This is a genomic window from Streptomyces sp. NPDC050433 (assembly GCF_044458565.1).
Taxonomy (GTDB): Bacteria; Actinomycetota; Actinomycetes; order Streptomycetales; family Streptomycetaceae; genus Streptomyces.
The window spans coordinates 1-57671 of record NZ_JBITIB010000030.1 but is presented as its reverse complement, the minus strand read 5'-3'; the positions used below and the strand labels follow the sequence as shown (position 1 = coordinate 57671).

At 68.1% G+C, this 57671-nt stretch carries 48 protein-coding genes; 37 read left to right on the top strand and 11 right to left on the bottom strand.

What is annotated here, in order from left to right; translation table 11 throughout:
• The first annotated feature begins 108 nt into the window (after positions 1-108).
• From ACIBLA_RS30020 to ACIBLA_RS29985, 8 genes are all read left to right on the top strand, one after another.
• Complete coding sequence (locus tag ACIBLA_RS30020) at positions 109-360, top strand: hypothetical protein (RefSeq protein ID WP_399200424.1); 252 nt, start codon at positions 109-111, stop codon at positions 358-360.
• 48 nt (positions 361-408) lie between these two features.
• A complete protein-coding gene (locus ACIBLA_RS30015) occupies positions 409-603 on the top strand; it encodes a hypothetical protein (protein ID WP_364759796.1) in 195 nt (64 codons plus the stop codon).
• Positions 604-641: 38 nt separating this feature from the next.
• Positions 642-1304: a hypothetical protein gene (locus tag ACIBLA_RS30010; protein ID WP_399200423.1), complete on the top strand. Its 663-nt coding sequence runs from the start codon at positions 642-644 to the stop codon at positions 1302-1304.
• The gene (locus ACIBLA_RS30005) at positions 1304-1606 is read left to right on the top strand and encodes a DUF6303 family protein (RefSeq protein ID WP_399200422.1); all 303 of its coding nucleotides are present in this window, start codon (positions 1304-1306) and stop codon (positions 1604-1606) included. The genes ACIBLA_RS30010 and ACIBLA_RS30005 overlap by 1 nt, the downstream gene beginning before the upstream one ends.
• Positions 1603-3603 carry a DUF3987 domain-containing protein gene (locus ACIBLA_RS30000; protein ID WP_399200421.1) on the top strand — a complete coding sequence of 667 codons (2001 nt, stop codon included), beginning with the start codon at positions 1603-1605 and terminating at the stop codon, positions 3601-3603. Before ACIBLA_RS30005 ends, ACIBLA_RS30000 begins: the two co-directional genes overlap by 4 nt.
• A 231-nt stretch (positions 3604-3834) precedes the next feature.
• A complete protein-coding gene (locus tag ACIBLA_RS29995; RefSeq protein WP_399200420.1) occupies positions 3835-4026 on the top strand; it encodes a helix-turn-helix transcriptional regulator in 192 nt (63 codons plus the stop codon).
• Complete coding sequence (locus ACIBLA_RS29990; RefSeq protein ID WP_399200419.1) at positions 4020-5438, top strand: tyrosine-type recombinase/integrase; 1419 nt, start codon at positions 4020-4022, stop codon at positions 5436-5438. Before ACIBLA_RS29995 ends, ACIBLA_RS29990 begins: the two co-directional genes overlap by 7 nt.
• Positions 5439-5942: 504 nt before the next feature.
• Positions 5943-6947, top strand: coding sequence for a hypothetical protein (locus ACIBLA_RS29985; protein WP_399200418.1), 1005 nt, complete (start codon positions 5943-5945; stop codon positions 6945-6947).
• Positions 6948-7014: 67 nt separating this feature from the next.
• Here ACIBLA_RS29985 and ACIBLA_RS29980 read toward each other — a convergent pair whose 3' ends face one another.
• On the bottom strand, positions 7015-7821 hold the full coding sequence (locus ACIBLA_RS29980; protein ID WP_399200417.1) for a DUF6602 domain-containing protein: 807 nt from the start codon (positions 7819-7821) through the stop codon (positions 7015-7017).
• A 424-nt stretch (positions 7822-8245) separates the two neighbouring features.
• Here ACIBLA_RS29980 and ACIBLA_RS29975 point away from each other — a divergent pair, with 424 nt between their 5' ends.
• The 9 genes from ACIBLA_RS29975 (at position 8246) to ACIBLA_RS29935 (ending at position 23376) form a co-directional block, all read left to right on the top strand.
• The gene (locus ACIBLA_RS29975; protein WP_399200416.1) at positions 8246-9286 is read left to right on the top strand and encodes a DNA cytosine methyltransferase; all 1041 of its coding nucleotides are present in this window, start codon (positions 8246-8248) and stop codon (positions 9284-9286) included.
• A 1314-nt stretch (positions 9287-10600) separates the two neighbouring features.
• Positions 10601-13303 carry an ATP-binding protein gene (locus tag ACIBLA_RS29970; RefSeq protein WP_399200415.1) on the top strand — a complete coding sequence of 901 codons (2703 nt, stop codon included), beginning with the start codon at positions 10601-10603 and terminating at the stop codon, positions 13301-13303.
• A gap of 2107 nt (positions 13304-15410) precedes the next feature.
• Entirely contained in the window at positions 15411-16574 is a 1164-nt protein-coding gene (locus tag ACIBLA_RS29965; protein WP_399200414.1) for a TerD family protein, read from the top strand.
• 104 nt (positions 16575-16678) lie between these two features.
• On the top strand, positions 16679-17194 hold the full coding sequence (locus ACIBLA_RS29960) for a hypothetical protein (protein WP_399200413.1): 516 nt from the start codon (positions 16679-16681) through the stop codon (positions 17192-17194).
• 162 nt (positions 17195-17356) lie between these two features.
• Positions 17357-18865, top strand: coding sequence for a family 43 glycosylhydrolase (locus tag ACIBLA_RS29955; protein ID WP_363240025.1), 1509 nt, complete (start codon positions 17357-17359; stop codon positions 18863-18865).
• A 156-nt stretch (positions 18866-19021) separates the two neighbouring features.
• Entirely contained in the window at positions 19022-20734 is a 1713-nt protein-coding gene (locus ACIBLA_RS29950; protein WP_363240026.1) for a hydrogenase maturation protein, read from the top strand.
• 240 nt (positions 20735-20974) lie between these two features.
• The gene (locus tag ACIBLA_RS29945; protein ID WP_363240027.1) at positions 20975-21628 is read left to right on the top strand and encodes a dihydrofolate reductase family protein; all 654 of its coding nucleotides are present in this window, start codon (positions 20975-20977) and stop codon (positions 21626-21628) included.
• A gap of 60 nt (positions 21629-21688) precedes the next feature.
• Positions 21689-22039, top strand: a complete 351-nt coding sequence (locus ACIBLA_RS29940; RefSeq protein ID WP_363240028.1) for a YciI family protein — start codon at positions 21689-21691, stop codon at positions 22037-22039.
• On the top strand, positions 22036-23376 hold the full coding sequence (locus ACIBLA_RS29935; RefSeq protein WP_363240029.1) for a DUF6596 domain-containing protein: 1341 nt from the start codon (positions 22036-22038) through the stop codon (positions 23374-23376). The genes ACIBLA_RS29940 and ACIBLA_RS29935 overlap by 4 nt, the downstream gene beginning before the upstream one ends.
• Here the strand turns inward: ACIBLA_RS29935 and ACIBLA_RS29930 are convergent.
• Positions 23360-24481, bottom strand: coding sequence for an asparaginase (locus ACIBLA_RS29930; protein WP_363240030.1), 1122 nt, complete (start codon positions 24479-24481; stop codon positions 23360-23362). The genes ACIBLA_RS29935 and ACIBLA_RS29930 overlap by 17 nt on opposite strands.
• A 173-nt stretch (positions 24482-24654) precedes the next feature.
• Positions 24655-26166 (bottom strand): trypsin-like peptidase domain-containing protein, encoded by a 1512-nt coding sequence (locus ACIBLA_RS29925; protein WP_363240032.1) that lies wholly within the window; start codon positions 26164-26166, stop codon positions 24655-24657.
• 269 nt (positions 26167-26435) lie between these two features.
• Between ACIBLA_RS29925 and ACIBLA_RS29920 the strand changes: the two genes are divergently transcribed.
• From ACIBLA_RS29920 to ACIBLA_RS29910, 3 genes are all read left to right on the top strand, one after another.
• On the top strand, positions 26436-27269 hold the full coding sequence (locus tag ACIBLA_RS29920) for a glycerophosphodiester phosphodiesterase (protein WP_363240033.1): 834 nt from the start codon (positions 26436-26438) through the stop codon (positions 27267-27269).
• A 117-nt stretch (positions 27270-27386) separates the two neighbouring features.
• Complete coding sequence (locus tag ACIBLA_RS29915; protein ID WP_363240099.1) at positions 27387-27953, top strand: ATP-binding protein; 567 nt, start codon at positions 27387-27389, stop codon at positions 27951-27953.
• A gap of 182 nt (positions 27954-28135) precedes the next feature.
• Positions 28136-29116, top strand: coding sequence for a DUF5926 family protein (locus tag ACIBLA_RS29910; protein ID WP_363240034.1), 981 nt, complete (start codon positions 28136-28138; stop codon positions 29114-29116).
• Positions 29117-29945: 829 nt separating this feature from the next.
• Here the strand turns inward: ACIBLA_RS29910 and ACIBLA_RS29905 are convergent.
• Positions 29946-30629 (bottom strand): bifunctional DNA primase/polymerase, encoded by a 684-nt coding sequence (locus ACIBLA_RS29905; protein ID WP_363240035.1) that lies wholly within the window; start codon positions 30627-30629, stop codon positions 29946-29948.
• Between the two features lie 522 nt (positions 30630-31151).
• Here ACIBLA_RS29905 and ACIBLA_RS29900 point away from each other — a divergent pair.
• Positions 31152-32678 carry a PP2C family protein-serine/threonine phosphatase gene (locus ACIBLA_RS29900; RefSeq protein ID WP_363240036.1) on the top strand — a complete coding sequence of 509 codons (1527 nt, stop codon included), beginning with the start codon at positions 31152-31154 and terminating at the stop codon, positions 32676-32678.
• A gap of 116 nt (positions 32679-32794) precedes the next feature.
• Complete coding sequence (locus ACIBLA_RS29895; RefSeq protein WP_363240037.1) at positions 32795-34318, top strand: aminopeptidase P family protein; 1524 nt, start codon at positions 32795-32797, stop codon at positions 34316-34318.
• A 75-nt stretch (positions 34319-34393) separates the two neighbouring features.
• Here ACIBLA_RS29895 and ACIBLA_RS29890 read toward each other — a convergent pair whose 3' ends face one another.
• Positions 34394-34876: an ATP-binding protein gene (locus ACIBLA_RS29890; protein WP_363240038.1), complete on the bottom strand. Its 483-nt coding sequence runs from the start codon at positions 34874-34876 to the stop codon at positions 34394-34396.
• A 193-nt stretch (positions 34877-35069) separates the two neighbouring features.
• Here ACIBLA_RS29890 and ACIBLA_RS29885 point away from each other — a divergent pair, with 193 nt between their 5' ends.
• From ACIBLA_RS29885 to ACIBLA_RS29845, 9 genes are all read left to right on the top strand, one after another.
• Positions 35070-35930 (top strand): hypothetical protein, encoded by an 861-nt coding sequence (locus tag ACIBLA_RS29885; protein WP_399200412.1) that lies wholly within the window; start codon positions 35070-35072, stop codon positions 35928-35930.
• A 105-nt stretch (positions 35931-36035) separates the two neighbouring features.
• Positions 36036-36917 (top strand): YcnI family protein, encoded by an 882-nt coding sequence (locus tag ACIBLA_RS29880; RefSeq protein ID WP_363240040.1) that lies wholly within the window; start codon positions 36036-36038, stop codon positions 36915-36917.
• A gap of 69 nt (positions 36918-36986) precedes the next feature.
• On the top strand, positions 36987-37646 hold the full coding sequence (locus tag ACIBLA_RS29875) for an SCO family protein (RefSeq protein ID WP_363240041.1): 660 nt from the start codon (positions 36987-36989) through the stop codon (positions 37644-37646).
• A gap of 44 nt (positions 37647-37690) precedes the next feature.
• Entirely contained in the window at positions 37691-38119 is a 429-nt protein-coding gene (locus tag ACIBLA_RS29870) for a copper chaperone PCu(A)C (RefSeq protein WP_363240042.1), read from the top strand.
• Positions 38120-38133: 14 nt separating this feature from the next.
• Entirely contained in the window at positions 38134-40101 is a 1968-nt protein-coding gene (locus ACIBLA_RS29865) for a copper resistance CopC/CopD family protein (RefSeq protein WP_399200410.1), read from the top strand.
• An 88-nt stretch (positions 40102-40189) separates the two neighbouring features.
• Positions 40190-41419 (top strand): iron uptake transporter deferrochelatase/peroxidase subunit, encoded by a 1230-nt coding sequence (gene efeB, locus ACIBLA_RS29860; protein WP_399200467.1) that lies wholly within the window; start codon positions 40190-40192, stop codon positions 41417-41419.
• An 82-nt stretch (positions 41420-41501) separates the two neighbouring features.
• On the top strand, positions 41502-42437 hold the full coding sequence (gene pheA, locus ACIBLA_RS29855) for a prephenate dehydratase (RefSeq protein ID WP_363240045.1): 936 nt from the start codon (positions 41502-41504) through the stop codon (positions 42435-42437).
• Between the two features lie 546 nt (positions 42438-42983).
• Entirely contained in the window at positions 42984-44273 is a 1290-nt protein-coding gene (gene serS / locus ACIBLA_RS29850) for a serine--tRNA ligase (protein ID WP_363240046.1), read from the top strand.
• Positions 44270-45091 carry an HAD-IIB family hydrolase gene (locus ACIBLA_RS29845; RefSeq protein WP_363240047.1) on the top strand — a complete coding sequence of 274 codons (822 nt, stop codon included), beginning with the start codon at positions 44270-44272 and terminating at the stop codon, positions 45089-45091. Before serS ends, ACIBLA_RS29845 begins: the two co-directional genes overlap by 4 nt.
• A gap of 335 nt (positions 45092-45426) precedes the next feature.
• Here the strand turns inward: ACIBLA_RS29845 and ACIBLA_RS29840 are convergent, their stop codons facing one another.
• The 5 genes from ACIBLA_RS29840 to ACIBLA_RS29820 form a co-directional block, all read right to left on the bottom strand.
• Complete coding sequence (locus ACIBLA_RS29840; RefSeq protein WP_363240048.1) at positions 45427-46119, bottom strand: hypothetical protein; 693 nt, start codon at positions 46117-46119, stop codon at positions 45427-45429.
• A 280-nt stretch (positions 46120-46399) separates the two neighbouring features.
• A complete protein-coding gene (locus ACIBLA_RS29835) occupies positions 46400-47119 on the bottom strand; it encodes an ABC transporter permease subunit (RefSeq protein WP_363240049.1) in 720 nt (239 codons plus the stop codon).
• A gap of 28 nt (positions 47120-47147) precedes the next feature.
• Positions 47148-48059: an ABC transporter ATP-binding protein gene (locus ACIBLA_RS29830; protein ID WP_363240050.1), complete on the bottom strand. Its 912-nt coding sequence runs from the start codon at positions 48057-48059 to the stop codon at positions 47148-47150.
• On the bottom strand, positions 48056-48937 hold the full coding sequence (locus ACIBLA_RS29825) for an ABC transporter permease (protein ID WP_363240051.1): 882 nt from the start codon (positions 48935-48937) through the stop codon (positions 48056-48058). Before ACIBLA_RS29825 ends, ACIBLA_RS29830 begins: the two co-directional genes overlap by 4 nt.
• Positions 48927-49970 (bottom strand): ABC transporter ATP-binding protein, encoded by a 1044-nt coding sequence (locus tag ACIBLA_RS29820; protein ID WP_363240101.1) that lies wholly within the window; start codon positions 49968-49970, stop codon positions 48927-48929. The genes ACIBLA_RS29825 and ACIBLA_RS29820 overlap by 11 nt, the downstream gene beginning before the upstream one ends.
• 307 nt (positions 49971-50277) lie before the next feature.
• On the opposite strand from ACIBLA_RS29820, the gene ACIBLA_RS29815 reads away from it, so the two are divergent.
• From ACIBLA_RS29815 to ACIBLA_RS29795, 5 genes are all read left to right on the top strand, one after another.
• Positions 50278-51120, top strand: coding sequence for a M24 family metallopeptidase (locus ACIBLA_RS29815; protein WP_363240052.1), 843 nt, complete (start codon positions 50278-50280; stop codon positions 51118-51120).
• Positions 51120-52985 (top strand): SDR family oxidoreductase, encoded by a 1866-nt coding sequence (locus tag ACIBLA_RS29810; protein WP_363240053.1) that lies wholly within the window; start codon positions 51120-51122, stop codon positions 52983-52985. Before ACIBLA_RS29815 ends, ACIBLA_RS29810 begins: the two co-directional genes overlap by 1 nt.
• The gene (locus ACIBLA_RS29805) at positions 52982-53935 is read left to right on the top strand and encodes a metal-dependent hydrolase (protein WP_399200408.1); all 954 of its coding nucleotides are present in this window, start codon (positions 52982-52984) and stop codon (positions 53933-53935) included. Before ACIBLA_RS29810 ends, ACIBLA_RS29805 begins: the two co-directional genes overlap by 4 nt.
• Before the next feature lie 33 nt (positions 53936-53968).
• Positions 53969-54949, top strand: coding sequence for a MerR family transcriptional regulator (locus ACIBLA_RS29800; RefSeq protein WP_399200407.1), 981 nt, complete (start codon positions 53969-53971; stop codon positions 54947-54949).
• Positions 54950-55119: 170 nt separating this feature from the next.
• The gene (locus tag ACIBLA_RS29795; RefSeq protein WP_363240054.1) at positions 55120-55695 is read left to right on the top strand and encodes an RNA 2'-phosphotransferase; all 576 of its coding nucleotides are present in this window, start codon (positions 55120-55122) and stop codon (positions 55693-55695) included.
• Here the strand turns inward: ACIBLA_RS29795 and ACIBLA_RS29790 are convergent.
• Positions 55685-56578: an LLM class flavin-dependent oxidoreductase gene (locus tag ACIBLA_RS29790; protein ID WP_363240055.1), complete on the bottom strand. Its 894-nt coding sequence runs from the start codon at positions 56576-56578 to the stop codon at positions 55685-55687. The two genes, ACIBLA_RS29795 and ACIBLA_RS29790, sit on opposite strands and share 11 nt — an antisense overlap.
• Before the next feature lie 128 nt (positions 56579-56706).
• Between ACIBLA_RS29790 and ACIBLA_RS29785 the strand changes: the two genes are divergently transcribed.
• Positions 56707-57561: a Cof-type HAD-IIB family hydrolase gene (locus tag ACIBLA_RS29785; protein ID WP_363240056.1), complete on the top strand. Its 855-nt coding sequence runs from the start codon at positions 56707-56709 to the stop codon at positions 57559-57561.
• Positions 57562-57671 lie beyond the last annotated feature (110 nt).

Here is a 57671-nt window from a genome sequence, read left to right as displayed (position 1 = left end):
GCTAGGTCTAGCACCCCCGCTAGCGCCCAATACCTGCTCTGAACTGGTCACTAGCTTCTAGCGGCCATCCTCGCGCACGCCCTGATTCCTGCCCTGGGAGGGGTTGTCATGCCTTCTCTGCTCACCGCTATGCCGCTCCTGATACTCCTCACGCTCTGCTACGCGACGCTCTGCGCGGCGAGCCCGTTCGGCGCCTGCCGCAAGTGCGAAGGCTGGGGCCACAAGATCCGGCAGACGCGCACCGGACGGCTCAAGAGGGGCCGGGAGTGCCGCCGTTGTCGCGGGTACGGCCGGCGCCTGCGCATCGGGCGCCGCCTCTACAACACCGCGTCGCGCATGCGCCACGAAGGCACCCGCTGACCCGTTTCCTTTCGCCTTTCGCCCTTCGCTCTCAAGGAGGCCTTGCTCATGGTCCTGACCATTTCCGCACTCGCCCTGCTCGGGCTCTTCCTGGTCCTGCTCCTGCGCTTCAAGTCCCTCGGCATCGGCGCGGCCCTCGTCGCGGTGCTCTTCGGCTTCTACCTCGCCCGGACCGGTGCCGCCGACTCCGTCGACCAGATCATGACCGCGCTCAGCGACGCCATCCGCGACTTCGCCAACTGACTCCCCCCTGCTTCACCGACCCACCCGGAGAACGTCTGATGTCCAACCCCACCACCGCATGGTTCGACACCCTCACTGCGAGCGTGCAGGCCCTTGGCGCCGCCTCCCGTGAGTACCGCATGGCGGAGCGGGCCGCGCACAACGCGCTGTGGAACACCGACCCGACCCGCCTTCTCCCGGTCAACGGCGCGGTCAGCGTCCCCCGACGGGACTCAGTCCGTCCGCATCACGACGCACTGCACCAACTCCGGTCACTGCACACCGAGATGCTTCAGCGCACGAAGACGCTCTACGAGAACACCGCCGTGGCGTACGCCCACGGCGCCGCCGCCGCGCTGCATTCGGTGCTCCTCGGCGAACGCCCGCACTATGTCGAGCTGAGGCGTCGCGGCGGTTGCTACGTACGGCCCACGGGCGCGCTGCCTGACCTGCGGCCCCTGCTCAACGAGTGGGCAGGAAACAGCCGGCTCGCCACACTGCGCGAGCAGGTGATCGAGCGGGAGCACGCCCGCGCGGTGGTCGAGGACTTCGAGTTCTTCGCGGACCTGGCGGGCTGCGTGATCCCCGAGTGGTCGCGCGCTTCCGAACAGGCGGCAGACCTGGCGGACAGGGCGCACGCATACGGCGAGACGGCCGAGAGCGCCCTGTACTTCGTGCTGCTCACGGGCCGGACCCCTCGGGATCCCGAGGACGGGCGCTGATGAACCAGTCAACTGCTCCTACTGAGTTCAGGGCGCAAATGACCCAGACGCGGAACGGCCGCTACTGGGAAATCTACGTCGTGCTCCACGGCGTGCCCCACTGGCCGGACGTACAGCTGCCCGCGTCCGCCGGCATCCCGACCGTTGCGGTCCGTATGGCAGCTCTGAGGGAACTCGGCTATGCGCCCAAAGCTACGCATGGGCGCTGGGACTGGATCGAGTTCAACACCATCGGCGACAGAGTAGATCTCACCGCGTTGGTGATCGTGGTTCCCCTGGACCCGCGAGGGGCCGCACAGTGACCAACGAACCTCGAGACCAGGTGAGCAGTTCTCCGCACGAGGGGTACGCCAGCGACGACGCCGCACCGCCGAACGACCAGGCCGCGGAGCAAGCGGCGCTCGGCGCCATGCTGCTGTCGAGCGACGCGATCACCGAAGTCACCGCGACGCTCGCGCTGTCCGACTACTACCGGCCTGCGCACGCGACCATCCATTCAACGATCATCGCGATGCATTCCGCCGGGCTACCGGTCGACCCGATCACCGTCGCGGCGCGCCTCCGCGAAGCCGGAGATCTCAACCGCGTCGGCGGAGCGAGCTACCTGCACACGCTCGTTCAGGCCACGCCCACAGCGGCGAACGGCTCGTACTACGCCGAGATCATCGCCGACATGGCCAAGCAGCGCCGCCTCATCGAAACCGGCGTCCGCCTGATCACCCACGGCCGCGAGGGCGGCACCGGCGCCGAGCAGATCGCCGCTCGGGCCACCGCCGAACTCGCCACTCTCGTTGGCGCCGAGCGGTGGCCCGACCCGATCCCACTCGGCACGCACGCGGGGCTGCCCGTCTTCCCGGTCAGCGCGCTGACGCCGTGGGTCGCCGAACACGTCAGCGCCGTCGCCGAGTTCACCCAGACCCCGCCAGACCTCGCGGCCACCATGGCACTCGCCGCCCTGGCCACCGCTGCCGGCGGACGCGTACAGGTCGAGATCCGCCCCGGCTGGCGAGAGCAGTCCAACCTCTACTTGGTCTGCGCGATGCCGCCCGCCTCGCGCAAGTCGGACGTCTTCGCCGCGATGACCGAGCCCATTTACGACGTCGAGCGGCAGCTGCAGGAGGAGTCGCGCGCCCGGATCGTCGAAGCGGAGACCGAGAAGGAAGCGGCGCTTGCCGAGGCCGAGGCACTGATGGCCAAGGCCCGGAAGCCAGGCAACAGCGTCGACCGTACGGCGCTGGTCGCCGAGGCGTCCGCCGCCAAGCTGCTCGCCGAGGGAATCCACGTACCTCCCCGGCCACGCCTGACGGTCTCGGGCGACATCACCCCCGAACCGCTCGCTCAGCAACTCGCCGTGCACCGCTGCCTCGCCGCGCTCTCTCCCGAGGGCGACCTCTTCGACATCATCGCGGGGCGCTACAGCGCGAAGCCGAACCTCGGCGTCTTCCTGCAAGCCCACAAGGGAGAGCGGCTACAGACCGACCGCATCACACGCGAACAGCCCAGCGTCGACAAGCCCGCGCTCACCATCGGCATCACACCGCAGCCGGCCGTACTGCAAGACCTCGCCAGCACCCCCGGTGCACGTGACCGCGGCCTCCTCGCCCGTTTCCTCTACGCCCTCCCGCCCTCAAACCTCGGCTACCGCAAGACCCGCACCACACCCGTACCGCGCCCGGTCGCCCAGACGTACCACGCCCGTCTGACTCAACTCCTGCACATGCTCTACGCCCTGCCCGAACCGGTCACCGTCCCGCTCACGCCTGCGGCGGACAGGGCAGTGGAAGGGCTACAGGACACGATCGAAGCTTCACTCCGCCCTGATCAGCCACTCGCCCACCTCCCGGACTGGGCCGGCAAGCTCGTCGGGCACACGGCCCGCGTCGCGCTCCTGCTCCACCTCGCCGACCGGGCAACGAGCGACCGATGGGACCACCCGGTCGAAGACACCACGATCCACCGAGCAGCCGAGATCACCGCCTACTTCACACACCACGCGTTGGCTGTCTTCGATCTGATCGCCTCCGATCCCGCCAACGACGCCGCACACACCATCCTCGAATGGCTGCGTCGCCCCAAGATGGACGGCAGTTGGCGCACGGCGATCAAGCGCCGTGACGCGGTCGCGGCTTCCCGCCGCTTCCGCACGGTCGCCCAGGTCGAACCTGCCCTCGCCCTACTCGAATCCCACGGCTATCTCCGTGCAGACATCCCGCCCAGGACTGGCCGCGCGGGACAGCCGGCGTCGGCGACGTACCGCGTGCACCCCTCGCTGCGGGAGGGCGGTACCGATGCGAGCTGATCGTCAGCAACGTCAGCGCAATCCCTCTACCTGCGAGAACGCCAGCCAACACGACGTCAGCGCGCGTCAGCACGATCAGCGCGCCGCGGTCGTAGTGCTGACGCTGCTGACATCCGCTGACACCCGCCCACTCAGCAACTCCGCAGGTCGCCGGATTCCGCTGACGTTGCTGACGCTCCCGCTTCTCCCCATAGCTCGAAACAGCCGCCGTACCAAGGGGGACTGATCACTGTGCGCCGCGAACCTCACCTCAAGCTCTGCGACCTCCTGGACGAACTCGACATGTCCCGAGCCGCCTTCTACCGCATGCGCTCCCGCGGCCAGGCACCCAAGTGCATCAGGCTCCCCAACGGCCAACTCCGCTTCCGCCGCTCCGACCTCGAAGCCTGGCTCAACGACCACGAGGAGGCGCACGCGTGCTGACCTACGACGTCGAGATCTGGAACATCCGCACCCGCAAGGACCGTCGCAAGCCCCACATGCTCCGCTGGCGGGTCGGTGCGAAGGAACACTCGAAGAGCTACCTCACCAAGGCGCAAGCCGAGGGACGACAGACCGAGCTGCGCGCCGCGCTGCGCAAGCGCGAGCAGTTTGATACGGAGAGCGGCCTTCCCGGTTCCGAGCTGCTGGCGCTGAACTCCCCCACTTGGTACGACCACTCCCGCGCGTACGTCCTGATGAAGTGGCCGAAGATCGCGGCCAAGCACCGAGCCAGCATCGCGGAATCTCTCGCCGCCATCACACCAGTTCTGGTCACCAGCACCAAGGGCGCCCCCACCCCGAAGCTCCTCCGTCACGCGCTCACAACATGGGCCTTTCGAATGGTCCAGAACGAACAAGGCGAGCTGGCCTCACTCGCGGACATCACACCTCTGCCGGCGGACGTGGAGACCGCGCTCGCCTGGCTGAAGAAGCACTCGATGAAGGTCGAGGAGGCCGCCCGTCCCGCGAACCTCCGCCGCGCCCTTGACTCCCTGTCGCTCAAGCTCAACGGCCAGCCAGCTTCGGACAACACGGTCAAGCGCAAGCGCGCCGTCCTGAGCAACTGCCTGCGCTACGCGGTCGAGAGGGACCACCTGACCACTCACCCCCTGTCCAAAGTGGACTGGGAACCCCCGCAGACGGACGACGAGATCGACTTCCGATACGTCCCCGGACCAAGGCAGGCCAAGGTCCTGATCGAGGCCGTACGAACCCAGGGCAGCCGCGGCGAACACCTTGAGGCATTCTTCGGCTGTATCTACTACGCGGGCATGCGCCCCTCGGAGATCGCCGCTCTCAAGCGCAAGGACTGCGTCCTGCCGGACGAGACAGACAGCTCGGCAACATCGTGGGGAGAACTCATCCTCGAAGAGAGCCGGCCCGAAGTGGGCGCTGGCTGGACCGACAACGGCGCCTCCTACGAACAACGCGGCCTGAAACGCCGCGCCCGCCGCGCCACCCGCTCCGTCCCAATCCCGCCCGTCCTCGTCCGCCTGCTACGAGTGCATCTCAGCACCCAGGGCACCACACCCGACGGCCGACTCTTCCGCGCCGTACGCGGTGGCCGCGTCCGCTCCACCGAATACTGCGAGGTCTGGGCACAAGCGCGCCGAAAGGCGCTCACGGCGGACGAGGCGAACACCCCACTCGCCGAAGTCCCCTACTCCCTCCGCCACGCGGGCATCTCCCTCTGGCTCAAGGCCGGCGTCGACCCTGTCGAGGTCGCCCGCCGAGCAGGGCACAGCCTGGCCGTGCTCTACCGCTTCTACGCGAAGATCCTCAGAGGCCAGAGAGGATCCAACCGCCTAATCGAGGCAGCGCTGAACGAGGCCGACGCCCCTCACGAGGATTGAGTTCCGACTCTCCGAAGCCCTGAGCTTGGGGATCACCGCTCCTTTCGGCACCGGTCAGCATCTGATCTGCGGGAACGGGCGCCCGCGCAAGCCGGTGGGGTCGATCTAGCGTCCGCTGTTGACTGCGGATTACCGCCCCGTCGGGCACGCAACGGGCACGGTCGCCTTTTGATCCGGACCTCAACTAAGGGCGGTCAAGCAGCGTGCTGAGCGACTCCAACAGCCGTGCTGGGCGCTGTCGTCGCGGTTCGCTCTGTGCTATCGCGTTTTCATCGTGGCTGGGGTCTGTTGGCGCGCGGGCCGACGGGATGCGTGACGCCGCAGTTCATCGTTGACCCTTGAGGGGAGCCCGCTGTCAGTGTCAGTGCCGTGATCTAGGGTCACGCTATGACTACTAGCGTTGCGGGGATCAGCCCCGGTGATGTCCGTACGCGCACCGAGATCCGTGCCGTGTTCGGGGGAAGCCCTCAGGGAGGCATCTGCCCCTCTGGGGACATGCACAGCGTGAGCCTTTACTCGGACCCGGACGTGGGCGAGCAAGCAGGCTACTACGACGGTTGGTTGGCCGAGGAGGACGAGCTCGGTCCGGTCTTCGAGTACACCGGTGCTGGGAAGTCTGGTGATCAGACCTTCGACGGCGTCGCGGGCGCCGGCAACAGGGCGATTGTCCGGCACGCGGAGCAAGACCGGGTGCTTCGTGTGTTCACGCGCGTGGGCAAGCTGCCCGGGAGCGATACGAAGACTCACCGGTACCTCGGGGCGTTCACTCTGGATGGTGTGCAGCCCTATGTGTGGCGCAGGGTTCATGGCGAGGACGGGAAAGAGCGCAACGTCATCGTCTTCCGCCTGCGCCCCGACGGTGCGGTTCAGCACGCCACGCAGGACGTGATCCCCGCCGCGGAGGAAACAACGGCAGAGTTCGTCCCGTTCCAGGGCATCGTCACCGCGTCGATGTTTCAGTCCGACCCGGCGTCAAGCGGTGCGTTGCCACTCCCCAAGCAGAGCGTGACCAAAGGCGGTTCCCCACATAAGCCGGCGCCCAACGCTGAGACGAGCGGGACGTTCGTGGTGCCGGAGAGCTTCAGTACCAAGTTGAGTCTCCGGGCGGCCACAGCCGCCACCATCGCCGTCCGTCACGAGGCGGAACTGACTCAGGCGTACAAGGCTCATCTGGATGCTGCCGGACACCAAACCGGCGCTTTCCAGATCAAGGTGAAGGGCCTCACCTCAACGCTCCGCACTGACCTGTACGACGCAACAAAACACGTGCTCTATGAGGCGAAGGGCTCGAACTCACGCGAGGACGTGCGGTCGGCTCTGGGGAAGATCCTGGACTGTAGCCGATACGTGAAATCGTCGGACCATGAGGGAGAGCCCAAGCGGGTCATCTTGCTGCCGGCCGCCCCCGACCCCGACATGTACACCCTGCTCGATCAGTATGACGTCGGCGTCGTGTACCGATCAGACAATGGTCATTTTGTCGGAGATTCGGTCCCTCTAGCGGGCTAATGAAGTGAGACTCTCTCTGTCGCCAATTTCAGAGGGCGACAGAGAGAGTAATTGACGAAACAACGTCCTAGATTGTCCAGTGTCTCGACGCGTTCCCCAATGGGGTGACTCCCGAATAGGGAACGAGGTCGAGTGGATTCATCCATGCATCGGAAAAGTGGATGTTGAGATGCAGCGCCAGCGCAAGAAGGATATCTTGCTCGGGAAGGGCGTCGATCTCAAAGAGAGATGCCCCGGCTACCGGCGATCGGTAGAGTGATCCATGTCGTGCGTCACCCCACTGCAAGTGGCCCTTGCCTGCGACCCACACACTGTCCGGCCACTCGATGGGATTGCGAGTGCGGCACCACTTCACGAGGTGCTCGCCGATGGTCTCCAAGTTGAGACTGTCGAACGCGACGATCATGCCCGATGTTGGGAAATGGTCGTGAGTCTTCCCATACGCCTTAGTAGAACGCGGGATCGTGCCAGGGATCGGCCGGTATGAAGTCTTCGGGATCCCTCGCAGCCGGCTGATCTTGTTGCAAGCATCAGCGAGTTGAGTCCCGTCCAGTTTCGTCTTCACCTCGACCATTCCATACACGCACTCGTTAGGGATGATCCGAAACCCGTTGAGGGTAGTGAATGGAGGTGTCCCGCGATCGATGAGCACGATGTCGCACTGTGGTGACACATCACCATTCGCGGCGATGATTTCCGCATTGTGCACTGCCTCAACATGTGCCGGCAGATATCCAGAGAGAAATTCCTGAATTATTACCTCACGTGACGTCCCGGCTTCCCCGTTATGGTTGAAATTTTTCGACTGCTCAAAGTCGGCGTGCATCTTCTTTGCTACTGAGCCGAGGATTTTCCCTAGCTTCTCTGCCGTCATGCGTAGATCGTAGTAGAGACAGGGGGAGCACCCGCCAGCTCACAGCCCCACCCCTAAAGACAACGGACGCACGGTCCGTCGAGAGCTCTCCACACAGTGCATCCCCGCGGTCTGGCTTGCGCGCCAGTTCGTGCAGCCACATCCGCTTGTGGCACCGACCCACGCCCCTGGCTCAACTCTCCGGTCATGGCACGGCGACAAGGTGGCCGCGTGGCAGGTGCGACCGCTCAGGACTTGTCAACTTCCGCTTCATTGGAACAACTTGTCGATCGAGTACGGTCCAGACGACGGCGCCAGTTACTGAGCTGTTGCCGTCGGTGGAAGCCCTTCCACGGCACGGGGCGGCCCAGAAAGGCGCTCTTTGTCGAGTCGGGGGCCAGCTACCGTTGCCAAGCACATTGCTGGGCTGCGGGAGTGAGGAACTGTGGGCAATTATGATCTTGTGGACCTGTTTGCCGGCGTGGGAGGGATGGACCTCGCCGCTCATAGGCTGGGTGTGCGTGGAGTCGGCATCGAATGGGATGCTAGTCCCTGTGCCACACGTCGGGCTGCAGGGCTGGCGACCGTAGAAGATGACGTCCGCAGACTCTCGCCAGCGGATTTTCCATCTGCCAGAATTCTGGTTGGCGGCCCGCCATGCCAAACATTCGCCGTTGCAGGCAACGGCGTGGGCAGGAGCACACTCCAGAACGTTCTGCGCTTGGTCCGGTGTATGGGGGCCCGTGAGGACATCGCTGCATCGTTGGCTGGCCTAGGTGATGAGCGCACGGGTTTGGTCCTGGAGCCACTGCGCTGGGCACTCGCTGCGGTGGACAGTGGCCGCCCCTACGAAGTGATCGTTCTGGAACAGGTACCGACTGTCCTGCCCATCTGGCAGGCGGTGGGCGAAGCTCTCTCAAGTGAGGGCTACTCAGTCGCCAGCGGCATTTTGCATGCAGAAGAATTCGGAGTGCCTCAGACACGCCGACGCGCGATATTGGTCGCCCGCCGCGATGGGGCGGTAACCCTCCCGCCCACCACTCACCGGCCATATCGGAAGATTCTGCCCCGTACAGTGGGTGAGCTCTCTCTGTTGCCTTGCAATGCTATGGGCGACACCTTGGACCGCCCCGAACCCTTCATCGTGGTTTCTGACTATGGCTCTGGGGGAGACCCAAAGGCCCGAGGCCGGCGCAATTCCGCCGATCCTGCCTTCACCATCACCAGCAAAATAGCCCGTAATAGGGTGATGGCCCAAGATGGTACCCCCCTACCTCGCCTGACTTCAGCCGAGGCCGGTCAGCTTCAGAGCTTTCCGCGTGACTATCCGTGGGCGGGCAAAAATATCCCCCAGCAGATCGGCAACGCCATCCCGCCGCTCCTGGCTACTCATGTCCTCGCCACCGCATTGGGGCGAGAGCACCCGCCAGTGGACGCTCAGACCGCGAACAGTGCAGGCATTATTTCGGCACGAGGTATCCCGTAACTCTGCAAATGTTACAGACTTGGCCTCATCGACTACTGGGGTTCAGACCCGAGGAACCACGCACTACGAGTTGCCAGATCTTGGACGGGGGTCATCCACAGGGCCCACCGTGCGGCTCCATCGCATGGTCAGAGGGTTTGCCCGCCGTACCTCCGCGGACGTTGGTGGACCGCCCCTGGGGCGGGACGATTGAGGCCGAAAGTGAGACCACGACCTCTTCGTCCCGAAGCAACTTGGGTGGGGGTGGCGCCTTGGGCCGATGTGCCTCTCACCTGCGCTGAGGGTCCGCAGGCGTCCGTGCGCGTCCGTCGTTGTTTGTCGGCGTTGTCACGCAGTTAGACACGCACTCGATCTTGTTCCCAGTGCGCAGCATTAGCGCGACTCGACTCGGGTCCATGGACAGACCACCTGTTCACGTCACCCCCGCCGGCGCACGATTCATCAGTTTGCCTGTGGTGCACACGGCTCCGGAGGCCACTTCTGCTCGCCGTTCCTTTCCTGGTCAGCGAACTGCAGGCGGACGTTGCGGGCCGCCTCGTCCACAACTAGTCCACGAATCCGGAGGTCGGCTGGGTTTCGTGCACATCCAGGGTCAGGACGCCGTGCAGCAGGCGGAGTCTGGCGCGAAGTAGATGTTCTTCTCGCCCCACGCGCAGGCTTCGTCGGTGGCTGGGCGCTGGCGCTCAGCAGTTGCTCGAACAATTGCTCGAAGCTCTGGGCCTTATCGCGTTGGTCGATAGGGGGAGTGCCGTGGCGAACGATGGGCGTCCGCGGTACCGCGAGTGCCGTGTTGGACCGGAGGAGCATGTTGCCTAGGGCATATGTTTTTCAGCCATCTTGTGGGTGCCGTGCCGGACGATAACGGGTGCGTTCTGCCAAGCGATACTCCGTCTCGGGCCCGACACTCCAGACTCTGGCTGTGGAGAAGACGAATTTCGCGCCCTTTTGACGTGGTACGTGCGGGTGTTGCACCCGCCTATAGCGGGCTTGACCTGCGATGACGCCGCGAATGCCTACTGGGCGCTTGAACCCCAGTAGATGACTGAGGGCTGGTGGCTTATGACGAGCAAGCAGCGGGTTTCGCGAGACCGGGGAGCTGGAGGTAGACCTTTTTTGGTGTTGGTTTCGATCCCCCGCACCTGAAACTCGAAGGCCGCGCGAAGCAAATGAGCCACTGGCAGTCGGTCACACGTCTTTCGACATAAGTGCGACCTGGTCAGCGGGGCGTGAGTCTCATACTCTACCCCTCTACCCCTCTGCCCGGATTGCTTGATCGTGGGCAGGGGGCATTGAGTAGCCGGAGACTGCGAACAGTTGAGCGACTGGGGGGTCGTAGTGGATCAAGAAGAGGTGCCTGAAGGAGCTGCAGCCGGCGGGCGCATCGAAATCGATGTGGCTGACTTCGTTGAGACTTCCTCTGAGCGGAGCGAGTCGATTGCCGTAAGAATCTCGCTAGGTATCATTCAACGCTTCTCTGAAGGTCTCTACAGCTCGCCGAACAAGGCGTTTGAAGAGCTCGTATCGAATTCCTACGACGCGGGTGCACGTCAGGTCTGGGTTTACATGCCATCGGATCTTGAGCCTCACGACTCCACCCTGATGGTCGTGGATGACGGCGAGTCGATGGACCTCGACGGTTTGCAGCAGCTTTGGGATATTGGGAACTCGCGAAAGCGGACGCAAGGCCATGTGCGAGGCCGGAAGCCGATCGGAAAGTTCGGCATTGGAAAGCTCGCCACCTATGTCCTTGCCGAAGAGTTGACGTACATCTCTTGCCAAGACGGCCGATACCTAGCCCTGACTATGGATTATCGTCAGGTTCAGGGAGAGATGAACGACCCACAGTCCTTGCGGCTCATGGTGGCTGAACTGACTAAGGACGAAGCTGAGCAGTCGCTACGGGCTGCACTCAGAAATATGTACATGGGTGAAAGCTCTCTCGTTCTAGCTAAGCTGTTCGAGGGTGAAGAAAAGCCGCGCAGTTGGACGGCGGCAATCATGACGAATCTTAAGGAACCAGCCAGGCACATCCAGATGGGGAGGCTGCGCTGGATTCTTTCCACGGCCTTGCCGCTGAATCCGGGGTTTCAGCTTTGGCTAAATGATGGCCCCATCGCGCCATCTAAGGCGTCAGGAAAAACGCATTGGACTTTCACGATTGGTAAATCGGAAGAGGAGCTTAGGGACGGGAAAAGTAAGATCGATGGCTCGCCTGGCACGGTTGAGACCGCCGATGGAGTTAAGTCTGCATTCCGTCTCCCGCTTGCCGGGACGGTTTGGGGTACTGCGCGGCTCTTTGAAGATTCCCTTCAGAAGGGGAGGAGTACCTTCCTCGCGCGGAGTCATGGTTTCTTTGTGCGTGTTCGAGGTCGCCTCATCAACCTGGATGAATCCAGTTTTAATGTCGGGCCGGAGCTCCATCATGGAACCTTAACTAGGTTCCACATGGAGATTAACGCGGACGATTTGGACAGGCTTGTCGCAAGCCCTCGCGAAAGTCTGCAGGATTCCCTAGAGCTTCGCGAACTTCGCGTATACATGCTTGCGATTTTCAATCGCGCTCGAAAGATACTGTTGCAGGCAGACGCACAGGATCAGATGCCCTACATCACGAAGCAAGGGAGAATTTCAGACCCCTCACCGGTGCTTACGCAGGCACCACTGCGGCGGGCTCTGGACAAGGTCGTTGCCGGGGACGAGCCCGCCCGCGAATCCATGGGTATGAGCCGTAGTGAAGTGGCTCAGACCAGCGGTGTTCTCGCAAGTGAGGAAGACGTCCTCGAACAAGTCCTCATGGAGCCCTACGGTGAGGACGCGCGGTTGGTTCGGTACGACCCGGACCGAAAAGCCGCTGTATTGAACGAAGATCATCCCTTTATCAGCAACTACATCGGTGAGAAAGGCTTGCGGGAGCCGCTCAAGTTGCTGGCCCTAACAGAACTTCTTACCCAAGCGTACATGCTTGATGAGAATATCTCGTCGGAAATCGTGGCACGGGTAATGGCTAAACGGGATGCATTCCTTCGAGATCTCGTTAAACGGCATCCGCGGTCGGCGCTCTTGGTGGCAAAGCAGTTGCTGGACGCGAGTAACCAAGAAAAGGAACTCGAGGACGCAGTCGCAGACGCGCTCACGCTGCTCGGGTTTACGGTTCAACGGATTGGTGGCAACGGATCCGTCGACGGAATTGCCACTGCGCATCTCGGCAGAAGAAACGGATCTGAAAACGAGAGTTATGCTCTGACGTATGATGCGAAGTCGAGTGGCAGGGAAGCCCGAAAGATTCTGGATAGCAGGGCAGTGGCAGTGCAAGATAGCCTATTTCCTGCACAGCGAGATGGAAGCAGTGCGCCTCGCATTCAAGCTGGAACTGCTCGTACGTCAATTCTGAGGGTTCACCGCGAGCGAGCAAAGGAAAAGCACAACCTGAAAGTCGACCCCAAGTACACGCTACTTGTGGCTCCTGGATTTCAGGGCGACGGCGTCGATGAGAGTCTCATAAAAGCCATCTGTCACAATGACGGAATTACGCCTGTAACCGTCGAAGATCTGTCTCACCTGGTAAAGCTCTTTCCCATTCGAGGCGTCTCTCCTTTGACTCTCAAAGAGCTGTTTGAATGCCGTAGTCCCGAAGAGAGTCGGCAGTTCGTCGAACGACTTGAGAAGGCGGAGCCCCCGCAAGCGCCACCCATTGATGAAATCGTGAGCCTCCTGGTTCAGTATGCGATCAGGAGAAATCCAATCACGATCAAGGATCTCATTACGGGTCTATTTGAGCGGTCGAACTTTGAGTATGAGCCGCATGAAGATGAACTGGCGGCGGTGATTAGAGGGCTGGCAGCATTGGCCCCGAATAGTATTTACTACGACGGGACTTTCGTTGCTTTGAACTCGACGCCGGACGCTCTGTATCGAGAATGGGGGGCTTCGCTCGAAAGCTATCCTTCCGGCGTGTCGGAGTCGTACAGGATGACTGTTCCGAGCTCATTGCGTAGAGTAATTCAGGAAGGCAACTAAAGTGGCTCGTGCTGCAGTTCATCCGTTCCCAGCTCGTATGGCCCCCGAGCTGAGCGAGAAGTTTCTAGACGAATTGCCGCGTTCATCGGTTGTGTTGGACCCTATGATGGGATCCGGGAGCTTCCCGCTTGCCGCGGCAGCGAGAGGGCACGTAGCTGTCGGGTGTGATACCGACCCGCTGGCCGTTCTGATTTCTCAGACGGCTGCAGGGGGTTTCGATGTCAAGCAACTTCTTGATTCATGCGACTCGATCGTTTCCGAGGCTACTGCTCACCGTAAGGTCGTAGCGTCTGACGATCCGGAAACATTGGAGTTCATCAATTTCTGGTTCGATCCGGAGACCAGGGATGGACTCGCGGCCTTAGCGGCGGGCATTGCGCAAGCTCCCTCTGCCATTCAGGCACCGCTCTGGTGCGCATTTTCCCGCCTAATCATTACGAAGGATGCGGGAGCCTCAAAGGCAAGAGACGTTTCTCATTCCCGCCCGCACCGTGTTAGGGATGCAGCGAGTTTTGACGTACTACAGAAGTTTCCGGAATCTGTCCAAACTGTCATCCGTAGATCGCCACACATCGGCGGTTCCGGTAAATTCATTCCGTTCCGGGCCGATGGCAGGCTGATCCCTCTTGGGACACAACAAGTAGACGCGGTTATGACGAGTCCACCGTATTTGGTGGCGATCGACTACCTTCGAGGGCATCGATTGAGTTTGGTCTGGATGGGCTACACGATCCGATACTTGCGCTCGCTCAGATCGGAGAATATTGGGAGCCAGTGTGGCGGTCCTGCTACCGAAGAGGTTGATCGAATTCGCCATCTAGCGGTTAGTGGAGTTCTTGCGGATCGCGAGGTCCGTTTGGTTAACCGATATATTGCTGATGTACTCCAGTTGAGCTCCGAGATTAGTCGAGTTTTGAAGCCTGAAGGCTTGGCAACCTTTGTTATTGCGGATGCCCGGCTTAAAGGTTCGAGCGTATCTGTCGAAAAGATCGTGGCCGAGACGTGCAATGTCATGGGCCTGGAACTGACAGATCGACTTTGTCGAGAGATCCCATCCAACCGTCGATACCTCCCTCCCCCACGGTCTGGAACTGGGGCAATGGACTTGCGCATGAGGGAAGAGGTTATCTTGCGCTTCAGTCGATAGGGAGAGATCCGCGGCTCAAGAGCATGAGTGACCTCTAGCTCTCATCCCCTCTGCCGTCGACCCACACACCGTGGAGCGGGCGTGGTTCAGGGCGTCAAGGTGGGGCGCGCCACTGTACGAACGACCTTGACGCTCTGGGCCGCGACTGCTCGGCTTTGCCTGGGTCGACGGCAGACAGGATGAGAACACCCCACGCGCGCGCCACACTCGGCCAGCACCCGCGAACGGCACCCCCGCCATCTCGGAGCCTGAGCGCCCCCGCCGGAGGCATGTTCTGACCGGGGCGCTCCGTATCCGGGTCTCTACTCATAGGCCGTTGCTTGCTGCGGCCCCAGGGGCCAGCCCGCGCTCGCGCGGGCGCTTGAAAGCGTGAGGAAGGTTGTTACTCAGCCGAGATCGTCTTGATGGTTCTCGAACCTCGTGATTTTGGTCCGTGGTTGGTCCGTGCGGGCTGATTCACAGGGGGACAGCAGCGGCACAAGGTGAGACAGCACGTGCGGAGACGGGCGCCGGATGTGTTCGGTGCCCCGCCTCATCTGCGCTTATGGGGAGCTGGGCCAACTCCAACGAGCCCTCGGCCGCAGGGTGTTTGGGGCCGCTTCGGGTTTCAAGACCGTTCCCTTAGGCCACTCGGGCAACCCACCCACGCCCCGCCCGACCAGCGGCGGAGCGGGTACAGCCTACCGGTTGCGGCTTCGCCGTGCTCATTCCTGGGCAGGGGGTGGCCGCTGCCCCCCCCGTCGACCTGGCTGCGCGCTGGCCGATGCCACGTCGCTCAGACGCTACGAGTCACCATCGGTCGGGGCGGTCGGCAGGAGCAGGTCTGTGGGTGGCGCTCGGGGCGGCGTCGTCGGGCCCTGAAGTCGGGGTCGTAGCAGCGTAGTTGGGGTTGGTTCAGAGATGGTGCGGTACCGTCGATCGACCAACTGTCGTGGTTCGGTTTCCGAAGGAGTGCCAGGCGTGGTCGTCACATTCGCTTCCGCGGGGCTCCAGCGCGTCGACGAGACGACATGGCTGCATTCCGCCCATGGGGACCGCGTCTCGCTGACAGTGAAGAACTCGCCGCTGACCGAGACCGCCTGGCTGGAGGACGTGCCTGCCATGCGGCGCAACCTCGCCGCCTCGTACGCGGGGATGGGGTGTCTCATCGAGGCCGAGGCCGTGGTGCTCGGTGGTGTTCGCGGCGTCGCTCAGGTGGTGAAAGTACCGCTGCCGAACGCCCCCACCGGGCAGCTCTTCATGGCGATGATCTTCCTGGCGAAGGCCGATTCCCACGCCATGATCGGCTACTTCGCCGAGGAGCGCGGGATCACCGGAGTGCGCGAAGCGGTGATCCTCGCCAGAAGCGGTGCCGCGGGACGAGAAGGCTGGGTCCTGCCGCACCCGTACGCACCCGAGGTCCAGGGCGCCTTGCCGTACCACCGCGGCGACGACCCCACGTGGGACGCGCAGTTCCCCGACCATCCACTCACGCGGGTGCGGGCCTGGGTGCGATCGGTTACGGCCACAGCGACCGTTGACCCCGCGTTCGCTGCTCTTCCTGACTTCATACCCAGCCGCGCAACCTTCCAGGGCCGGAAGGCCGAGGAGGGAAATCCCACCGTGTTGTTGCAGAAGGGCGCCAATACACCGGTGCCGAGTGCCAGGGTCCGGGTGGAGCTGGGTTGGCAAGGAGGGCCGGGGACGCCTGACGTGGACGTGTCGGCGTTGTTGCTGGCGACGGCCGGCAAGGTCCGGTCGGACGACGACTTCGTGTTCTACAACCAGCCTGTGCATCGCAGTGGTGCCGTACGTCTCGAAGGCAAGCGCCAGGACCGAACGGGCCCGATCGAGACAATCGCGGTCCAACTGTCCTCGGTCGAGCAGGAGATCGGGACCGTGGTGATCGCGGCTTCCACCGATGGCACGTTCGGTCAGGTGCGCGGTCTGTTCGTGCGCGTGCTGGACGCGGAGAGCGGTGTCGAGACCGCGCGGTTCGACGCTACGAGTGCCACCACGGAGACGGCCTTCGTGCTTGGCGAGTTGTATCGGCGCAGCGGGGCGTGGAAGTTCCGGGCCGTCGGCCAGGGATACTCCTCCGGCCTGGCCGGGCTCGCCACCGACTTCGGTATCACTGTCGACTAGCCGGCCTCGCCCGCGCCACCCCGCCTCCCGCACCCGTCCAGCCCGTCCAGCCCGTCCAGCCCGTCCAGCTGTCGAAGATCACGCTGACCAAGGCAGCGCCCGCCGTGTCGCTGACCAAGCAGGGCGCCACCTCAGGAGCCATGCGGACCAATCTCTCCTGGAGCGCCCGCAAGCCGTCCCGTGGCTGGATGAAGAAGGGAAAGAACGCCGTCCGGCTGGAGGACATCGACCTGGACCTCTCCTGTCTGTGGGAGCTGCAGAACGGAATGACGGGGATCGCCCACCCGGTTGAGAACCAGTTCGGCTCGTTCGACCAGCCGCCCTACATCCGGCTGGACCAGGACGACAGGACCGGCTCCAGCGAGGCGTCGAGCTTCGCCGGCTTGGACGGGGTCGCCACGCTGTATCCGCCGGCCGGTCCACCGATCGAGGTGCGCCTGGACGAGTGCACCGTTCCTTCGACGGTCGCGGCGATCGCACTCATCGAGAACGTGAACGGCGAACTGATCGTCCGGCGCGAGGCGAAGTACGTCCTGGTGCCGCCCGGGGTGTTCAAGCAGCAGGCCATGGATATCGAGTACGGCTGGGGCATGACCTGGCACGCGGCAGGTAAAGACTGACACCACCGCAGACCGACCCGCCTATTGACGCCCCCTCAGCCGCACGTGCAGCATTGATGGAACGTGTACGTTCGTGTTACTTACTGTGCGGGAATGTTCTTCCGAGACCGGTGTTCGTGCTGCTGATCCCCATACGCGGAGCTGCCGACGATGAACGCTCGAATGCTCAGATTCCACGCAAAGGCCGTAGCCGCGCTGCTCGCCGGCTGTCTGGTCGCCACGTTCTCGCCCGGCGCCGCCGTCGCGGTGCCCGACCGGCCGGGCGCCGGAGGCGGTGCGGGCAATCCGTTCGTCGACGGCTGGTACGCCGATCCGGACATCGCCGTGTACGACGACACGTACTGGGTGTATCCCACCACGTCGAAGGCGTACGAGGAGCAGACCTACCTCGACGCCTTCTCCTCAAAGGACATGGTCAACTGGACCAAGCACAGCAACGTGCTGACGACGGACGCCATCTCCTGGGCCGAGTACGCCGTGTGGGCGCCCGCGCCGGTCGAGCGTGACGGCAAGTACTACCTGTTCTTCGCCGCCAACGACATCCAGAACAACTCCAGTCTCGGCGGTATCGGCGTCGCGGTGGCCGACAAGCCGGAGGGCCCGTACTCCGACGCCCTCGGCCGGCCGTTGATCGGGCAGTTCCACAACGGCGCGCAGCCCATCGACCAGGACGTCTTCATCGACGACGACGGTCAGGCCTATATGTACTACGGGGGTTGGGGGCACGCCAACGTCGTCAAGCTCAACGACGACATGACCAGCCTCGGCACCTTCGACGACGGCAGTACGTACAAGGAGATCACGCCCGCGGACTATGTCGAGGGCTCGCAGATGTTCAAGCGCGACGGCAAGTACTACCTGATGTGGTCCGAGGGAGGCTGGACCGGCCCGGACTACTCGGTCTCGTACGCCATGTCCGACTCACCGACCGGCCCCTTCGCGAAGATCGAAAAGGTACTCGCCCAAGACCCCGCCGTGGCCAAGGGCTCCGGCCACAACTCTGTGGTCAACGTGCCCGGCACGGACATCTGGTACATCGTCTACCACCGCAGGCCGCTCAGCGAGACCGCCGGAAACAACCGTCAACTCGCCTACGACCGCATGTACTTCAACGCTGACGGCACCATCCGGCGCGTGGCGATGGAGGTCAAGGACAACTTCGCCGACGGCAACGCCCTGGGCTGGAAAACGTACGGCGGGTCGTGGTCGGCCAGTGACGGACGCTATCGAGCAGGCGCCTCGGCGGGCGGCAAGGCATTGCTCGACACGAACTTCGGCGACTTCACCTATGACGCCGACGTCAAAGTCACATCGGGCAACGGCAACACCAACGGCGACGCGGGCCTGATCTTCCGCGCCACGCGCCCGTCCGTCGGCGTGGACGGCTACTCCGGTTACTACGCGGGCATCAGCCCGACCGGCAAGGTGGTACTCGGCCGGGCGAACGACTCCTGGACGCAGTTGGGCTCCGCCCAGCTGTCCCGCCCCGCCGGCCCGTCCCACCACGTAAGGATCTCGGCCGTCGGCTCCGCGATCAAGGTGTACGTCGACGACATGGCCACGCCCAAGATCTCGGTGACCGACAGTACGTACGGCAGCGGAGCCACCGGGGTACGGGTCTTCAACACCGCCGCGGCCTTCGACAACATCTCCGTCGACAAGGCCGGTTGAGCCGGCCAGCGGTTCCGGGTCACGTAGACCAGCAGTACGAGGTCACCTGGGTCGGCGGGGGGGGTGAGGCCTCCGGCCCGCTGCCCGGTGTGGCTTCCGGGGCACCCGGCGGGGGTGGGTCATGATCGGCGTTGGTCGGTCGCAAGGGAGATTGCCGTGGACATCCTGCTGGTCGCGAGTGCCTTCAACAGCCTGACCCAGCGCGTCTTCGCCGAGCTGGGCGACCGCGGGCACTCCGTCGGCGTCGAACTGGCCCTGGGGGACGAGCCATTGCGGGAGGCCGTACGCCGTACCGCACCCGATCTGATCGTCGCGCCCATGCTCAAGACCGCGATCCCGGCCGATATCTGGTCCAGCCATATCTGTCTGATCGTCCATCCCGGACCGGTCGGCGACCGCGGGCCGTCCTCCTTGGACTGGGCCGTGCACACCGGCGCCACCGAATGGGGTGTGACCGTCCTGCAAGCCTCGGCGGAGATGGACGGCGGGGACGTCTGGGCCTCCGTCCGGTGCCCGGTGCCGGCCGTCGGGAAGAGCGACCTCTACCGCAACGAGGTCGCCGACGCCGCCCTGGAAGCGGTGCTGCTCGCCGTGGAGCGCTTCGCCTCCGGGACCTACGTCCCGCAGCCGCAGGACACCACCGGTCCGGGCGAAAGGGTGTGCGTGCGGCCGTACTTCGACCAGAACATGCGGCGCGTCGACTGGGCGTCCGACCCGACCGAGACCGTGCTGCGCAAGCTGCGCGGGGCGGATTCGCAGCCCGGTGTCCTGGACTCACTCCTCGAAGAGGAGTGGTACCTGCACGGCGGCCACGCCGAGGACACGCTGCGTGGCCGACCCGGAACGCTGCTGGCCACCAGGTCCGGTGCCGTCTGCCGGGCGACCGTGGACGGCGCGGTGTGGATTCCCGAGTTGCGCCCCCGGCGCACGCCGGGCGGTCCGGCCACGTTCAAGCTGCCGGCGACTCTGGCGCTCGGGGACCGGATGCCGGCGCTTCCCGAAATCGCCGCGCCCTGGGAGCTGCCCGCCGGGCGGCGTACATGGAGTGACATCCGCTACCGCGAGGACGGTCCCGTCGGCTTCCTGTCGTTCGCGTTCGCCGGCGGGGCGATGAGTACGGCGCAGTGCCGGCGCCTGCTCACGGCGTACGAGTTCGCCTGTTCACGGCCGACCACGGTGCTGGTACTCGGCGGGAGCCGCGACTTCTTCTCCAACGGCATCCATCTGAACGTCATCGAGGCAGCCGCCGACCCCGCGCGGGAGTCCTGGGCCAACATCAACGCCATGGACGACCTCGTGGAGGCCCTGCTGACCACGACCGACCGGATGCTCGTGAGCGCGCTGGGCGGCAACGCCGCGGCGGGCGGCGCCATGCTGGCCCTGGCCGCGGACGAGGTCTGGTGCCGGAGCGGGGCCGTACTCAATCCGCACTACCGGCTGATGGGGCTGTACGGGTCGGAGTACTGGACCTACACGCTGCCTCGCAGGGTGGGCGCCGAGGAGGCGGAGCGCCTGACGCGCCGCGCCCTCCCGGTGACGGCTGCCCGCGCGCGCGAGATCGGGCTGGTGGACGTCGTCGTCGACTGCACGCCGCAGGACTTCGGTGCCGCGGTCGCACGCCGCGCGGCGCGTCTCGCGTCGGCACCGGCGACGGGACAGCGCATCGGCGAGAAGAAGGCGGCGCGCGAACGCGACGAGGCCGTCGCGCCGCTGAGCGCGTACCGGGAAAGGGAACTGGCCGAGATGCACGGCACGTTCTTCGATCCGGGCGCGCCGTACCACGCGCTGCGGGCCGCCTTCGTAAGGAAGACGAAGCCTTCGGCGACGCCGGAGCATCTCAACGGCGCAGTGGTCGACCGTCGCGAGTGAGGGTCACAGCAGTCGTTCGAAGCAGAGCGAACTGTCCGAGTCCGCGTAGTGACCGAAGCCGCGAAGAATGCTTGTTTCGGACGCGTGACGGGTGACGGGTGACGGGTGAAGCCGGCGCCCGGCCGGAATATCTGTCTCTCCGACCTGTCGATCGCGGGCCGTCCCGTTCGCCGTTGTCAGTGAGGCCGCCGCCGGCAGGTGCGGCACCAGGGCAGATATATACGAGCGAAGGAAACGCGCATGCGAAAGCTGATGGTGACCACATTCGTCTCCCTCGACGGGGTCATGCAGGCGCCCGGTGGCGCTGACGAGGATCGGGACGGCGGGTTCGAGCACGGGGGATGGTCCGTGCCGCACTTCGGCGCCGATCTCATCGAGCGGATGACGGAGGTGGTCAACCGCGCCGACGCGCTGCTCGTGGGACGCAGGACCTACGACATCTTCGCCGCCAACTGGCCGCTCGCCGAGGCGGACGACCCGATCGGGGCGAAGATGAACAGCGTGCGCAAGTACGTCGCGTCGCGGACTCTGGACACCGTTTCATGGCAGAACTCGACGCTGCTGATGGGCGACGTCGCCGAGGCGGTCGCCGGGCTCAAGCGGGACGGCGGCGCCGGTGCGGGGGAGGGTGGGGGTGACGGTGAGATCCAGGTGCACGGCAGCAGTGATCTGATCCAGACGCTGATCGAGCACGACCTCGTGGACGAGTTCCATGTGCTGGTCTTCCCGGTGCTCGTCGGCTCCGGCAAGCGGCTCTTCGGGAAAGGCACCATCCCGGCCGGGCTGAAGCTCGTCGACACGGCGAAGTCCGACAGCGGCGTCGTCATCAGTACATATGCGCGCGCCGGCAAGGTCGAGTACGGGGCCATGGGGCCGGAGACCGGCAACTGGTAGACAGGACATGGGCGGAACGGAGACCGGGCGACGGAGAGCCGGAAACGGAGAGCGAGCGCCATGCCGCAGTACGCGATTCTGATCTACGAGAAGGAGACGCCGGGCGGAGTCGCCGACATCCCGCCCGACGTCATGGAAGCCAACATGCGCGTCGGTGAGCAGATCGAGGCGATGGGCGCACGTGTGGTCCACGAGCAGGGGCTCGAACCCAGCCGGGCCACCCGGACGATCCACAAGGACGGGCTGGTCACGGACGGGCCGTTCATCGAGAGCAAGGAAGTGATCGCCGGGTTCTTCGTGGTCGAGACGGCGGACCTCGAAACGGCGGTCGCCATCGGCAAGTTGCTCCCGATCATGGATGGCGCCGTCGAAGTACGGCCCCTGCTCCCCGCTGAGCTTCCCGTCGAGTGACGACGGCAGCTGACGCCGGGCACGTCCGGGACGCTGTCGCGGACGCGCACCGTCGCGAGTGGGCCTCGGTGCTCGCCGCGACGGTACGCGTCACCCGCGACCTCGACCTGGCGGAGGAGTGCGTCCAGGACGCGTACGCCGCCGCCCTCGTCGACTGGGCGCGCGGCGGCGTACCGGACAGGCCCGGCGCCTGGCTGACGACGGCCGCCCGGCACAACGCCCTCGACGCGCTGCGCCGCGCCAAGACCCTCCGGTCGAAGCTGCACCTGCTGATCGAGCCGGAGCCAGAACCAGAGCCGGAGTCGAACACACCGGACACGGACACCGGGCCCGAAACCGCGTCCGCTCCCGACGACCGGCTCCGTCTCGTCCTCCTCTGCTGCCACCCCGCGCTCGCCCCCGCCGCCCAGATCGCCCTCACCCTGCGCCTCGTCTGCGGCGTGCCGACCCCCGACATCGCGAAGGCGTTCCTCGTCCCGGAACCCACCATGGCGGCCCGCATCACCCGCGCCAAGAAGAAGATCGTCGCCGCCCGCATCCCCTTCCGCATGCCCGCCCCCGACGAGCTGCCCCACCGCCTCGACTCCGCCCTCACCACCATCCATCTGCTCTTCACCACCGGCCACACCGCACCCGCGGGGCCCGCGCTGACCAATGACGACCTCGCCGGGCGCGCGCTCGACCTGGCCCGGATGCTGCACGGCCTGCTGCCGGACGAGCGTGAGGTACGGGGGCTCCTGGCGCTGCTCCTGGCCAACCACGCCCGCCGGGCCACCCGTACGACCGAGGACGGCCGCCCCTCGCTGCTGGCGGAGCAGGACCGTACGGCCTGGGACCGGGAGGCCATCGCCGAGGCGCACGAGCTGGTCCTCGGCGCGCTCCGGGGCGGCGGCCCCGGCCGGTACGCCCTCCAGGCCGCCATCGCCGCGCTGCACGCCTCGGCGCCGACGTACGCCGAGACGGACTGGGAGCAGATCCTGGTGCTGTACGACGCGCTGCTGGCGACCTGGTCGTCGCCGGTGGTCGCGCTCAACCGGGCGGTCGCGCTGGCCATGGTCGACGGCCCGGCGCCCGCGCTGGCCGAGGTCGAGGCGCTCGAACAGGACGGGCGCCTCGCCCGCTACCGCTATCTGCCCGCCGTCAAGGCCGATCTGCTGCGCCGCCTGGGGCGGGCCGAGGACGCCGCCGTCGCGTATGAGCAGGCCGTCGCGCTGTCCGACAACGACGCCGAACGTGCCTTCCTCGCCGACCGCCTCACGGAAAGCCGTGCCGCTGACGGTGGGGTTACGTGTGCGGCTGACCGTGGGGCTACCCGTCCGCCTACCCGTGATTCGTGAACTCCGCAGTCCCCAGCGTCGTGAACCACGTGCGGATCTTCGCCACATCGTCCGTCGTCGCCAGCGAGAGCAGCAGCAGTATGCGGGCCTTCTGCGGGCTGAGATCCGCCGCCCCGACCACCGCGCCGCCGCTCTCCTTGTCGTAGACGGCGCCGTTGCCCGTACGCGTGGTGGACGCGAACACCACACCCTGCTTGGTCGCGTCCGTGCGCGCCGCCGACATCGCCGACGAGATGCCGCCCGCGCCCGTACCGGCCGTGACGACACCGTCCGCGCCCGCGTCGGCGAACGCCTTCACCGCCTCGCCGCCCGCGCCCTGGTAGCTGTACGCGATCTCGACCTTCGGCAGGCTCTTCTCCGGGATCCGGGCGACGTCGAAGGGCGTACTCCAGCTCGCCTTGCCGCACTTCTCGACGCGCGCGGGCGCCCTGTTGATCCGGACACGCTCCTGGTCCACGACCCCGAGCACCCCGCTCGCGCCGCTGTTGAAGGTGTCCATGCGCAGCGCGTCCGTCTTGCGCACCTCGCGCGCCGCCTGGATCTCGTCGTTGAGCATGATGACGCTGCCGAAGCAGGTCGTCTTACGGCTGGCGGCGAGCTGGATCGCGTTGTAGAGGTTCGCGGGGCCGTCCGTACCGAGGACGGTCCACGGACGCATCGCGCCGGTGAGGATCACCGGCTTGTCACTGCGGACCGTCAGATCGAGCCAGTAGGCGAACTCCTCCATCGTGTCCGTGCCGGTGGTGACGACGGCCGCGTCATTCGTACGGAGGGCCGTGTCGACCGCGAGGGTCAACTCGCGGAAGTCGGCTATGGAGTAGCTGCCCGAGCCCTTGTTGCCGAACTGCACGGTGGAGACGTCGGCGATCCCGTTCACCTCCGGCTCCAGGTCACCCACGAGCTCGGCGATGGGGATCTTGCCGGACTGGTAGTCCTGGAAGTCCACCCTGCTCTCGCTCACACCGGCGATCGTTCCGCCGGTGCCGATGACCGCCACCTTGGGGCGCTTGACCGGGGACTTCTGCTGCTCGGCGGCCGTGGCCGTGCCGGCGGTCAGCGCGACGACCGCCGTCAGCAACGCGGTTCGACGCAGGATTCCTCGCATGCCGTACCTCTCCCATCCCAGACGGACTGATCACGCCAGATCTGGAAGAAAGGTGACCGAGGCATATTTCACGGTACGGCGGTGGCGGTTAATTCAGCGTTTCGCCGACGTCCCACGGACACGGGGAGGAGGGGGCGCCGACTACGGCGCCCCCTCCTCCCCGCGTCCGTCTCTTACTGCGAATCACCCTTGCGCTCGCCCAACGTGACCTCGACCTGCGTCTCCTTGCCGTCACGCGTGTATGTGATCTTGATCTTGTCGCCCGGCCGGTGCGTCCAGATCTCGCTGATCAGCGTCGGGCCGCTGTCGATCGGCACGTCGTTGAACTTCGTGATGACGTCACCCTGCTTCAGCCCCGCCTTCGCGGCGGGCCCGTCCGGTGTCACCGCGGACGTGCCGCCCGTGCCGTCGCCCGAGATCGTCGCTCCGTCGCCGCCCTCCGTCATGGAGACCGTCGCACCGATGACCGGGTAGACGGGCTGGCCGGTCTTGATCAGCTCGCCGGCGACGGTCTTCGCCTGGTTGATCGGGATGGCGAAGCCGAGGCCGACCGAGCCCGCCTGGCCGCCACCGCCACCGCCGCCACCGCCCGAGGGCTGGATGGCCGAGTTCATGCCGATGACCGCGCCCCGCGCGTCCAGCAGCGGACCGCCGGAGTTGCCGGGGTTGATGGAGGCGTCCGTCTGGAGGGCGCTCATGTACGAGTTCTTGTCGCTGGTGCCGTCCCCGGAGGCCACCGGGCGGTTCTTGGCGCTGATGATGCCCGTCGTGACGGTGTTGGAGAGCCCGTACGGCGCACCGATCGCGATCGTCGAGTCGCCGACCGCCACCTGGTCCGAATTGCCCAGGGCCAGCGGCTTCAGTCCCGACGGCGGGTTCTTCAGCTTCACCACGGCGACGTCGTAGCCCTCCGCGCGGCCGACGACCTCGGCCTCGTACTCCTTGCCGTTGGAGAATGTCGCCGTCAGGCCTCCGCCGTCGGCGGCCGACGCGACCACGTGGTTGTTCGTGAGGATGTGGCCCTGCTTGTCGTAGATGAAGCCGGTGCCCGTGCCGCCGTCGCCGCCCTGGGCCTGCGCCGTGATCGTGACGACGCTCGGGAGGGCCTTGCCGGCCACCGCCGCCGTGCTGCCCGCGTCGCGTTTGAGGGCCGGGGCGTCGGCCGCGGAGACCGTGGTCGAGCCGCCACTGACACTGCCGTCGTCGTTACGGTCCGCCGCCCAGTAACCGATCCCGCCGCCGACCACACCGGCGACCAGCGCCGCGGCGAGCACCGCCGCGATCAGCCCGCCGGGGCGCTTGCGGGGCTGCGGGCCGGACGCGGGCGGCTCGCCCCATCCGCCACCACCGCCTCCGTAATGAGGCTGGGACGGCGGGGGCGGGGGCGGGGCCCATCCCGGATCGGGGGCGGAGCCGCGCGACCCCGTCGAACTGGGCAGATACGCCGGTACGGCTCCGGGCAGCTGGGTCGTGGGCTCGGATCCCTGACCGGGCTCACTGGACCGGCCGGGCTGCTCGGGGTAGCGCTGCCGGTCGTGGTCCAGCTGGTCCTGTCGGCCTTGGTCCTGCCGGTCGTGGCCGGACTCCCCCTGAGCGGACGGCGGTGTGCCCTCGGGAGCGGCAACCGGCACGGGAGGTACGGACGGGGCGGACGGGACCGCTGTGCCCTCGTTCTCGGTGCTCACAGTCTTTTACTCCTCGGTTCCACATCAGTCTTCGGCAAGAGTTCCGCTGTTTTCCGCCGCGTTCAGGTGTCGGCACATGCCCTTCAGCATGTACATGTCTCTCGTACGTCTCTGCCCTCAGCTTTTCTCACAGCACGTCAGGCCACGGTAAGCAGGACCTGTGCGTCTCCCCGCCATCCTTTATTACGGGGCAAACAGGACGCATCCGCAGCAGACCCCCGAAGGGGTGCCGCCCGACGCTTACCCCGTCTCGGTGACACCATGGCGGGGTGACCCAAGCACGGCAGCACAGCATCCAGGTCGTCGCCCACCGAGGAGCCTCCGAGGACGCCCCTGAACACACTCTGGCCGCCTACAAGAAGGCCATCGAGGACGGTGCCGACGCACTGGAATGCGACGTACGGCTGACCGCGGACGGGCACCTCGTGTGCGTACACGACCGCCGCGTGAACCGCACCTCCAACGGACGCGGCGCCGTCTCCGCCCTGGAGCTGGCCGATCTGGCCACCCTCGACTTCGGCTCGTGGATGGAGACCATGGACAGCGAGGAGAGCCCCGACTGGAAGGACCGCTCCCTCACCTCCGTACTGACGCTTGAGCGCCTGCTGGAACTCGTCGCCGACACCGACCGGCGCATCGAACTCGCCATCGAGACCAAACATCCCACCCGCTGGGCCGGACAGGTGGAGGAGCGGCTGCTGCACATGCTGGCGCGCTTCGGACTCGACGGCCCGGCGCCGGACAGGTCGCCCGACGGGCCGCCCGAGGGGTCTCCCGTACGCATCATGAGCTTCTCGGCCCGGTCGCTGCACCGCATCGCCGACGCGGCGCCGCATCTGCCGACCGTCTATCTGATGCAGTTCGTCTCGCCCCGGCTGCGCGACGGACGGCTGCCGGCGGGCGCCCGGATCGCCGGGCCCGGCATCCGGATCGTGCGCAACCAGCCGGGATATGTGGAACGGCTTCACAGAGCGGGCCACCGTGTCCATGTCTGGACCGTGAATGAACCGGAAGACGTCGCACTCTGCGCCGACCTCGGAGTGGAGGCAATCATTACCAACCGCCCCAAACAGGTGCTGTCCCAACTGGGACGCCTTGCCTGACTTGTCGGGGATTCGGGTGCACGGACTGTGACGTGGAGTGCACCGGCGCGTTCGGTACGTGTTCGACCCTGTTGAGTGCGTCACTGACCTTCCCTTGGCCGGTTTCCGGTCCAGGCCATTGGGGCATTCACACCGTGGCGTGGGGCAAAGGAGGTCTCGGGGGTGGCAGTCGTGGTGGCACAGGAAGTGCCCACGTCGTCGAGCATGGTCGTTCCCCATGGCCCTGCGGGCGTGGGACAGGCAAGGCATCGGATGCGCGAGCAGCTGCGCGGCCGAGGGATGTCGGACACCGTCGTCGACGATGCCGTACTGATCCTCTCCGAACTGCTCAGCAACGCCTGCCGGCACGGCAGGCCGCTGGGACGGGGAGAGATCGGCGACGGGGACGTACGCGCCGCCTGGGCGGTCGACGGAGCGGGCGGGCTGACCGTCGAGGTGACGGACGGCGGCGGCCCCACCCGACCTGTTCCGGCCACACCCTCGGTCACCGCGCGCGGCGGTCGCGGGCTGAACATCATCACCTCGCTCGCCCAGGACTGGGGCGTACGGGACAGCTCGTCCGGCGAGGTCACGGTGTGGGTGCTCGTCACCGAAGGACACCGCCATGAGGATTTCTCTACGCGCGTCGCTGTCCCGGAGCTGGACTTCACCGACCCCTTCGACGCGACCGACGAACCGAGCTGACCCGAGCGGACTTGAGCAGACTTGGCCGGACCTGAGCCGACGGGCACCCCGGAGCCGTACCCGACCCCGCGCGCGACACGAGCCCACCCGCCCTGCCCCGATGGGGCGTTGCGCCCACGGTGACACGCGGTACGGCTAGGCTCGCGCCGACACCGCACTGCCGCTATCGGGAGAAGCCCACCATGGCCAAGAAGCGCCCCCAGACCAAGGCCGCGCAGGCTCAGTCCGCGAAAGCTCAGCTCACGGACGGGCCGATTCCGGTCGTGGGCGCCCGTGAGCCCTGCCCCTGCGGCTCGGGCCGCCGCTACAAGGCCTGCCACGGCCGGGCCGCCGCACAGGCCGTCACCGAGCTGGTCCAGCGCCCCTTCGACGGGCTCTCCGGCGAGTGCGACTGGATCGCGCTGCGCGAGCTGGTCCCCGCCGCGACCGCCGAGCTGACCCTCAAGGGCGGCCTCCCGGACGGCGTACCGTCCGTGACCCTCGCGACCGTCCTGCCGATGGCCTGGCCCGCGCTGCGCCGCGACGACGGCTCCGTGCTGCTCGCGCTCCAGAACGACACCTCGTCCGGCGACCTCAGCCGCGACCTCGCGGACACGCTCCAGCGGGCACTGACCGCCGAGCCCGGCAACCCGGTCGCCGCGCACCGCGTACCAGCCGACGGACCGCGGCTTCAGGACCTGCTCGACCCGCAGGCGGACTTCGCGCCGGTCGTCCACCCCGGCTTCGAGTTCTGGGTGCCGGACGCCGAGAACGCGACCCCCGAGGTGAGCGCGTCGCTGGAGCGCGCCAACGCCGCCGCGATCCCGACGGTGAAGCTCACCGGCACGGACGCCGCGTACTGGTGCGAGACGCCCGACAAGAACCATCTGCGCTGGGTCATGCCGCACCCCGAGGAGAAGCTGCTCGACGCTCTCGCCCGGCTGCACGCCGCCGGCACGTCGAGCCTCGGCGGGGGAACGCGGCTGGTCGGTTCCTTCCGGGCGCACGGGCTGACGGTCCCGGTCTGGGATCTGCCGAGTGCGATGCACGCCGAGGACTGCGAAAAGCCCGCGGCGGAGCTCCAGGAGCGGCTGACGGCCGCCCTCGCGGTGGACGCGCCGCTGACCGGGGACGAGCGGCGGGCGCGCGGCGGACTCACCAACCGCCAGGTGACCCTCAGCTGAGGCTCAAGTAATTCGTCGCCCACGGTGACAGTCGTCACAACGGCCCGTACCGGCAAGTAATTTCTTGTCCGAATACATCAGATCGAATTTGCCAACCGCCGATCTCTTGTTACCGTTCTAGAAGCCCGGTCGCTGGTGCATCCCCCGTCGCCAGCGACCGGGCGTCTTCGTTCCCCGGCGCTGTTCCTGCAATTTCCGGAGTGGAGACTGCAGAGTTGTCGCGCCCGTCACACAGCCTCTCGGCCGTCGCTTCCGCGAACCGTACGGGCCTCTCAACTGGGCGACGGAGCAGTCGAGTTGCTGCCGGATCTGAGCAACAGCGACTCGGTCCCCGCACCACTCGCGGCGAACTCCGCCATCGCCCAGTAGCGCGCGGGCTTTCCGGCTGTGCGTTCACGCGGAGTTTCACAAGAACCCGGCTCGTCGCCGTCTACGACCGTGCGGTGGGACCGCACGGTCCGCCCGCCGGGCCCCATCAGGCTGAGCACGGAACTCAATTCCTCACCGGGCGCATTCCGGTAGTACGTACGGCCCCAGGTGTCCCCGTTCTCGGTGAGAACACAGGTCTGGGCCTCGATCCCGTCACACGATGTGAGCGCGGGGCCGCGGCGCGCCGTGGCGCCGCCCGCGGGGCCACCTGCCGCTGCCGGGGAGATCTTGACCGTCGGGCGACGATATCGGCGGAATCAGGCCACTCGGCGCGCCGCACGTCTGTTTCCCGTACAACTCGGGCGACCTCGCACCCGTACGGGTGACAGCCGCCACGAGATCCGGGCCGCACCTCACTGGGGCGGCCCGGCGGACGGGTGCGCACCGCGCACCCGGGTGTTCAGTACGCGAGCCTGCTGCCGCCGTCCGGCGCGCTCGTGCTCGCCTCGACCAGCGCGTCCACGACCGCCTCCACGTCCGGCAGCCACGGCGACGCCGAGCCGGGCAGGGGCGCCCGCTCCCAGCGGACCTGACCACCGACCGCCTCGGACGGCGGGAGCACCAGATAGCCGCCCTCGCCGTGGAAGCGGAGCGAACTGGGCACCCAGTCCTTGGCGAAGAGCAGCTCACCGAGCCGCTCCAGGGTGTACGGCGCCACCAACAGCGACCAGCGCGTGGGGGTCGCCACGACCGGGCCGAGGCGCATCCCCATCTTGTCGAGTGCCACCAGCGCACGCTCCCCGGCGGCTGCGGGCAGACTCACCGCGCAGGGCGCCGTGCCTCCGGTGGCCATCACGATCGGGGCCGTGGGCCGGTTGGTCCACCACCAGCGCACCATGCGCTCGTCGGTCGTCGCGGCCAGCAGGCCGGGATCGAAGGGGTGCGCACCGGGTACGGCGCACTCGGGATCCGGGCAGGCGCAGCCGCGGCCACGGTCTCCCCGGCCGCCGGCCGTCTTCAGGCCGGCTCCGGGAAGTACGGGCCACTGCCATGCCGTGGCGCACGTCAGCGCCGCTTCGAGTGGGGCAGGCATCCCCTTGCGCCTGAACAGGAGCCTGCGTCGCCTTCCGAGGATCTCGCGCATGAGCGCTCGTTCCTTTCCGTTGAACGCCGAGGTCCACATGCCACACCGGTCAAATCTGTGTGCATGGCTTCACTGTGCGTATCGCTGTGCGTGCAGTCGACGCATGTCGTCGACGCTCCGCCGCCCCTTTGGACGGGGCACAGTCGGACTTCGCCAACTTGCGGCTGGGCTCACCGCTCCTGGGCCGAACGCGGTCTGTCTTGGTTAACGCGTGGCGACGGGTGGCGCACTCAATGATCTGTCGTCCCGCTTTGACAGCCCCCGTCACTGTGGGGTGGCGCGCGGGCTACGGCGATTAAGACGCCGAAGCCGTCTGTCAGGTTCCGGGGCCGTCCCAACTGCCCCTGTCCGTCATCGTTTACGTACCCATCACGTGCGGGATGACGCTCCTCCTCGATGTCGCCTGCGCTTCACCGGGGAGACCCCTGTCGAGTTCCCTCAGTCGATCGCAGAATACTGCGCTGGGGTCATTTTCTCGCCAAGTTCAACCCTCGCACAGACACCAGTGGTTCCGCCAGGAGGATGCTGGACATCGGCTCAGTCGTGCGTGTACATGTGGATGCACTGATAGTGGCGCCGAATCACCTGGTGGTTCGCGATGCTATTGCGCGAAACGCACCAGTCAGAAAGCCGGTTGCCATGAGCGCTCCGCACATGCCGAAAGTGGCTGGAATCGATTCAGCAGTTCCGGCTCCCGTGCACACTGTCCCGCCCGTCGACGAGTCCGCCGGCGCACCCGTGGTCCTGATCCAGGACCGGCTGGCCGGCTGGGTCTCCGATCTGACCACCCTCCACGAACTCACCGAACGCCTGGTCAAGACGGGTTCGGTGGCTGCCGCGCTCAACGAGGTCGTACGGGCGGGAGCCGCCCTCGTCGGTGCCTCGCGCGGCCTGGTCGTCCTCGAACCGGAGCCCCGCGCGGACGGACACATCCCCCGCACCACGGTCGGCCTCGGATTCAGCCACGCGGACCTCGGCCAGCTGGAGACCGTACCGCGCGGCTCGACCTCCTACGGAAGACTCCTCGACGACACCGCGGACCCCGCGACGGCGGCCGAGTCCGTCGGCGACGTGCTCGGCGACCCGGATCTCGACCCGCTGCACCGAGACGTGGCCCTCCGGCTCGGCTACAGCGCCACATACGCGGTCTCGCTCGCCGCCGAGACGGCGGGCCGGATCGGCGCCGCGGTCTGGTTTTACGACGAACCCGCCGAACCGGTGGAAAGACAGCGCCATCTGGTGGGTCTCTACGCCCGGTACGCCGCGGAGCACCTGGCGCGCCTCCTGGAGCTGGAGACCGCCCGCGCGCGCGAGGCCACGATCGCCGACGAGCTGCTGCCCAGCCGGCTCCCCCGAGTGCCCGGCGTACATCTCGCCGTGCGGCACCGTGCGAGCGGGCACGACGGCGGCGACTGGTACGACGCGCTGCCGCTGCCCGAGGGCGCGCTCGGGCTGGCCGTGGGCTCGGTGAGCGGATCGGGCCCGAGCGCCCTGGCCGCCATGGGACGGCTGCGCGCCTCCCTGCGGGCGTACGCGGTGATGGAGGGCGAGGACCCCGTCGCCGTACTGTCCGACCTCGAACTGCTGCTGCGGCTGACCGAACCGGCGCGTACCGCCACCGCGCTCTTCGCCTACGCCGAACCGGCGCTGCGCAAGATCGTGCTCGCCGGGGCCGGGCACGCGCCGCCGCTGATCGTGGGGGAGCGGCGTACGGAGTTCGTCGAGACGACGCTGTCGGCGCCGCTGGGGATGCTGTCCTGCTGGGAGGCGCCGAGCGTGGAGCTGTCGCCCGCGCCAGGAGAAACGGTGCTGCTGTACACCGACGGGCTGCTGCGGCGCACCGGCGACCCGATGGACCGGGCCTTCGCGCGGCTGCACGCCGCCGCCGCGAGCGTGCCCAGGAGCCTGCGGGACGATCCGGGGGCGATCGCCGACCATGTGCTGCGGCTGGTCCTGCCCGAAGGGCTCGACGTGCCCGCTCCCGTCCCCGGCACGGGCACCGCGTGGAGCGCGGAGGACGTCGTGATCCTCGCCGCCCGCTTCGACTGAACCGGCCCTTCCGCTCTCCGGCCAAGTTGTCCACAGGCCCCCTGGTCAGTCCCCCGTACACACATACGATGGTGCCGGGACCCGAAAGGTCCAATGTCGTACAGAGGAGGCAGACCGTGGCCGAGGAGCTCATCCCGGAAAAGCCGGAGACCCCGGAATCGCTGGGAAATCAGGACACCGTGCTCGATGACGCCGACGCGGCGTCGGCCGAGAAGCCCATCAAGAAGCGCAAGAACGGCCTGTACGCGAGCGTGTCCGACGAGCTGGCCGAGAACATGAAGTCGGGCTGGGCCGACACCGAGCTCCACGACCTGGAGCCCATCGCGCAGGCGTCGCACACCGCGGCCCGCCGTGCCGCGCTGTCCGCGCGATTCCCGGGCGACCGCCTGGTGATCCCCGCGGGTGGCCTGAAGACCCGGTCGAACGACACCGAGTACAGCTTCCGTCCCGCCACGGAGTACGCGTACCTCACCGGTGACCACACGGAGGACGGCGTCCTCGTGCTGGAGCCGACGCCCGGCGGCGACGGCCACCGGGCGACGATCTATCTCACGCCGCGCTCCAACAGGGAGAACGGCGAATTCTGGCTGGACGGCCGCCAGGGCGAGCTGTGGGTCGGCCGCCGGCACTCGCTCGCCGAGGCCGAGCAGCTGCTGGGCCTGCCCGCGAAGGACGTCCGGGAGCTGGCCCAGGTGCTGCGGGAGGCGACGGGCCCGGTGCGGGCCGTGCGCGGGCACGACGCGTCCATCGAGGCCGCGCTGGCCGACAAGGTCACGGCGGAGCGCGACACCGAGCTGCGCGTCTATCTGTCCGAGGCACGCGCGGTGAAGGACGACTTCGAGATCGGCGAGCTCCAGAAGGCCGTCGACTCCACCGTCCGCGGCTTCGAGGACGTCGTACGGATCCTTGACAAGGCGGAGGCGACCAGCGAGCGCTACATCGAGGGAACGTTCTTCCTGCGCGCCCGCGTCGAGGGCAACGACATCGGCTACGGCTCGATCTGCGCCGCGGGCCCGCACGCCACCACCCTGCACTGGGTGCGCAACGACGGGGACGTGCGCTCCGGCGATCTGCTCCTGCTCGACGCCGGCGTGGAGACCCACACGCTCTACACCGCCGACGTCACCCGCACCCTGCCGATCAACGGCCGGTTCGACGCGTTGCAGCGCAAGATCTACGACGCGGTGTACGAGTCGCAGGAGGCCGGTATCGCGGCGGTGCGGCCGGGCGCGAAGTACCGCGACTTCCACGACGCGTCGCAGCGCGTGCTCGCCGAGAGGCTCGTCGAGTGGGGCCTGCTGGACGGGCCGGTCGAGCGGGTCCTGGAGCTGGGTCTCCAGCGCCGCTGGACGCTGCACGGCACGGGACACATGCTCGGCCTGGACGTCCACGACTGCGCCGCCGCGCGGACGGAGGCGTACGTGGACGGGACGCTGGAGCCCGGTATGTGCCTGACCGTCGAGCCGGGGCTGTACTTCCAGGCGGACGACCTCACGGTGCCGGAGGAGTACCGGGGCATCGGGGTCCGCATCGAGGACGACATCCTGGTCACGGAGGACGGCAACCGGAATCTGTCGGCCGGGCTGCCGCGTACGTCCGCCGACGTGGAGGCGTGGATGGCGGCCACCAAGCAGGGCTGAGCCGGACAGTCGTCGGCCCGGTCGCGCGTGACGCGCGGCCGGGTTGTCGTTTTCGCAGGCGCCGCTCAGGAGCGGTCAGACCCCCGCGGCCGTGCCGCCCAGCGCCACCAGCGGGGTCTCCTCGCGCCACTTCAGGATCTTGTCGAAGCTGATCACCGCGCCCCGCCCCGGCCGGTTCCGGCAGTGGACATGGTCGGCCAGCTGCTCGATCAGCGACAGCCCCCGCCCGTCCTCGGCGGTGAAGGCGGCGAGAGTGGGCCGCTGGACGACCCTCCGGGAGGGGAATCCCGGCCCGGAGTCGGACACTTCGATACGGCACTTCTCGCCGTCCAGATACGCGGTCACCCGGTATGCCTCCGACGCCTGGGACGGTGCGCCGGCCCCGTTGTCACCGCCGTGCTCGACGGCGTTCGCGCAGGCTTCGGTCAGTGCGACGGACAGGTCGAAGGAAATGTCGGGGTCGACGCCCGCGGTCTCCATCGTGCCCATCAGGAGACGGCGTGCGAGCGGGACGCTCGCGGCTTCGCGCCGCAAATGGAGGGACCACCAGATGCTCATGCTCCAGCCTCCTGGCCACAGCTCGACATACCGATACGTATTGCCCTCGTAGGGGACTCGTAAGCACTTCGTCCGCGTGAAAGAACTCATTCGGCGGATGCGCATGACTCGTCCACCGTTGTATGGGGACAGAGGGTGATCTTCCGGACCTGCCGTACGAAGCCGCCGACCGCAGTGCGATGATGACCCGGCCATGCCGGATCGTGTCGCACACACCGGGGCCGGTCTGCGGCTCCTGAGGGCCGCGGTGTTCACCGCGGTCTGTGTCGTGCTGTCCGCGACAGGACATGTGATCGCGGCCTGTGAGGCGGTCCCCTGGTGGACGCTCGTCATCGGTTTCGCCGGTGTGTTCGCCGTGGCCGCGCCACTCGCGGGACGCGCCCGTTCGCTGCCCGCCATAGCGCTCGCGCTGACGGGTGGACAGCTCGCGCTGCACGCCCTGTTCGGGATGAGCCAGCACCACCTCGCCGTACGCCCCGGCGCCGACGACGTACTGGTCCGCATGGCGGCGAAGCTGATCTGCGGCGCCGGTCCGGCGTCGCTGAGCCCCGGCGACGCGCGCCGCATCGTGAGGGACGCCGGGATCGACCCCGCCACCGTCGGCGGCGGGCTCGCACAGGGCGGTCACCTGCACGGCACGGCGACCGCGGCGGCCGCACAGGCGGGGGCCGGTGGGACCGGCGGGGTGGGCGGCGCCGCGGGGCTGCTGCCCGAACTGCCCAGCCTGCCCATGTTCCTCGCGCACCTGCTGGCCGCCCTCGCGACCGGCTGGCTGATGCGCCGAGGCGACCTCGCGCTCGCCCGCCTCGCCACGATCTCGTCGCAGGGCCACGGCCTCGGCGACGCCGTCGCCGACAACGCGCGGCTGCGGGCGCTGCGGGCCGCCCTCGGTCTCGTACGGGCCCTGCGCTCGGGGCTGCCGGTCACGCCCGCACCCGGACCGCTCGCGCGGCCGGCCCCGCGGCGCGACGCTCCGCGGTGGAACACGGAGGAGACACTTCAGCATTCGGTGATCAGGCGCGGCCCGCCGGCCGTACTCACTCTCGCCGCCTGACGCGACGCCACACCCCGTACGTAGTACGGAGGGCGGTGACGTCGCGATGCCGACGCGTATCCGCGTACGGCTCACCGTCTCCCACACCGTGGAGTGTCTCCTGTCATGAACGCTTCTCGTACGAACACGTCTCGTCGCGGTGTCTCGCGGCCGTCCACCGCCGGTCGTACGCGCACCGCGCGGCGCGCGGCGGTCGTCGGCGGCGTCGCCGCGTCCGCCGTCGTACTGCTCGCGGGTCCCGCTCTCGCGCACGTCGGCGTGCAACCGGTCGGCGAAGCCGCCAAGGGCGGTTACGCGACCGTCAACTTCAAGGTGCCGAACGAGCGCGACGACGCCTCCACCGTCAAGCTCGAAGTGAACTTCCCGACCGAGCACCCGCTGGCTTCGGTGGCACCGCAGGCCGTGCCCGGCTGGAAGATCGCCGTCACCAAGAGCAAGCTCGCCAAGCCGATCGAGATGCACGGCAAGCAGATCACCGAAGCCGTATCGAAGGTCACCTGGACTGCCACGGGCGACGGCGTCGAGCCCGGCTACTTCCAGCAGTTCCCGCTCTCCATCGGCCAGCTGCCCGAGAACGCCGACCAGTTGGTGTTCAAGACCCTCCAGACGTACGACGACAAGGACGTCGTGCGCTGGATCGACGCGCCGACCGAAGGCGCCGAGCCCGAGAGCCCCGCGCCGGTGCTGACCCTGACCGCCCCCTCCGAGACCCACCACGGCGCGGCCGGCGACGACACGGCGGACAAGGCGGACAAGGCGAGCGACGACGCCAAGGGCGGCGCCGACCACGCCTCGGACGAGGGCGAGGGCGGAAACACCGAGAACGCCGCCTCGTCCGACAGCAGCGACGGCACGGCCCGCGCCCTCGGCATCGCCGGCATCCTCGTCGGCGCCGCCGGTGTGGCGTTCGGCGTCCTGGCCGGACGCCGCCGCACCCCTTCCACTTCCACCGGCACGCCCGCCGGCCCGGCCGACCCCACCAGCTGATCATCGGGCGCGGGGCCGCCGAAGGCCCCGCGCCCGGAAGCCCGTACTCCACCAATGGGAACTACCTCCATGCGTAAGAACACCGTGCTCACCGCCGTCGCACTCACGGCGGTCGCGGCACTCACCCTGTCCGCCTGCGGAAGCGGCGACGACGACGCGTCGAAGCCCGTGGCCGATGTCTCCGCCCAGCCCAAGACCCAAGCGGCGACCGTGCTCGACAAGCCCTTCGAGAAGCCGGATCTCGTCCTCAAGGACACCGAGGGCAAGACGTACGACTTCCGTGAGGAGACCAAGGGCAAGCCGACGCTCGTCTACTTCGGCTACACGCACTGCCCCGACGTCTGCCCACTGACGATGAGCAACATCGCCATCGCCAGGAAGGCGCTCCCCAAGGCCGACCAGGACAAGCTCCGGGTCGTGTTCGTCACCACCGACCCGGAGCGGGACACCTCCGCGGAACTCGCCAAGTGGCTGCCGAGCGCGGGCGATCCGTCCTTCGTCGGCCTCACCGGCGACTTCCCGACCATCCAGGCCGGCGCGCGCCAGCTCGGTATCGGCATCGAGCCGGCGACGAAGGAGAAGGACGGCACCGTCGTCTCCATGCACGGGGCCCAGGTCATCGCGTTCTCGCCGAAGACGGACGGCGGTTACGTCCTGTACGGCGAGGACACGACGGCCGACGACTACACCAAGGACCTGCCGAAACTCGTCAAGGGCGAGGCACCGTGAGGGGCGGGACGGGTCTGGTGTCGCTCGTTTCGAAAGTGTCGGTGATGGCGACGGTGTCGCTGCTGTCGCTCGCGGGGTGTTCGTCGGCGGACGCCACCGCTGACGAGCCTCAGTTGAAGGTCACCGGGGCCTTCATGCCGCAGCCCGTCAGCGACATGGCGTCCGGCTTCCTCACGGTCGCCAACAGCGGCGGCGCGGCGGACAAGCTCACGTCCGTCACCAGCGACATCTCGGACGACGTCACGATCCACGAGACCAAGGACCAGAAGATGCGGCAGGTGAAGTCCTTCGACATCCCGGCCGGCGGCGAGCTGACCCTGGCCCGCGGCGGCAGCCATCTGATGTTCATGGGCCTGAAGGGGAAGCCGGCATTGGGCCAACGGATCTCCGTGGAACTGCACTTCGAGAAGACCGACCCGATCAAGGTCGACCTTCCCGTGAAGGAGACCACCTACAACCCCACGCAGCGATGAGGGACTGACTCACCATGACGGCCACCGCCCCCCGCTTCGGCACCCGGCCCCTACGGCCGCTCCTCATACGGTCGCTGCTCGTCGCGGCCGTACTGATCGTCGGGCTCCTCGGCGCGCTCTCCGGTACGGCGTCCGCGCACGCGGCGCTGACCAGCAGCAACCCGAAGGACGGGGCGGTGGTCGACGTCGCCCCGCGCGACGTCACCCTCACCTTCTCCGAACAGATCGCCATGGGCGACGACTCGATCCGGGTTCTCGACCCCAGCAGCAAGCGTGTCGACGTCGCGAAGATGCGCGATCTGAGCCAGGGCGGCACCGTCCGCTACGCCGTCGATCTGAAGCCCGGACTGCCGGACGGCACGTACACCGTCGCCTGGCAGGCGGTCTCGGCCGACAGCCATCCGGTGTCCGGCGCGTTCACCTTCTCGATCGGGGCGCCGTCGCAGACCACGGCCACCCTGCCCGACCAGGCGGCCGGGGGCGGACTGGTCGGCACGCTGTACGACGCCGCGCGCTACCTCTCGTACGCCGGGTTCGTCCTGCTCGTCGGCGGGGCGGCGTTCGTCCTCGCCTGCTGGCAGCGCGGCGCGTCCGTACGGCCGTTGCAACGGCTCGTCGTCGGCGGCTGGGTCACCCTGACCGCGTCGACGCTCGTCCTCCTACTACTGCGGACTCCTTACACCGGCTCCGGCAAGCTCGGCGACGCGTTCGACCTCGGCGGGCTGTCGGACGTGCTGGACACCAAGACGGGAGCCGCGCTCGTCTCGCGGCTGCTGCTGCTCGGCGCGGCGGCGCTTTTCATCGCCGTGCTGTTCGGCGCGTACGCGAGGCGCGTCACAGAAGCGGAATCCGAAACGGACGACGGGGGTACGGGGAACGCGGCCTCCGAGGCGGGGAAGGCAAAGGCGGACCTCACCTTCGGGCTGAGCCTGGGCGGCGCCGTCGTCTCCGCCGGAATCGCCGGGACGTGGGCCTTGTCCGAGCATGCGTCGACCGGGATCCAGACCGGCATCGCCATGCCGCTCGACGTCCTGCATCTGCTGGCCGTCGCCACCTGGCTCGGCGGCCTCGCGTCGCTGCTGGCCGCGCTCCACCGGACACCGGACATCGAACGCGCCGCGGTGCGGCGCTTCTCCCGGATCGCCTTCATCAGCGTCGTCGTCCTGGCCATGACCGGGCTCTACCAGTCGTGGCGGCAGGTCGGCTCCTGGTCGGCGCTGACCGACACGTCGTACGGGCAACTCCTGCTGGTCAAGGTCGCGTTGATCGCCGTCCTGCTCGGTGCCGCCTGGATCTCGCGGCGCTGGACGGGGCTGCTGGGCGAGCATGCGACGACGGAGGCGGCGGATGCCGAAGCCGAGACGGAAGCACTGGCTGAGGACGGTCCCGAGACCGAGACCGATCCCGAGCGCGCCGCCCAACTCGCCCGCCAGCAGACCGCGTTGGCCACCGCCCGCAAGAAGCGGAACCGGGACGCCGACACCGAGCGGTCCGGGCTGCGCCGCTCCGTACTGACCGAGGCGTGCGTGGCCCTCGTGGTACTCGCCGTCACGACCGCCCTGACGGGCACCGAGCCGGGCCGTACACAGGAGCAGGAGGCCGGCCGTACGGGCACCGAGGCCGCCGCTCCCGCACCCGCCCGCCCCATCAGCCTCACCGAGCCCTTCGACACCGGCGGTACGAAGGGCAAGGGCACCATGCGGCTCACCCTCGAACCCGCCCGCCCCGGCAGCAACGTCATGCATGTCTGGATCGACAGCCCGGACGGCAAGCCGATGGACGTGCCCGAGGTGAAGGTCGCGTACACCCTGAAGTCCGAACAGATCGGCCCGCTCCCGGTCGTTCCCGAGCGCCTGGCTCCGGGACACTGGAGCGCGGGCAACGTACAGATCCCGATGCCCGGCGAGTGGTCTCTGCAAGTGACCGTGCGGACCTCGGACATCGACCAGACCACCATCGAGAAGAACGTGAAGATCGGCTGACCCCGTGAGCGACACCCGTACGACGACCACCGACACCCACAGCTCCGGCAGCGACGGCCCCGGCGCCGAAGGCCACGACGCCGCCCCCGTGATCTCTCGGCGGCGGCTGATCGGCACCGCGGGCGCGGCGGGCGCCGCCGGCCTCGTCGCCGGCGCGGCCGGCGGGAGCGCCACGTACGCCGCCACCCGCCCCGACGCACCGACCGCGCTCGCCACGGTCGGCTCGGCCACCGTCGCCTTCCACGGCGCGCACCAGGCCGGCATCACCACCCCGCTCCAGGCCCGCGGCCATCTGGTGGCACTCGACCTCGCGCCGGGCGCCGGCCGCAAGGAGGCCGCCGCGCTGCTGCGCCGCTGGTCGGAGACCGCCCGGCGGCTCATGGCGGGCGAACCGGCCGGGGAGCGGGACACCGGCATCGCGCTCGACGCCGGGCCCTCCGCGCTGACGGTCACCTTCGGCTTCGGCCGCACCTTCTTCGACCGTACGAAGCTGGCCGCGCGCCGCCCGTCCGCGCTCGACCCGCTGCCGGCCTTCTCCTCGGACCAGCTCGACGCCCGTCGCAGCGACGGCGATCTCTGGGTGCAGATCGGCTCGGACGACTCGCTCGTCGCCTTCCACGCGCTGCGCGCCCTTCTTAAGGAGGCGGGCGACGCGGCGCACGTGCGGTGGCAGATGAACGGCTTCAACCGTTCACCCGGCGCCACCGCCCGCCCGATGACGGCCCGCAATCTGATGGGCCAGGTCGACGGCACCAACAACCCCAAGCCGACGGAGCCCGACTTCGACCGGCGGATCTTCGTCCCGGCGAAGCCGCCGGCCGGGACACCCGACTGGATGGCGGGCGGCTCGTACGCCGTCGTACGCCGGATCCGGATGCTGCTCGACGACTGGGACGCGCTCCCGGTCGACCGCCAGGAACTCGTCATCGGCCGCCGCAAGTCCGACGGTGCCCCGCTCACCGGCGGCACGGAGACGACCGCGCTCGACCTCGACAAGGCCGACCCGGACGGCAGGCTCGTCATCCCGGACAACGCCCACGCCCGGATCTCGGCGCCGGAGCAGAACGGCGGGGCGGCGATGCTGCGCCGCCCGTTCTCCTTCCACGACGGGATCGCGGCAGACGGCACCCCCGACGCGGGCCTGCTGTTCATCTGCTGGCAGGCCGATCCGCTGAGGGGCTTCGTGCCGGTGCAGCGCAAGCTCGACCGGGGTGACGCGCTGTCGGCGTTCGTCCGCCACGAGGCGAGCGGCCTGTACGCGGTGCCGGGGGGACCGCGCGAGGGCGAGTACGTCGGCCAGCGACTGCTGGAGTCCTGAGCAGCGGTCCTGGGCGGGAGGCTTGAGTGGGAGGCTTGAGTGGAAGTCCTGAGCTGTCCGCCGGTCGGACTAAAGTGACCACATGTCGGCCACGCGCTATACGTACCTCGGCCCCGAGGGCACCTTCACCGAAGCCGCCCTCCGTACCCTTCCGGAAGCCGCCACACGGGAGCTGATCCCGATGGTCTCGGTGCCCGCGGCCCTCGATGCCGTACGGCACGGGGACGCCGCCGCGGCCCTCGTACCGATCGAGAACTCGGTGGAGGGCGGCGTCACCGCGACCCTCGACGAACTCGCGTCGGGCGAACCGCTGATGATCTACCGCGAGGTGGTGCTGCCGATCGCCTTCGCGCTTCTCGTCAGGCCGGGGACGGCGCTGTCCGACGTCAAGACGGTGACCGGTCATCCGGTGGCACAGCCGCAGGTGCGCAACTGGCTGCGGACCCACCTCCCGAACGCGCTGTGGGAGTCGGCCGCGTCGAACGCGGACGGTGCGCGGCTGGTCCAGGAGGGCCGGTTCGACGCCGCTTTCGCGGGTGAGTTCGCGGCGGCGACGTACGGGCTCGAAGCCCTGGTCACCGAGATCCACGACGCGGAGAACGCGGAGACGCGCTTCGTCCTGGTGGGCAGGCCCGCGCGGCCGTCCGCGCCGACCGGCGCGGACAAGACGTCGGTCGTGGTCTGGCTCGGCGAGGACCACCCCGGCGCGCTGCTCGAACTGCTCCAGGAATTCGCCGTACGCGGGGTCAACCTGATGCTCATCCAGTCGCGGCCGACGGGAGCGGGCATCGGTAACTACTGCTTCGCCGTGGACGCCGAGGGTCATATCGCGGACCGGCGCGTGGGCGAGGCGCTGATGGGGTTGAAGCGGATCAGCCCGAAGGTGCGGTTCCTGGGTTCGTATCCGCGGGCCGGTGTGGCTCCGGAGGACGTACAGGAACTGCGCGCGGGGACATCGGACGGGGAGTTCATGGACGCCGCCGACTGGCTGGCCCGTAGCCAGGACGGCCGGATCTGAGCCGACCGGGCGGTGGGGCGGTCCGTTGTCCCCAAAGTTATCCACAGGCTGACGGGTCGCCCTGGGGACAAGTCGACAGTGTCGGCAGGCATGGTCGACAAATCGGCTCAGTCGCCGCACTTCCTTCCACAGGACCCTTGGTGGCCTGTGTCACCTCAATTCCATTGATCAACTCGTTAGAGGGATCAAATCCCACCCAAGGAGTGCGTGAAACCGGTTCAAGAGGGGATTCCTTCCGCCCCTCCAGGGGCTTTCACCATGAAGCCGCTCGCGATCCACAGATTCCCCACACACCCTGTGGATAACTTTCCGGGCCGGTGCGCCTCTGTGGACAACGGCGCCCCAAGTGCCGTGCGCCGCAAGGAATATGAGTCAACAGAACATCACCGGTGCCCCTTTCCGGGGAATTGGCCATCTTCCATTGACGTAAGCGCCCCTCCCTTTTCATGCTTTCCCCACTCTCCTCAATTGCGGCAATTCAGACAAAGTGCCACACGTTGAAATATGGGGTGGGGTGGCACAAGCACGCACCGGTAGCCTGGTGGGGTGATTGACCTTCGCCTGCTCCGAGACGACCCCGACCGTGTCCGCGCCTCGCAGCGCGCCCGTGGAGAGGACGTCGGCGTCGTCGACGCCCTGCTCTCCGCCGACGAGCGGCGCAGGGCGTCCGGCGTCCGCTTCGACGAGCTGCGTTCCGAGCAGAAGGCGCTCGGCAAACTCGTACCCAAAGCGACCGGCGACGAGAAGACCGAGTTGCTGGCCCGTACGCGCGAGCTGTCCGCGGCCGTGAAGGCCGCCGACGCGGCGCAGCACGAGGCCGACGAGGAGGCTAGGCGGCTGCTCCTCCAACTGGGCAACATCGTGCACCCGGACGTCCCCGTGGGCGGCGAGGAGGACTTCGTCGTCCTGGAGACGGTCGGCACCCCGCGCGACTTCGCCGCCGAAGGCTTCGAGCCCAAGGACCATCTGGAGCTGGGCGAGACACTCGGTGCCATCGACATGGAGCGCGGCGCGAAGGTCTCCGGCTCGCGCTTCTACTACCTGACGGGGATCGGCGCCCTGCTCGAACTCGCCCTGGTGAACGCGGCGATCGCGCAGGCCACCGAGGCCGGCTTCGTCCCGATGATGACCCCCGCGCTGGTGCGCCCGCGCGCGATGGAGGGCACGGGCTTCCTCGGCCAGGCCGCCGAGAACGTGTACCACCTGGAGAAGGACGACTACTACCTGGTCGGTACGTCGGAGGTGCCGCTCGCGGCGTACCACATGGACGAGATCATCGACGCCGAGAAGCTGCCCCTCCGGTACGCGGGCTTCTCGCCGTGCTTCCGCCGCGAGGCCGGCACGTACGGCAAGGACACCCGAGGCATCTTCCGGGTGCACCAGTTTGACAAGGTCGAGATGTTCTCGTACGTCGACCCGGCGGACGCCGAGGCCGAGCACGCGCGGCTGCTGGAGTGGGAGAAGCAGTGGCTCACCGGCCTCGGGCTGCCCTTCCAGGTGATCGACGTGGCCACGGGCGACCTGGGGTCCTCGGCCTCGCGCAAGTTCGACTGCGAGGCGTGGATCCCGACGCAGGGCAAGTACCGCGAGCTGACGTCCGCGTCCAACTGTGACGGTTTCCAGGCCCGTCGGCTCTCCGTACGGATGCGTGCGGCGGCGGACGGCAAGCAGCAGGTGAAGCCGCTCGCGACGCTGAACGGCACGCTCTGCGCCGTCACGCGCACGATCGTGGCGCTGCTGGAGAACCACCAGCTGGCCGACGGTTCGGTGTGGGTGCCGGAGGTGCTTCGTCCGTATCTGGGCGGGCGCGAGACGCTGGAGCCGATCGCCAAGTGAGCAGTTCCGCGTCGGCGTTCCCGTACAAGCTCGTCGCGACCGACCTCGACGGCACGCTGCTGCGCGAGGACCAGACGGTCTCCGCGCGTACGCGTGACGCGCTCGCCGCCGCCACGGCGGCGGGCGCTGCGCACATCATCGTCACCGGACGGGGTGTCCCGTGGACGCGGAACATCCTCGACGATCTCGGGTACGACGGATTGGCGGTCTGTGGCCAGGGTGCGCAGGTTTACCACGCCGGTGAGCACAGACTGCTGACGTCGGTGACGCTGGACCGGCAGGTGGCCGTTCTCGCGCTGTCGAAGATCGAGGCGGAGGTGGGCCCGCTGGCGCTGGCCGCGAGCCGTGACGGTCTCGGCGGCGACGTCCTCATCGGGCCGGGTTACCGGGTGCATGACGGCCCGCTGCCCGCGCTGTTCCTCGACGATCACGCCGAGATGTGGACCGAGCCGATCAACAAGGTCTACATCCAGCATCCGGAGCTGAGCGACGACGCGTTGGCGCGGGTCGGGCAGGAGACGGTCGGGGACATGGTGGCCGTGGTGATGGCGGGGCCGGGCGTCGTGGAGATCCTGCCGCTGGGTCTGACCAAGGCGACGGGGCTCTCGCTGGCCGCGCGGCGGCTCGGTGTGACGGCGGCCGACACGATCGCGTTCGGCGACATGCCCAACGACATACCGATGTTCGGCTGGGCGCGGCACGGCGTGGCGATGGCCAACGCGCACGAGGCGCTGAAGGCCGTGGCGGACGAGGTGACCGCGTCGAACGACGACGACGGCATCGCGGTGGTGCTGGAGAAGCTGCTTCAGCAGGGCTGAGGCACGTACGGACACCGAGTGGGGAGGGGGCGGTCCGCGCGCTGACGCGCGCGCTCGAAGCGACCGCCCCCTTGGGCGGGTCACCGTCGGCTGCACGGAGCGGAAGTGGTTACTCCGGTGCCGGTTCGGGACTGCCCTGTCGGGAGCTCGACGGACTCGAACTACCGGTCATCGCCGCGCTCCTCTCCCGGTCCAGTGGTACCTGACACGACCACTGTGCACCGGGGCGGGAGTCCGGCGCCACCGAGTTGTTCGTGACAGGTTCCAGAAATCCGTGTGCCGCCTCGCGTACGCCCGTGAAAGTGCCACGGACGGACGCGAGGCGGCGGGAGCGGTCAGCGGCGCTTACGGCCGCGGCGCAGATCCTTCAGCTGATGGACGACATCGTCCACCCTGGCATCCACGCGGTTGATGTCCTCGGACATCTGGCACAGCCGGTTGCTGATCGCCGCGACGACCTGGTTGGTGGCGTCGAGCCGCCGGTCCAGGCTGTCGAGCCGGTACGACATCCGGTTCAGCACCGGCCCCAGCTCCTGGAGCGCCACGCCGACCCCACCGAGGCAGGACTCCACGTCGGTGACGCGCCGGTCGAGCGACGCGTACCCCTCGCGCCAGCCTTCCTCGGCGTCGAGGAGGTACGTACGGACGCGTCGGGCGATGTCACTGTCGCGAAGAAGCATCGCGATGTTGAGGACGGCCCGGCGCGTGTAAAGCGTGAGGCCGGAGCGCCTCTGTGGATAACTTCCCTCGCTTCCGGATGAGAGTGACATGCTGTCACTCTGATATTCACGCAGGTCAGGACCGCGCAGGACCCGCATCCCATTCTCGGCCAGCTCCGCGCGGTGGCGCGCTGTCAACTGCCTGATGACGTCTGTGGATACTTCGAAGTAGCGCGCGACTCCGTCTGTCGTGTTGTGCGTGCCGTCCGGGAGCATGATCAAGGCCTTCACCTTGTCGAGCGCCTCGACGCGCCCCAGATGCTCGACGCGCATGGTGCGCGACTCAAGCAAGGCGACTTCCGATGGCATGGGTATGCCTTCCATTCGTGAACCGATGATGGTCGGCCCTCTCCCCGGGCTTCAGGGGCGGAGGTCGGCTCACGGTGGCTACTCACTCAATGACCGGTGCGGTTTTCGATCCGGCACCGGCAATCCCCAGTTTCACGAACGCTCGACGTCACGGACTCCAGTTGCCTCCACGCACACGGAACAACGAGCCGATAAACGTACAGTTACGCGGCGACCCCCACCCGGAGGGAGGGGGTCGCCGCGTCGCGCACACTCACGTACGGCGGTGGGAAACCCCCGCTCACTCCTCGCCGGCGAGCGTCAGCGTGCGCAGCTTCTGCCCCGCGTACCAGGTCGCGACGAGCGTCACGCCGACCAGCAGCACGACCGCCAGAGGCAGTCCGACGTCCGACGCGATCATGCCCTCGCCCGCGGTCTTCTCGGCGACCGCCAGGGCCCACTGCTGGACGCTGAGCGTCCGCGCGCCCGCCACCAGGCTGCCGAAGAGGGTCTCCCACACCAGTGCGTACACGAGGCCGATGACGACCGCGTGCCGGCTGACCGTGCCGAGCAGCAGGAACAGCGCGCTGTAGGCGATGGAGGCGACCAGCGCGGCGATCGTGTAGGACACCGCGATCTGCTGGCCGTTGCCGTTGAGGATGTATCCGGCGATGAAGGTCGGGACCGCGGAGAACACCATCGTCACGGAGATCGCGACGATCAGTTTGGTGAAGATGATCGACGGCCGTGTCACCGGCTTCGCCAGCAGGTAGACGATCGAACCGTCGTCGATCTCCGGGCCGATCGCACCCGTTCCCGCGATCACGCCGATCAGCGGGATCATGGTGGCGAGGGCGAAGCCGCCGAGGACGTCCGAGGCGATCTGGTCGTCCACGCCGTTGAAGGTCCGTACGGCCACGGCGATGAGGATCAGCAGGGCCGGCAGGACGAAGAGGACGGCGGCCCGGCGCCGGCCGAGCAAGGCCCGGTAGGTGAGCCGGGCGACTGTGGGGTGGTACATGGACGTCACAGCTCCTTGTCAAGGCCGCTCAGGCCGCTACGAGGTACGAGAAGACCGATTCGAGGGATTCGTCGGACGGCGAGACCGTGAGCAGCCGGATGGAGTGCTCGCGGGCGACCCTCGGCAGCAGTTCGGTGAAGCGCCCGAAGTCGACGGCCTGGATGTGCAGCGCGCCCTCGGTGACGTCGACCTCGATGCCCGCGGTGGACGGGTCGGCGATGAGCGCGGCGGCGAGGACGCGGTCGTCACTGGACCGTACGAGATAGCGGTGCGGCCGGTCGGTCATCAGTCGGCGGATCTTGCGGAAGTCGCCGGACGCGGCGTGCCGGCCGGCGACGATCACCTCGATGTGCGCGGCGAGCTGCTCGACCTCCTCAAGGATGTGCGAGGAGAACAGGACCGTACGGCCGGAGTCGCCCATCTTCCGCAGCAGGTCCATCAGTTGCATGCGCTGGCGCGGGTCCATGCCGTTGAAGGGCTCGTCGAGGAGCAGCACGGACGGTTCGTGGACGAGCGCGGACGCCATCTTCACGCGCTGGCGCATGCCCTTGCTGTACGTCGCGATCTTGCGGTCCTGCGCGTACTCCATCTCGACCGTGGCGAGCGCCTTCTGGGCCGCCTTCTTACCGAGGCCATGCAGTTCGGCGTTGGCGACGACGAATTCGAGCCCGGTGAGGAAGTCGTACATCCCCTCGCGTTCGGGGACGATGCCGATCTTGCGGTAGACGGACTCGTTGCGCCAGATCGCGTCGCCGTCGAGGGTGACGCTTCCGTTGGAGGGCGCCAGGAACCCGGCCATCATGTTGATGAGCGTGGACTTGCCCGCGCCGTTCGGTCCGAGCAGTCCGGTGACGCCGGGGCCGACGGTCATCGTCACGTCGTTGACGGCGACCACGTTGCCGAACCAGCGCGACGCGTGATCGATGTTGATGGTGGTCACAGCCCGACCTTCCGGTAACGGCGCATGAGGACGGCGTACGAGCCGAGGATGAGCGCGAGGACGACCAGCAGATAGATGACGCCGACACCGGCCGAGGGACCCGTCTCGCCGGGGAACGACGAGCTGGCGCCGAGGAACGCGGTCTGTACGCCGTCGATGAGCGTGATGGGTGAGAAGAGGCCGAGCCACTGGACGGCGCCGTCCGAGCCGGTCTCGGAGGCGATCGCCTGGACGGTGGAGACGGCGCCGTAGGTGATGGTCAGCGTGGCGATCACGGCGGCGACACCGAAGCCGCGACGCGGGGTGAGGGCGGCCATCACCAGGCCGAGTCCGCCGAAGAGCAGCGAGAGGAGTGCCACGGAGACGAGCCCCTGTCCGAAACCCTTGGTCTGTTCGACGAAGTCCATGGAAGCGAGTAGCGAGCCGATGTAGAGGATGAGGAGCGGTGCGGCGGTCAGGACGAAGAGGGCGGAGGCCATCGCGCCGTACTTGGCGACGACGTAGTCGAAGCGCTCGATGGGTCGCGAGAAGTACAGCGGCACCGTCTTGAACCGCAGGTCGCGGGAGACCGCCTGGGGCGCCTGGGCGGCCAGGAACAGCGCGATGATGGCCTGGGTGAAGATCGCGTACCGCGTGTAGTCCAGCGGCAGGGACTTGAGGTCGGTCGCGACGGCGACGGCGACGATGATCGCCGCGGGCACGCACATCACGGCGAACAGGATCATCGGCAGGATCTTGGACTTGCCGGACCGGCCGAGGCCGTAGGAGCCGCGCAGGGACTGCGAGTAGAGGGAGCGGCGGGCGTAGGCGCGGCCGAGCCTGGGGCCGTCGTAGTTGCGGTAGCCGATGTTGTGGATCTGGGTGAGATCAGTGCTCATCGCTGCCGCCTCCCTTCTGAAGTGCGAGTTCCTCGGTGCCGCTGGGTGCCGTGCCCGGCTGTCCCGGTACGCCCCGCGCGTCGGTGCCCGCCGACGCGGCGTCCTTGGCGCGGAATACCTCCGCGATGTGGTGGCGGCGCTGTTCCATCCGTACGAGGCCGAGCCCGAGGTCGGCGACGGTGTCGCGTACGACGTCGTACGTCTCCTCGCCCGTCGCCTCGATGAGCAGGATGTGGCCGGCGCCCGGCAGCCCGTCCTCCTCGCCCGCCTGGAGGGTGAGCCCGGCCGCGGTGAGGGCTTCGCGCAGGGCGCGGGTGCCGTCGGGGTGGCTGTCGGTGTCGGTGACCTCGACGGCGAGCGTCGCCGTCGTCTGCGTGAAGTCACTCGTGGAGCTGGAGCGCAGCAGCCTGCCGCCGTCGATGACGACGACGTGGTCACAGGTGCGTTCGAGCTCGCCGAGGAGGTGCGAGGTCACGAGGACGGAGATGCCGAAATCCGTGTACACGCGGCGGATCAGGTTGAGCATCTCGTCGCGGCCGACCGGGTCGAGGCCGTTCGTCGGCTCGTCGAGGAGGACGAGTTTGGGGTCGTGGACCAGCGCCTGCGCGAGCTTGACGCGCTGCTTCATGCCGGTCGAGTAGCCGCCGATGGGGCGGTACCGCTCCTCGTACAGGCCGACATGGCGCAGCGTGTCCGCGGTGCGTTCACGGGCGGCGGTCGGGGGGAGGCCGGACATGCGCGCCATGTGGACGACGAGTTCGGTCGCCGAGACGTCGGGCGGCAGGCAGTCGTGCTCGGGCATGTATCCGACGCTCTCGCGGATGGCGGCGCCACTGGTGGCGACGTCGAACCCGAGCACGGCGGCCCGGCCTTCCGTGGCGGGGGACAGACCCAGCAGGATCTTGATCATGGTGGACTTGCCGGCCCCGTTGGCACCCACCAGACCGGTCACACCCGGTCCGATGTCCAAGGAGAGCCGGTCAAGCGCGGTTACCCGGGGGAACCGCTTACTCAGGCCTTCGGTAGCGATCACAGTCACGTTGAAGACGGTAGTGGCGCGCACCACAGCGGACGTCAGCCCTGGCGGCTGTCTCGGGGTCCGTCTTGAGGTGTACGGACCCGTAAGGGCAGCGTCAAAAGTCAGTCCGAAGGTTCCGGGACCGGAGAGTTATCCACAGGCTTGACGGGGCCCTTGACGCAGCCGCCGGACATTGTCACATTCATCAGTGTCACGTTACGGACGCGTACCGCGATCGGACGGACACGGTACGACAGGCGCGGGCGCGCACGTGGGCAGGGGTACGGGCATGGGGTTCGAGCGCGGGCACGGAGGTGGGGGCATGGCTTCGGCGGTGACGGGTGAACAGGCCGCGGAGCTGCGGGGATTCAGATCCGCGCAGCGACTGGCGTACGAGTGCGCCGAAGCGGTCGCCGGGCGCCTGCGGCCGGGTGTCACGGAGCGCGAGGCCGCCCGGATGCAGCGCGACTGGCTGCGGGCGCGCGGGGTGCGCGACTGGTTCCATCTGCCCTTCGCCTGGTTCGGGGACCGTACGGCCTTCACGGGGTTCCGCATCCCGCTCCAGTTCTTCCCCACCAACCGCAGGCTGGCCGAGGGCATGCCGTTCATCCTCGACCTGGCGCCGGTCCACCGCGGGTTCCCGGCCGACGTCGGCTACTCGGGCTGTCTGGGCCCCAACCCGCTGCACGACAAGCTGCTCGCCGATCTCCGGGCCCACCGCGAACTGCTGCTGCGCGAGGTGCGTGAGCGGCGTCCGCTGCGGGAGATCTACGAGGACGTGGACCGGCTGATGGTCCGGCAGGGGTACGAGAACAGGCACCGGGCCTATCCGTTCGGAGTCATCGCCCACAAGGTCGACCGTGTGAAGGACCGGCGCTGGTCGCCGCATGTCCTCGGGTTCGGTACGCAGGCGCTCAAGGGCCTGGCGAGCGACGCGCTGCACGGGCACCGGGACGGCTGGTCGCCGCTGTGGAGCCCGTACAGATTCTCCGACCACCCGCCGAGACCGGGACTGTGGGCGGTCGAGCCGCACCTCGGGTTCCGGGGTACGGGCGCCAAGTTCGAGGAGATCCTGGTGGTCACCGACTCCGGGGACCCGGCCGAGAGCGCGTTCTGGCTGGATGACGATCTGCCGCATGTGCGGCGTTGGGCGGAGGGTGCGTGATGTCGCTTCAGTCAGTTCCGTCGCCGGCCGGGCCCGCCGGGGCACGCGAGCGCCGGGTGCGCACGGGCGGGATCGATCTGTGCGTGGCCGAGCTGGGTGATCCACGGGCGCCCACGGTCCTGCTCGTGCACGGTTATCCGGACAGCAAGGAGGTCTGGTCGCAGGTCGCGGAGCGGCTTGCCGAGCGGTTCCATGTGGTGCTGTACGACGTGCGGGGGCACGGCGGGTCGACGGCGCCGAAGCCGCTGCGCGGCGGCTTCACCCTGGAGAAGCTGACGGACGACTTCCTGGCGGTCGCCGACGCCGTGAGCCCGCACCGGCCGGTCCATCTGGTGGGGCACGACTGGGGGTCCGTCCAGGGCTGGGAGTTCGTGACCGTCCGTCGCACGTCGGGCCGTATCGCCTCCTTCACCTCGATGTCGGGGCCGTCGCTGGACCACTTCGGGCACTGGATCAAGCGGCGGATGACCCGGCCCACCCCGCGCGCGCTGGGCCAACTGCTCGGCCAGGGCGCCAAGTCCTGGTACGTGTACATGCTGCACACGCCGGTCCTGCCCGAACTGGCCTGGCGCGGCCCGCTCGGCAGGCAGTGGCCGAAGATCCTGGAGAGGTTCGAGAAGGTGCCGTCGGAGCGGGGCGGCGGATATCCGACCGCCTCGCTGCCGGACGACGCCGCGCACGGCGCCTGGCTCTACCGGGACAACGTCCGTGCCCGGCTGCGCAGACCGCGCGCCGACGCGCACGCGCACGCGCCCGTCCAGCTGATCACCCCGACCGGGGACGCCTTCCTCTCCGAGAGGCTTTACGACGACCTGGAGCGGTGGGTGCCGCAGTTGGTGCGGCGTACGCTCCCGGCCAAGCACTGGGTGCCGCGTACGCGACCGGATCAACTGGCCGGCTGGATCTCCGAGTTCGTCACGGCCCACGAGCCCGAACCGGAGAGCGGGGACGACGGCGCGGCGGCTGTCGGGACCGCCGGCAAGGCGCGTCGGGAGAGCCGGGCCCGCCGGGCTCGGGAGCTGGTGGCGCGCGGGCCGTACGGGGAGAGGTTCGGCGGGCAGCTCGTCCTGGTGACCGGCGCGGCGAGCGGCATCGGGCGGGCCACCGCGTTCGCGTTCGCCGAGTCGGGTGCGCGGGTGGTCGTGGTCGACCGCGACACCGAAGGGGCCGCCAGGACCGCCGAGATGGCGCGGCTGATCGGCGCTCCCCGCGCATGGGCCGAGACCGTCGACGTCAGCGACGAGGAGGCGATGGAGAAGCTGGCCGGGAAGGTCGCCGCCGAGTACGGCACGGTGGACGTCCTGGTGAACAACGCGGGGATCGGGCTCTCGGGGCCGTTCCTGGACACCACCAGCGAGGATTGGAGGAAGGTCCTGGACGTCAATCTGTGGGGCGTCATCCACGGCTGCCGGATATTCGGCGGGCAGATGGCGGCGCGCGGCCAGGGCGGCCATATCGTCAACACGGCCTCGGCGGCGGCCTATCAGCCCTCGCGTGCGCTGCCCGCCTACAGCACGTCCAAGGCGGCGGTGCTGATGCTCAGCGAATGCCTGCGCGCCGAGCTGGCCGGGCAGGGCATCGGGGTCAGCGCCATCTGCCCCGGCTTCGTGAACACCGGCATCACGGCCACCGCGCGGTTCACCGGAGTCTCGGCGGAGGAGGAGAAGCGACGGCGCAAGCGCGCCGTCCGGCTGTACGGGCTGCGCAACTACCCGCCGGAGAAGGTCGCCGAAGCGGTCCTGCGGGCCGTCGTCCGCAACGAGGCCGTCGTCCCGGTCACCCCGGAGGCACGCGGCGCCCGGCTGCTGTCCCGCTTCGCGCCCAGGACGCTGCGCGCGATCGCCCGTCTGGAGCCGCCGCTGTGACCGCGTACGGCGGGCGGGACGGCGAAAGCCCGGCCGAGAGCGGTGTGGTGGACGAGCCGTACGAGATCGCACCCCGGCGGGTGTCGTTCGACTGGCGCGAGACCCCGCTGCACTGGATACCGGACGAGCCCACCGCCACGCACGTCATCAACGTGCTGCACCTGCTGCTCCCCGCCGGCGAGCGCTGGTTCGTCAAGGTCTTCAAGGAAGCCCTGCCGCTGGTCGAGGACCCGGCGCTGCTCAAGGATGTCAAGGGTTTCATGGGGCAGGAGGCGACGCACAGCGTGCAGCACGCGTATGTGCTGAACCACCTGGCGGAGCAGCGGCTGGACACCGAGCCTTACACCCGGCACGTCGACTATCTCTTCGAGGTGCTGCTCGGCGAGAAGCCGCCGTTCGGGGTGCCGTGGCCGCCTCGGGACTGGCTGCGCTTCCGGCTGGGGATCGTCGCCGCGATCGAGCAGTTCACGGCGGTCCTCGGGGACTGGGTGCTGCGCGCCGACACGCTCGACCGGGCGGGAGCGGACGAGGTCATGCTCGACCTGCTGCGCTGGCACGGCGCCGAGGAGGTCGAACACCGGTCGGTGGCCTTCGACATGTACCAGCACTGCGGCGGCCCCGACCCGGTCTGCTACGCCCGCCGGCTGGAGACGATGGTCGTCGCCGCGCCGGTGATGCTCTGGTTCTGGGCGCGCGGGGCGGCGTATCTGATCCGGCACGACCCGCGGCTGGCGGGCCGGCTGCGCTACTCGCTGCGCGAGCACAACCGCGCCGTGGACAAGGGCCTGTTGCCCAGCTGGCGTGAGCTGGGCGCGGCGGTGCCCCGGTACTTCCGGCGGTCGTACCATCCCTCGCAGGAGGGTTCGCTCCGCAGGGCCGTCGACTATCTCGCGACCTCGCCCGCGGCCCGAGCGGCGGCCGGAGCGGTCGGCCGCGCCGCCCTGGGGTAGGTGGCACGTGCCGGGGCCGTGGGAGGAGTGAGCGTGTCGGAGACGCCGCGAACATCAGAGACCTCACAGACGCCGGGGACCGGGGCAGGCGGCCGGTACCGGATCGAGGACCTGGCCCACGCGAGCGGGGCCACGGTCCGCACCATCCGCGCCTACCAGGACCGCGGGCTGCTCCCCACCCCGGAGCGGCGGGGCCGGGCCAATGTGTACGGCGATACGCACCTGGCCCGGCTGCGACAGATCGCCGGCCTCCTCGAACGGGGCTACACGCTGGCCTCCATCAAGGAGTTGCTGGACGCGTGGGACGCCGGGCGCGGTCTGGGCGGGGTGCTCGGCCTGGTCACCGAGGTGCACGGCCCCTGGGCCGACGAGCGGGCCGCCCGGATCACCCGCGCCGAGCTGGACGAGCGGTTCGGCGGCTCCCCCGACGACGCGGCGCTCGCCGAGGCCGTGGAGCTGGGGGTGCTGGAGCGCGTCCCCGGCCGGGACGACGAGTTCCTCGTACCGAGCCCTCAAGAGCTGGCGGTGGCGGCCGAGTTGTACGCGGCCGGGGTTCCGCTGTCCGCGATCTCCGCCCATCTGCGGGAACTTCGCGGGCAGGTCGAGCACATCGCCGCGCGTTTCCTGGAGTTCACGACCGAGCACGTGTTCGCGCGGTATCTGGGCCACCACCCGCCGACGGAGGCGGATGCCGCCGATGCGGCGTCGCTCGTACGCCGCCTGCGTCCGCTCGCGCGCCAGACGGTCGACGCCGAACTGGCCCGCGCCATGAGGCTGTTCGCGACCCGGCATCTCCAGCGGCATCTGATGTCGGAGGACCTCGAGCGGGTGGGTTCCGAGACCCGTCAGGTGGCCCTGCCCGCCGGGACGATCGATGCGGTCCTGGGGCTGGTTGGCGAGGGGAGCGTGGCGGCGTTCATCGCGGCGGCCACCGAACGGGAGGTGCGGGCACGGATGTTGGACGGGCTCACCGCAACTCATGCACAGGGCAAACAACTTGACCAAATGGGTTAATCCGGGCGTCAGTTGTCCACAGATTCGCCAAATGACCTGTGGATAACCTGAGTTGACTGTGGATCAAACATTTCAGCACTGATCATTTTCGGATGGATCATGATCGGATCCAGATCCGATCCGGAGAGAAATGGGTGGCGTCGCCCGACGCCACCGGCCACGCTGGGTGAATGACCGGAACACATACACCGGGCGCGGGAACGCCCGACGAACGACGCGCCGTAAAGGTGTCGAAATACCTCTCGAAGCATCTGCGGCACCAGCCCGAGCGGATCGGCCTGACACTCGACCCGAACGGCTGGGTGGAGGTCGACGCGCTGCTCCGCGCCACGGCCGACCACCGCTTCCCCCTCACCCGCGCCGAGCTGGACCATGTCGTGGCCGTCAACGACAAGCGGCGCTTCACGATCGAAGGCGGCCGGATCCGCGCCAACCAGGGCCACACCGTCGAGGTCGACCTGGACCTGCCACCGGCCGAACCGCCCGCGTACCTCTACCACGGCACCGTGGCCCGCAGCCTCGACGCGATCCGCAACGAGGGCCTGCGGCCCATGAACCGCCACCACGTCCATCTCTCCCCCGACCGCGAGACGGCGACCCGCGTCGGCGCCCGCCGCGGCCGGCCCGTCGTCCTGTCCGTGGACGCGGCCGCGATGCACCGCGACGGCCATGTCTTCCGGGTGAGCGCCAACGGCGTCTGGCTCGCCGACGCCGTCCCGCCGAGCTACCTCCGCTTCAGCGGCTGAGCTGCGCGAGCCCGTCCGTCGCTATCCGCTCGAACAGCGCCTGATCCATCGCGAAGTCCGAGTCCGGGATCGGCGCGTGGACGACGATCTCCGTGATCCCGAGTTCGAAGTGCCGGCCCGCGAAGTCCACGAACGCGTCGAACGACTCCAGCGGGCTCCCTGGTGTGAAGCCGGTGAGCAGGATCTTCTCCAGACCGGCCGGGTCCCGGCCGGTCTCCGCGCACGCCGCGCCGAGCCGGTCGATCTGACCGCCGATCGCCTTCAGCGACTCCTCCGCCGTACCCGACTCGAACAGCTTCGGGTCCCCCGTCGTCACCCACGCCTGACCGTGCGCCGCGGCGAGCCTCAGCCCGCGCGGCCCCGTCGCGGCGACGGCGAACGGCAGCCGGGGACGCTGCACACACCCCGGAATGTCGCGGGCCTCGACCGCCGCGTAGTACGCCCCCTCCGCTGTCACCGCGTCCTGCGTCAGCAGCCGGTCGAGCAGGGCGACGAACTCGCCGAACCTGTCGGCCCGTTCCCGCGGCGACCAGGGCTCCTGCCCGAGCACCACGGCGTCGAAGCCGGTCCCGCCGGCTCCGATCCCGAGGGTCACCCGGCCGCCGGAGACGTCGTCCAGCGAGATCAGCTCCTTCGCGAGCGTCACCGGATGCCGGAAGTTCGGCGAGGTCACCAGCGTGCCCAGCCGCAGCCGGGTGGTGGCGCCGGCGGCGGCCGTCAGGGTCGGGATCGCGCCGAACCAGGGGCCGTCCCGGAAGGTGCGCCACGACAGGTGGTCGTAGGTGTACGCGGCGTGGAAGCCCAGCTCCTCGGCGCGCGACCACTCGTCGCGACCGCCCTCGTGCCAGCGGCGGACGGGAAGAATCACAGTGCTCAGACGCATGGCTCCGACCCTACGTCCCGCCGGTGGCTCCCCCGCGCGGGGCGAGACCCCGGCCGGCTCGCGGGTGCGCGGTCTCATCTGTGCGCCCCTCCGCACTCCCGTGCACACCTGTACGGGAGGATGGACGGGTGACCTCAGCTACCGACTCGCCGCTCCCCGCCCGCCCCCGGCTGATCGCCACCGATCTTGACGGAACGTTGCTGCGCGACGACAAGACCGTCTCCGACCGCACCATCGCCGCGCTCGCCGCCGCCGAGGATGCCGGCATCGAGGTCTTCTTCGTCACCGGGCGGCCGGCCCGCTGGATGGGGGTCGTCAGCGACCATGTGCACCGTCACGGCCTCGCCATCTGCGCCAACGGTGCCGTCGTCGTCGATCTCCACGGCGGTGGGGAGCTGGTCAAGGTCCGCGGCCTGGACCGGTCCGCCGCGCTCGACGTCGTGCAGGCACTGCGCGACGCGGCGCCCGGCACGGTCTTCGCCGTCGAGAAGACGACGAGCTTCGACTACGAGCCGGACTACCCGCCCTTCCTGGACGACCCCGGCGCGAGCGTCGCCACCGCCGAGAAGCTGCTTCAGGAAGCGCTGGACGGTGAAAACGATCCGGTCATCAAACTGCTGGCGCACCACCCGAGCCTGACCCCCGACGGTTTTCTGACCCTGGCCCGTACGGCCGCCGGGCACCTGGCCTCCTTCACCCGTTCCAGCCCCACCGCGCTGCTCGAAGTCAGCGGCCTCGGGGTGAGCAAGGCCAGTACGCTCGCGCTCTGCTGCGCCGAGCGCGGCATCTCCTCCGACGAGGTCGTCGCCTTCGGGGACATGCCGAACGACGTGGAGATGCTGGCGTGGGCCGGTACGTCGTACGCGATGGGCAACGCGCACCCGGATGTGATCGCGGCGGCGTCGGGGCGCACCGTGGCGAACAACGAGGACGGCGTCGCCGTCATCATCGAGCAACTGATCGCCCGCGCCCGCCCGGCCTGATCGACAAGACACCCCCTAGTGTTGTGAGTCTTAAGTTTCCGTAGAGTTGTCTCATGACGCGTCCGGGACCGAAGCTTGTGCCGTTGGATCTGACCGATGTCGAGCGGTCG

Excerpts from the sequence above, each read along its gene's own strand:
- ACIBLA_RS30020 (WP_399200424.1), top strand. The coding sequence starts at position 109 with ATGCCTTCTCTGCTCACCGCTATGCCGCTCCTGATACTCCTCACGCTC.
- ACIBLA_RS30015 (WP_364759796.1), top strand. The coding sequence starts at position 409 with ATGGTCCTGACCATTTCCGCACTCGCCCTGCTCGGGCTCTTCCTGGTC.
- ACIBLA_RS30010 (WP_399200423.1), top strand. The coding sequence starts at position 642 with ATGTCCAACCCCACCACCGCATGGTTCGACACCCTCACTGCGAGCGTG.
- ACIBLA_RS30005 (WP_399200422.1), top strand. The coding sequence starts at position 1,304 with ATGAACCAGTCAACTGCTCCTACTGAGTTCAGGGCGCAAATGACCCAG.
- ACIBLA_RS29980 (WP_399200417.1), bottom strand. The coding sequence starts at position 7,821 with ATGACGGCAGAGAAGCTAGGGAAAATCCTCGGCTCAGTAGCAAAGAAG.
- ACIBLA_RS29955 (WP_363240025.1), top strand. The coding sequence starts at position 17,357 with ATGCTCAGATTCCACGCAAAGGCCGTAGCCGCGCTGCTCGCCGGCTGT.
- ACIBLA_RS29945 (WP_363240027.1), top strand. The coding sequence starts at position 20,975 with ATGCGAAAGCTGATGGTGACCACATTCGTCTCCCTCGACGGGGTCATG.
- ACIBLA_RS29940 (WP_363240028.1), top strand. The coding sequence starts at position 21,689 with ATGCCGCAGTACGCGATTCTGATCTACGAGAAGGAGACGCCGGGCGGA.
- ACIBLA_RS29930 (WP_363240030.1), bottom strand. The coding sequence starts at position 24,481 with ATGCGAGGAATCCTGCGTCGAACCGCGTTGCTGACGGCGGTCGTCGCG.
- ACIBLA_RS29910 (WP_363240034.1), top strand. The coding sequence starts at position 28,136 with ATGGCCAAGAAGCGCCCCCAGACCAAGGCCGCGCAGGCTCAGTCCGCG.
- ACIBLA_RS29905 (WP_363240035.1), bottom strand. The coding sequence starts at position 30,629 with ATGCGCGAGATCCTCGGAAGGCGACGCAGGCTCCTGTTCAGGCGCAAG.
- ACIBLA_RS29900 (WP_363240036.1), top strand. The coding sequence starts at position 31,152 with ATGCTGGACATCGGCTCAGTCGTGCGTGTACATGTGGATGCACTGATA.
- ACIBLA_RS29890 (WP_363240038.1), bottom strand. The coding sequence starts at position 34,876 with ATGAGCATCTGGTGGTCCCTCCATTTGCGGCGCGAAGCCGCGAGCGTC.
- ACIBLA_RS29885 (WP_399200412.1), top strand. The coding sequence starts at position 35,070 with ATGCCGGATCGTGTCGCACACACCGGGGCCGGTCTGCGGCTCCTGAGG.
- ACIBLA_RS29880 (WP_363240040.1), top strand. The coding sequence starts at position 36,036 with ATGAACGCTTCTCGTACGAACACGTCTCGTCGCGGTGTCTCGCGGCCG.
- ACIBLA_RS29875 (WP_363240041.1), top strand. The coding sequence starts at position 36,987 with ATGCGTAAGAACACCGTGCTCACCGCCGTCGCACTCACGGCGGTCGCG.
- ACIBLA_RS29870 (WP_363240042.1), top strand. The coding sequence starts at position 37,691 with ATGGCGACGGTGTCGCTGCTGTCGCTCGCGGGGTGTTCGTCGGCGGAC.
- ACIBLA_RS29865 (WP_399200410.1), top strand. The coding sequence starts at position 38,134 with ATGACGGCCACCGCCCCCCGCTTCGGCACCCGGCCCCTACGGCCGCTC.
- pheA (WP_363240045.1), top strand. The coding sequence starts at position 41,502 with ATGTCGGCCACGCGCTATACGTACCTCGGCCCCGAGGGCACCTTCACC.
- ACIBLA_RS29840 (WP_363240048.1), bottom strand. The coding sequence starts at position 46,119 with ATGCCATCGGAAGTCGCCTTGCTTGAGTCGCGCACCATGCGCGTCGAG.
- ACIBLA_RS29835 (WP_363240049.1), bottom strand. The coding sequence starts at position 47,119 with ATGTACCACCCCACAGTCGCCCGGCTCACCTACCGGGCCTTGCTCGGC.
- ACIBLA_RS29825 (WP_363240051.1), bottom strand. The coding sequence starts at position 48,937 with ATGAGCACTGATCTCACCCAGATCCACAACATCGGCTACCGCAACTAC.
- ACIBLA_RS29815 (WP_363240052.1), top strand. The coding sequence starts at position 50,278 with ATGGCTTCGGCGGTGACGGGTGAACAGGCCGCGGAGCTGCGGGGATTC.
- ACIBLA_RS29810 (WP_363240053.1), top strand. The coding sequence starts at position 51,120 with ATGTCGCTTCAGTCAGTTCCGTCGCCGGCCGGGCCCGCCGGGGCACGC.
- ACIBLA_RS29795 (WP_363240054.1), top strand. The coding sequence starts at position 55,120 with ATGACCGGAACACATACACCGGGCGCGGGAACGCCCGACGAACGACGC.
- ACIBLA_RS29790 (WP_363240055.1), bottom strand. The coding sequence starts at position 56,578 with ATGCGTCTGAGCACTGTGATTCTTCCCGTCCGCCGCTGGCACGAGGGC.